Below are 57,671 nucleotides of genomic sequence, written 5' to 3' on the forward strand. Positions count from 1 at the left end.
AATAGTATACATCATCTAAATTTAAATTTCTATACTTTTTTTAATATATTTATATTATATTAAAATAAATGTTAATTAAATAGAAAGTATAAGCTAAATCCCCCACTATAAAATAATTGTTTCTTTATGAATTAATTATTTTTCTTTCTCCCAAGCAATCATAACAAACTCCTTACCAGTTTCTTCTTTAATCAATTCTTCTGCTCTCTTTACTGCATTATATTGTTTTTGATTTAAATCAGCTATTTTATAATCCATTAAATCCTCTCCTTATATTATTACTCAAAGTTATTTTTACTATTTTCAATATAATATATACAAAAAATAAGGAGCCACATTTAGTAGCTCCTTCTTAAACATCCATATTTTATAAAGATGTTTCCTTCTTTATTTCATTTATCATATCTTCTTCTGAAAAAGTTTTATCATCATATGTATTATATATTTCATTTAATGATACAGTATAATAAACATTTTTACTTCTCTTTTTCTTCTTTTCTTTTTCAGAATCATTTTCCTCTTTATTTTGCATGGTTTTTTTTACAAAAACCCCTGCTGCAACAGAGGCGGCAATCGCTGATAACGCTCCAAAAACTAATTTCTTACTATTTTTATTCACCATACTTTTCACCTCACTGTTATTAAAAATTATAAACATTAAAAAATAGTAAGTCAACTTACAAAATTATTACAAATGTGTAACATTATTATTCTTTATTATTTTCCATATCTGCTAATATAGTTTCAGGGATATTTTTATTCTTTTTACACACCATACGATCAATATCAATTAACATTGTATCGGAGCTAATAGCTTCTACAAAAGTATCTTCTTCTAATCCGTTTTTCATTTCTCCACTCCTTACTTATCTATAATACTGTTAATCTTCTGAATTAGAGCTTCTGTATCTTGATTTATTTCACAACCTTCATACCACTCTTTATTTTCTGTTACTTCATTATTTCCAAAACATTTCGCCTTTAATATTATTTCCGGTCTATATTCAAAGTGTAATATGTCAAAATGAGCCCATTTCCCTCCCCAAACAAAACCACATTCCTCAAAAGTCTTAACTATTTCCTCTGGATAAATAGAAATTCTATTTCCACCTTTTTCTCTATTACACCATTTCCAATAATCTGCTGGATCACTCTTTAAATCTATTGCAATAGCAAATGCATGAGGACTAAGCTGACCTGTATCTTTTATAACTCTATAATTAAAAGTTCCACTAGTGGGAGAAACAAAATTATATATCTTAGTATTTTGTTTAGCTAATTCACTTACTTTATTAAGAGCCTTTTCAAGATTATCTGCAGCTCCATTTATTTTATTAAACATCATCGTTCCATAATAAGTATTTTTATTAATTATATTTTTCTGTACAGCCTCTTTACTACCTCCATACACATTACTTAAGAAAGAATAAGACCTAATTCTTCCTGGATCTTTCCCTTCCTCCATTACATCAGTTATCATATCTAAAGGATATATTTGTTCTAATGTATCTTGGAGGTCAGAATTGTAAAATTTCTGTTCATGACTTTTTTCTTTTTTATCATCATAAAGAACCTTATTATTATTTTGCATTATTAGATAAATAAATCCCTCTTCATCTTTTTCAATGTCTTTAATACATTCAGGATATGTTAACATTAAAACTAATAAGTCTCTTTTAGTATTACATATATAATCATCTACATTTTCTTCATAAGCAAAGATACTACTTTCAATGCTTAATAGAAAAGACATAACTATAAATAAAACTTTAGCCAATCTCTTCATACTTTACCTCCACTATAAATATAACCTTGCTTCTAGTTTTCTATCATATTCTGTCCAACCACCATCTGGATATTTCTCTTTAATTTTTTCTATCTTATTCATCGTTGCATCTACATAATCGGCATAGTGAACAATATAAGATTCTTCCATATTCATATCTTTTGGTGATCCAAACTCCGGCTTTCCATGATGCTGAACAACACACCCTTTTATTCTAGCTTTAAAATCTTCTGAGTAAAGATTAGGTTCTGATTCAAAAGCTTTATTTAGCATTTGGATTCCTATAACTATATGCCCTTCCATTTCTCCTTTAAGAGTGTATTTAAAAGGTCCATCATAACTCATTTCATAAATTTTTCCTATATCATGAAGTTTTGCTGCTAATATTGCAATCTCTCTATTCTTACAATTATATCTTTCTGAAAAAACTGTACTTAAATACATAACTCCTAATGTATGTTCTGCAAGTCCACCTATATAATTATGATGCATTGATACGCCACCAATTGCTTTCTTGAATTTTTGTAAAAACTCTTCATTCTTAAAGAAATAATCATTTAAAGCTTTTCCTTCTCTCGAAATTATATATTCATCAGTGTATAATTCTAATTCTTCCACAATATCCTCTATTGGTCTCTTTACAGTTGGAAGATAGTCTTCAATTTCATATTCATCAATAAACTCATATTTCCTTACATCAAAATTCCCGTCCTTTTTACCTTCTACTAATATAACTCTCCCTTCAGTTACATCTCCTTTTTTACAAGGTATAGTTGCCTTTATATCTCCACTTTTGTCTGCCAATATAGCAACTACTTTTGTAGTATCTCTAAACATTACTCTCATAACCATCAAAGAAATTTTTGTGTTTTCACCACTTTTTACATCATTTAAAAATATGTCTTTATTACTCATATGTCCGCCTCCACTTTTCTCACTCTATAAAATAGTATGCGCAATGAATAATAAATTATTGAACTATCTCTTATTTTATAATTTTATACTTATTAATAAATTACAAATAAAAAAGCCAAGAATAAAAATTACTCTTAGCTAATTTATATCAAAAAATTTTTAAAGACTTCGATTCAAATATATCTACATTAAAATTTATTTCATTCCTAATAATACATCCATAAATTTAATTCTTCTGCAAATCTCATAAGCTATAAATGTTAATCCAAATGATAAAGTAATTATTAGAACTATTGAAATCCATGCAGGTAAAGTTAATGGTAATATATAAAATGCTAAAACTAACAATATAGTTTGATGCAAAATATATACTGGAAAAGATGCTTTATTTAAATAATCTAATACTTTATTCTTCTTATTTAAATACCTAATTCCATAAGAAACTATAGTTATTCCCATAATTAACGATATGGTGCTCTTTAATATTCCATCTAAAGTATATACAACAACTCCATTTTGAGTACCTCTTAACAAGAAAAGGTATACTGCTCCTACAAAAATTGTAGCCAGTGTTAATTTTAAAAATAGTCTTCTATTATTAGATAATCTTTCAATAACCTCAGTATCACTATAAGCCGCATAACCTAAAATAAATAATAATAAATTAGTTAATACTCCCTTTCCACCTATAGTTGGTATCATTTCTAAAATTATTAATGATGCTAATACCCATAATAAAGCTTGCTTTCCTAAAACTATCGGCTTAACTTTATTACTTATAGCTTTTCCTGGTCTTGTCTTCATCCATTTAATTATAAGAACACCTACGATAGATATTGTAAATAAAAATATTATGAACCAAAGATGCGCCGGACTAAAATTACCATCAAAGCCCATAAAGTCACTTACATTAGTAAAAAACATCTTTAAATGACTAAAATAATTTATATTTCTTTCACCTCTCCACAATCTAGCTAAGTATGTTTGAGGAGGCACAATAACAACAATTCCAAATATAAAAGGTATAAGTAATCTTTTTGCTCTTTCTTTTATATACTGTCCTCCGTTTCTCTTTTGAAGAGCAAAATAAGTTGATGCACCTGCTAAGAAAAATAAAAGTGGCATATACCAAGAAAATGTTAATAATATAAATATATTTGAAAATAAGTTGCTACGTTCAGCCTTAATATAAAAATCTCCAAAATCAGTGAATAACACTGCTGTATGATAGACAAACAACATTAATATACAAATATTTCTAATCCAATCGATTTCATTTCTTCTCATTAAACCCCTCCATCTCTGTTAACAATTTGTTTACAATAATTATTTTACCATAGCTAGTATAAAAATAATATAAAAAAAGATGCAAGATATAAAGTATTTATTTAACTCTATATCTTGCATAATCTATTTATTCTCCAAGTCCACTTTTTTTAAAGTTTTGAACAAATCCTTCTGATAACTTATTTATAGGTTTCTTTAATAATAAAGCAACTAATAACGATGCTACTATATAAATTAATGAAATAATAATATCTTTAGTTAACACTGACTGTACAACTCCTCCAATAGCTTCTCTTGCAAAAGATATTGAATATGTAAATGGTAAAAATGGATTAACCACTTGGAAGAATCTTGGGGTTAATTGAATTGGGAATGTTCCACCTGATCCAGCTACTTGTAAAACAAGTAGTATAATTCCTAATACCTTACCTACGTTACCAAACACAGAAACTAAAGAATATACTATAAATGTGAATGTTATAGCTGTAAAGACTATTCCAGCTACAAATAGCGATGGATTAACACAATAAATTTTTAGTATATATAAATCTCCTAAGGCTACTATTAACGCTTGTATTATAGCTATAGTTAAGAATAATAATAGCTTTCCAAAATAAACTTGTCTTGGAGTATAATCTCCTTCTTTCTCTGCAGAGATCATAGAACTTAGTAGCATTAATCCAACCCAAAGAGATAAAACTGTATAGAATGGAGTCATTGCTGTTCCATAATTCCCCATTGGGTATAATTTATTTTCAACTATATTCACAGGATTTGCTAAGAAGTCACTTCGTTTTGCCACATCGGCCTTTAATAAGTTTACAACCTCTTTTAATTCATCTTCATTACTAATGTTAGCCATTTTAGTAACTAAATCATTTATCATAGCCTCAGCTTCTGGTAAAGCCTCTTTAACAAATGCAATTCCTTCTTCACCCTTTTGAGCTCCTGAATAAGCTATGTTTAATATATCTTGTACTTGAGGTAATGCAGCTTCTGCTCCTTTAAGTATTTCTAACGCTCCACTTGCAGTATTGTAAGCCACATTTAAAGTATCATTTAATGCTGGTATTATTGTTGAGTCATAATTAGCATATATACCATCTGTAATACTAGCTACATCATTGGCAACACCAATTATATTGTCTAGCAAAGATAAATCTATTACAACTCCGCTATCAACCTTAGTCTTAATATCATTTAATGTTCCTAATGCTGCGCTTAAAGAATTACTAATATTAGTTAAACTATCTATAGCACCACTTAAAGACCCACCTGAAAACTTATTTAATGTATTTAATATATTAAGTACTGAGTCTGCTGTAGATTTTAACCCATTTACCTTAGTTATCAAATTATTCACCATTGCTGGTGCATTATCAGCTCCGGTATTTATAGCATCTTTAACTCCTTGAGTATATGTTGCTATATCTCTTGAAACTTCACTTACTATTTTTATATCTTGCTTAATAGTAGGTGATAATTTTTCAACTGCTCCTTGTGATGATGTTATAAAGTTTTGCACTTGGCTACTTAAATTTTGAGCATTTGTAATAGTATCTTGAATTTTTGGTATATCATTTTGTATATCTGCAATTAGAGTTTGAATTTTTTCAGCTCCATCTGCCGCTGTATCTACAGTATTATTTATATCTCCAAAGCTTCCTTGAATTTTAACTAATGAGTTATATATAGTTGTTATCTTTGGTATTTGTTCCTCTAATTTTATTCCTAATTCATTAGCTACTCCGAAAATCGCATTACTTACAGTTTCAACTATAGATTTACTTACCTGTTCTTGAAGTGCTGTAGCTCCTTTATCTGTAAGCTTTGGTGCAATAGCATTTATTTTTTCATTAACTGTATATATAATTTCTCCCTTTTTAATATCTTCACTTATAACAGAAGTTAAATCTACTGAGAAATTTTCTGGAATTGTTATCGTTGCATAAATCTTTCCCTCTTCAACACTTTTTTCAGCCTCTTCTGCTGATAGAAATTGCCATCCAAGATCTTTATTATCCTTAAGATTTGCTACAACTTCATCCCCAATATTAATTTCTTTACCATTAACATTAACGCCCTTATCTTTATTAACTACCCCTATACTTATACCACTTGTAGCTTCTTGTGAATAGGGATCCCATGATGCCTTTATATTAAACCAGGCATATAATGATGGTATTATACATAAAGCAATAACAACTATAAGTGCCGCATAATTTTTAAATATACTACTTATATCCTTCTTATAAATTTCAAATATCTTCTTCATCTTTTGTATCTCCTTACTACTTATCCCTTCATATTTCATTTACTATTATTTGTATTTCCTATAATAAATATGACACTCTAAGATTGTACTATTTTCTTTTTCTCATATATAAACTCAATCTTAATATTTATCCCTCACAACCATAAACTGTACAACTTTTCCCTCCTTTAGCCGCATAATTTACCTAGAATTATATTACTCCCTGAAAATTAAAAGTCAAATTTAAAAAATATTATTTTCCTTCAAATTAGTTATGATTTCATAATCAATTTACTATTATCTATTTTTTTCTCTTTTTTTCAATATCCCCATAAAAATAAAAAGAGCTGCTAAAAAGCAACTCTTTTTATAATTATTTACATCTAACTAAAATGGTTTATAAACACTACTATCTAAATATACTTCTGATATACATTCACCAGCTGAATTATATCCATATAAATAAGTATCTGCAGATAGAGCTCCTGTTTGATAAGCTTTTGGTTCATATGTTACCCCACCAGTAGCTTGGCTATTAGACCAAAATTCAGCAGTTATTGAACCACCACTAGCATATACATTAACTACTACAGGATAATCATAAGGATTAGTAAAGACTAAATCTGGCCATTCATCTCCTATAGTTGCATCTAAACCTTGTGGAACATATCCAACAGTCATTTCATGATATGTCCTAAAGTCTGGAATTATACCTGCTCTAAGCTCTGCATTATATATTGTGCTAGAAATTTGGCATACACCTCCACCATATCCAGGAACTACCTTACCATTAAGGTAAGTATTAGCAGAAACAAATCCATACTCTGGAGTAGTAGGCCCTATAGCCTCTACTGTTGAAAAAGAATCTCCAGGCATAAGTAATACATTACCTATCATTCCTGCTCCTATTTGAATATTTGTCCCACTTGGTCCTGGTTGGAAATAAGTTGTGTATGAAGATATTTTTGTATCTACTGTTTTTAATGCTTCAGCTGTTATTTCAGGATCTACCTCTTTAAGATTTCCTTCAATTGAAACTAACTCATCTCCATGTATATCTTGTAAAGCTGTTTTTATGTTATTAAATAATTCATCTTTATTTAACTCATATCCGATTTGTCCTTCTGTTACACTTACAGAATCCCAGCTTACACTTATACTTGCATTTATTGGCTCTATCTTAACTTGTTCAGCTATTGTATCTATAAACTCTGAAATCTTAGCCTCACTATAAACTACTTCATAACCATAACTTCTACTTTCTGGCTCCTTTATCAAGGCAAGTTTTTCTTTGAAATTTTTATCTTTTCCAAAGCTTAAAACTTCATTTTCAAAAGTATCATAATCAATAGTTGTCTCAAGATTTAAATAACTCTTTTCAAATTTAGAATCACCAATAGTCACATTAATTTTTCTTGATGAAATCTCATTAACCTTTTCTTCCAAAACAGTATGCAATTCACTTTTAGTAAAGCCTGAAACATCTGTGTCAAACACAAAAGTTCCTGGGTATACCTTATCTTCATAACTATTAACAAGTTTCTTATTTTCAGAATTAACATAAGCTGCAGTAGATGCAACTAATATAATTACTGCTAATACAGAAAAAAATAAGATTTTCTTTAGTTTGCTGGTAGGCTTTGTTACTACCTCATTAGTTTGTGGTGCAATATTATTATCCATACCCTTCTCCCCTATAATATAAAAGTATTATTCCATTTAATAATCCAGTAGTTATATTATATAACTTTTTGTATTTTTTTACAATTAATATTCCTTTATCTTTTTCCGATAAAGTTAGCTATAAGTCTACATAAAATTTTATTTTATTGTATACTAATATAGATAATACTAAACTTAAGGAGAAAAAAATGAATAAAACATTTAGTGAACTTGACGTAAATTTAAATATAATAAAAGGTCTTGAAAAGCAAAATATAACAGAACCCACTCTAATTCAATACCTAAGCATACCAAAAGCATTAGAAAATAAAGATATTATAGGTGAAGCTCATACAGGAAGCGGTAAAACTTTAGCTTATCTTATTCCTTTATTCCACAAAATAGATACAGAAAAAAGAGAAATGCAAGCTATAGTACTTGCTCCTACTCATGAGCTTGTTATGCAAATAGAATCTCAAATAAAGTTACTTAACACAAATTCTGAAACTAAAGTAACTTCATTAACTATTATGGGTGAATCAAATATAGAAAAACAAATAAAAAAATTAAAAGAAATTAAACCACATATAATAGTTGGTTCTCCTGGTAGAATTTTAGATCTTATCAGAAAGAAAAAAATAACAGCTCACACTATAAAAACTATAGTTATAGATGAAGCCGATTCTTTACTTCGTAACAATAGAACTAGTGTTATAAAGGATATAATAAAAACAACTATGAGAGATAGACAGCTTATGTTCTTCTCAGCTAGTATCAGCCCTGAAGCTTTGAAAGAAGCAAAGTCATTAGTTAAAGAAGATGTAGAAATAATTAAAACAGAAGCAAAAACTTCTTTAAATCCAAATATAGAGCATATATGTATACTTGGTGATAATAGAGATAGATTTGAAAATTTAAGAAAACTTCTAGTAGCAGAAAAACCAAAAAGAGCTATTGTCTTTGTTAATAACAATACTGAAATGGATGTACTTACAAACAAGCTAATGCACCATAAAGTTAATGCTATATACATAAGTGGTAAATCATCTAAAGAAGATAGAAAAAGAGCTATAGATAGCTTTAAAAATGGAAAATGTCCTGTTTTAGTTTCTTCTGATTTATCTGCCAGAGGTCTTGATATACCTGATGTAACGCACATAATAAACTTAGACTTCCCTGGTAGTTCAAATGAATATCTACATAGAGCAGGAAGAACCGCCCGTGGATTAGGTTCAGGAAAAGCAATTTCTTTAATAACTGTAAAAGAAATAAAATGGGTTAACTCTTACGAGAAAGAATTTAAAATTAAATTTATTCCCGCAAGACTATATATGGGAAAATTAGAAAGACTTGATTAGCGCCTAAAGAAATAGAAACTTTTGCTAACGCTAATAGAAATATGCCTACGTCAGTTTATCTATGCCGTAGGCGTATATTTATCTGTTCTGAAAGAACATATTTCTATTTGCAAAGGCAAATATTTCTCTAGCCGAAGGCTATATTTATCTTGCATAGCACTCAATAATTTCCCCATAATAAATATAGTGATAATCATCTTTAGGATAACTTATCTTTGACTACTCTGTAAAACTATCTGTATGAATTCTATCCACATAAGTAATCCTACCCTCATAATAAATATTGCTATTATCTACTACTGGAGTTTCTGTAATCTTTGCTGGTATAAATCTTATATTAGCTTCTTTTTTGTTATCTATATCTCTCCCTGATTTTCTTCCTCAAAGAGTAAGAACTTTTTTCATAAAACCTCATCTCAACATTTCCTATTATGCTGTATAAGTAACTATACAAATTTATTTATCTAATATTATTCTTAACTAATTATTTATGTTATTAAATATGTAAATAAAGCTCGAAATTCATCATATAGTTTTGAAAACTATCTCTTGCATAGTTAATGTCGATATGATATTATTTTCTCAAGAAAATATTTAGCAAATCAAATTATTTCAAAGTAAAAAGGAGGATCTTATAAGCAAAATCGCGTTGATCACAGATAGTACCTGTGGATTACCCAAAGAATATGTTGATAAATATAACGTACACATTGTAAATTTAAAAATAATATATAAATCTGGTGAATATATAGATGGAGTTAATATCACAGCTGATGAAGTTTACTCTAAAATAGAGGAAGAATTGCCAACTACATCAATGCCTTCAGTTCAAGACGCTTGTGATTTATATGATAAACTTATTTCTGAAGGATACACACATGCTATTGTTCTTCCAATCTCTTCTGGATTATCTGGAACAATAAATAGCTTTAGATTAGCTAGTGAACAATATGATGATAAAATAACTTCTTTTATATTTGATACAAAAATTCTTTCAATGGCTGTTGGCTTAATAGTAATTGAAGTTGGTAAAATGATTAATAACGGGGAAAACTTTGATGTAATATGTAAAGCTATACCTACTCTTAGAGAGAGAGTTAATATGTACTTTACTGTTGATACCTTAGAATATTTAATTAAAGGCGGAAGAATAGGAAAGGTAACTGGTGGTATTGGAGAGCTACTTAATTTAAAACCTATAATAACTATGGCTGATGATGGTAGCTATACTAACTTTGCAAAGGTTCGTGGTTCAAAACAAGCATTTAATAAGCTAGTAAAGCTTGCTACAGAAATATTAGATCGTGGCAGAGGAAAAGTTATAATTATGACAGGTACTATGAAGGAAGAAGCAGAAGCTTTAAAATCAATATTAGAGAAGCATCAAAACACTATATTTATGCACTGTGGAACAATAACTCCAGCTGTAGGAATACACTCTGGTCCTAGACTGCTAGCAGTTGCTGTTATGGAAGAGTAAAATAAATTGCGAAGCAATTTAATTAAAAATTATAAATGCTAAATGATAAATTAAGAAAAAAAAGAAACTGCCTAAGCAGTTTCTTCCTTAATTTATAATTGAAATTTTATAATTCTAAATTAAATAAATTACTCCCATTCATTCCATACTTCTGGCTTATATCCTACAGTAGCTTGTTTTCCATTTCTAACTATAGGCGTTACATATACTGAAGGATTTTTAAATAAAATCTCTTCTCGCATATCTGCACTTCTTATTTTATCTAAGTTTAATTTTTTATAATCCTTTGATGATTTATTTATTAAGTTTTCTAATCCTACTGAATTTTTAACACTAGATAACTCACCTTTACTTAATGATTTTTCTTTTAAATCTATAAACTGAAATTTAATTCGTCTTTCCTTAAAATATCTTTCTGCCTTTTTAGTATCAAAGCATTTTTTAGTTCCAAAGATTTGTATATTCATTTTTCCACCTACCTATTTATAATAAAACTCACTACTCATATATATTCGTAGGAGTATAGCTTATGTAAATTCAAGTTACCAAATTACCTATACCCCATGGGTAAAATTTAAACTTTCAGTTATGTAAATTCTCTATTCCAGCATAAATAAAGATTTAAAACTTCACTTATAGTATATATTAAAAATAATTTCTCTCCAATTATTTTTATTAATAATATTATTTATTATGGAAAACATATATTATATATTCAAATGATAGGTTGTGATAATTATGAAGATATTAAAATTTATGTTAATTTTTATACCAATTAGCATAGTTGGTAAGTTTATGAACTTCTCTCCATCAGTTATGTTTATCTTAGCGGCATTATCAATAATACCTTTAGCAGGTCTCATGGGTGAAGGAACTGAAGAAATTTCATTTTACTCTGGCCCTAAAATTGGTGGCTTTTTAAATGCTACTTTTGGTAATGCAACAGAACTTATAATATCATTTTTTGCCCTTAAAGAAGGCTTATTTGAAGTAGTTAAATCATCAATAGCTGGAGCTATTATTGGAAATATTCTTCTCGTTCTTGGTGCTAGCATGTTTGCAGGCGGATTAAAGCACAAGGTACAAAAATTCAATATAAATGTTGTAGATACTACTTCTAGTATGTTACTTTTCGCTGTAATAGGTTTATGTATACCAGCTGTATTTACTCATACCTTAGACCCATCATTATTAAATACTCGATATGAAGGTCTAACTTTAATAGTTGCAGTAGTTATGTTTATATTGTACCTATGTAGTTTATTCTTCTCATTTTTTACTCATAAGGACTTATATTCTGTTACATATGAAGAAGAGGGAAAAGCTAAATGGTCATTAAAAAAAGCCATTACTGTATTAGTAGTAGCTACTGTATTAATTGCTATTGAAAGCGAATTCCTAGTTGGTGGTGTTGAAGATATTACATCAAAATTGGGTTTAAGTGAATTTTTTGTTGGTATAATATTAATTCCTATTATAGGAAATGCAGCTGAACATAGTACAGCTATAACAATGGCTCTTAAAAATAAAATGGATGTAGCTCTTGAAATAGCTTTAGGATCTAGCTTGCAAGTAATATTATTCGTTGCACCTATACTTATATTTTTAAGCCTTTTGTTTACACCAATGAGTATAATCTTTAATCAATTTGAACTTATTGCTTTAATAGTATCAGTTCTAATAGCTAATAAAGTTGCAGGAGATGGTGGCTCAAATTGGCTTGAAGGAGCTCAATTAATGGCTGTGTATTTCATAATAGCAGCAGGATTTTTCATTTTATAAGTTAAAATAAAAAGTGCATGTTAAATAAGTCTTAAAACTCATTTAACATGCACTAATTTTCTAATAATTATTTTTTTCTTCTGAATTGAACACTTTAGATAATTCTATACCTAATTCTCTGCAAGCTTCCTCTAGGCTACAACCCATTTCATCTACGTATTTAGCTACATAAGAATTCAAATCAATTTGTGCATATGTGCATTCCATTCCTACTCCTCCTAATCTTTATTTTATTATTATTTATATAAAACTATTCTTAAACTATTTTATGTATTTTTTACAAGTTTTTTACACATTTTTAATTGTCTTATTATTATATATTATTTTTTTATAAAATTCTATATTTTTTAATTTTTCTGTCAATTTATTTATATAAAAAAACAAGAAGCTAAAAATTAGCTTCTTGTCTTGTACTATGAAAATTTTACTCTAGAGCTTGTTTCTCTAGCTGCGATGCCAACTAATATTCCTGTTGGAATAGCAGTTATAAGTAATATTGGTAATATTGCAGCAAGTGCAACATTATTATATAAGAATGTAATAACTATTATTTGTCCTATATTATGGAATACAGCACTTACAATAGATATTCCTATCATCGATTGCTTTGTGAATTTCTTCATAAATATAATCGCTAAACTACTTAATAGCACTCCACCTGTAGATATCCAAAAGGTACTTGTTAAAAATGTTCCCCTTAATAAAGAACCTAACAATACTCTCATTGAATTAACTAAAATAAGCTCTTTTACATCAAAGAGTTCCATAGTTACTAAAGCAATAATATTGGCAAGTCCTAGCTTTGCCCCATATGGCAACGGTATTGCTATCATACTTTCAAATACCTGTAAGGCTATAGCCATAGATGTAAGCAATGCTAAGTAAATAAGTCTCTTAGTCTTACTCATCAAACTGGCCTTCCATTCCAACCATCACTTCATTAGGCAAGCATAATATAGGTAAGTATCCATCACTTTCTACCCAACCCATTGCTGAACAAACATGGTTTGGACACTCCTCATCGGTAATTCTAAACTTACCATCTTTAACCTCTACTACAAGCTCTCCATAACTACCTTGAATAGTATATCTTCCGTCTACTTTAGGGTCAAGTCTTTCAACAACTGTATTCCCATGTATAACTTCTATAGAAGGGCCTTTTGGTCTCATAACTGTATATCCTATCCAAATTACAAGACTTATCCCTATGATTATTGCAATTAACTTGATGTCTTTTTTACTTAGCATAAACTCACCCTTTGTATTTTATTATACTATTTAGATTCTAAAGCAGATTTTACAGCATCAATAATTGCAGTTGATGTTACTGTAGCTCCTGAAACAACTTCAACATCAGCTGAATTAGCTTCTACTATTTTACCTGGAAGCTCTTCTATAGCCTTAGATCCGATTCCATCAGTTTCGCTATCTCCTTTTGCAGTAACAGCTGTGATTTTATCTCCATCAACTGTAACTTCTACAGTAACTTCTCCACCGAAGCCTTCAGCTTTTCCTGTTAATTTTTCTCCTGATGCTTTACTTCCGCATCCTACTAATAATGTTGCTGCTAATAATGTAGCTGCTATAACTCTTAATTTCATAATTGAGTCCATCCCTTCCACTTATATTTACCTTATTATTATTAATGTAAAGTTAATTTATTGTCAATGTTTTTTTAATTAAAGAAATTTATGAATTTATTTTCTAATAAAATTCACAATTAATTCAAACAAGCTATAGCCTTATTTCACTGTAAATCTCTATAAATAATCTAACTATTTCTTACAATTGTAGAATTAAATTAATAAATTCTGCAAAAATCTCCAATCAAATCGACAATTTACAATAAATTTTTTACACATAATACTTTAACATATTTCATTTCAACTTTCAAATATGTGTATAATTTGTTAATATTATTTTAAATTTAAAAAGAGCTAACGTTTTCGTTAGCTCTTTCTTATTAAATTAACTCTTTTCTTATAAAACTATTTCTCTCTAAAGCAAAAGGTACTTTAACCTTGCATATCATACCAGGATGTGGACATCCCTCTATTAATTCACCATCTTCTCTATATAATTCATCAACAGTAAAAGGCTCCCCGGTAATTTCTGGTGATAATATTTCTACAATATCACCTTTCACAAATTTATTTCTTTGTCTACAAGTAGCTAAGCCTGTTTCTTTATCATAGTCTAATACAAGAGCAACTACATCATATTCTCTGACGTGATTATTTGTATCATATATTAAACCTTCTTCCATAGGCTCATTAAAGAAGAATCCTGTATGATATCTTCTGTGTGCAACTTTATACATTTCATCTAATAAATACTTAGGTAGCTTATAATTTTCTGGATCTGCATAATATAAATCGATAGCTTTTCTATAAGCATTTACAACTATTGCTACATAATATTCACTTTTATTTCTTCCTTCAATTTTTAATGAAGATATTCCTGCTTGCATAAGTTCTGGAATATGCTCTATCATACATAAATCCTTTGAATTCATTATATATGTACCATATTGGTCCTCTTCAATTGGAAAATATTCATTTGGTCTTTTTTCCTCAACTAAAGAGTATTTCCATCTACAACTTTGTGCACATGCTCCTCTATTAGAATCTCTTCCAGCCATATAACTTGAAAGCAAGCATCTTCCTGAGTATGATATACACATTGCGCCGTGAACAAATACTTCTAGCTCTAAGTCTTCTGGAATATTTTCACGTACTTCAATTATATCTTTTAATGAGCATTCTCTCCCTAATACCACTCTTTCCGCACCCATTTTGTGCCACATGTTACATGCTTCATAATTCACAGTATTAGCTTGTGTACTTATATGTATAGGTAATTTAGTATATTTTTGAACTAAAGAAAATACTCCAAGGTCAGATACTAAAACTGCATCTATTCCTACTTCTTCTAATTTCTTTAAATGTTCAGCAAGCTTTTCTAGATCTGAGTTTCTTGGCATTATATTTACTGTACAGTACATTTTCTTCCCATACTCTTTTGCTATCTTAACACCTTCTGCCATCTCTTCATAAGAGAAGTTTTGAGCTGCAGCTCTTAATGAAAATGATTGTCCTCCAAAATAAACTGCATCAGCACCATATTGAAATGCTATTTTTAATTTTTCTAAACTCCCAGCAGGAGCTAATAATTCAGGTTTCTTATACTTAGTCATCTTCTATCTTCCTCTGTTTTTAATATTTATGAATTTATTATTACTCATTTATTAATATTAAACAATAGTTTTTTAAGCCTAAGTAAATTCTTTTCACCTTTACGAAGAAAACTTTTCATTTTAACTCAGTGACTTTTCCCTATTCACATAGTGAATATTTATCCCTAACCGTAGGTTACTTTTCACCCTAGCTTCAGCTAACTATTAACAATCTCTCCTCCATTTACATGAATAGTTTGCCCTGTAATATATGATGCATTATCAGAAGCTAAAAACACATAAGCTCCTGCACATTCTACTGGCTGACCTGCTCTTCCCATGGCAACATTTTGACCAAAGCTAGCTACTTCAGTCTTAGTAAACGATGCTGGTATAAGTGGTGTCCATATAGGCCCTGGAGCAACTTCATTTACTCTTATATTCTTCTTTGCTTTTGCTAATTCTGTTGAAAGTGACCTTGTAAGAGCTGTAATAGCTCCTTTTGTCATTGAATAGTCAACAAGCTTTTCATTTCCTTTAAAAGCTACTACTGAAGCTGTATTTATTATACATGCTCCTGAAGTCATATGTTTTAATACTTCCCTTGTCATATAAAAAGTTCCATATATATTAGTTTTCATAGTTTTATCAAACTGCTCATCTGTTATATCTTTAAAGTCTTTATCTTCATATTGAACTGCTGCATTATTTACTAATATATCGATTTTTCCATATTCCTTAATTGTTACATCTACAACATTTTTACAAAATGCTACATTACCTATATCTCCAGCGATTATTGTACACCTTCTACCATTCTCCTCAACTAATCTCTTAGTTTCTTCTGCATCTCTATGTTCATTAAAATATACAATAACTATATCTGCACCTTGTTTTGAATAAGCTATTGATACTGCCTTTCCTATTCCACTATCTCCACCTGTAATTATTGCTACTTTACCACTTAAAGTATCACCTTTTTTATTATATTTGGGATCATCGAAAATAGGTCTTGGATTCATCTCACACTCAAAGCCTGGTTGGTGATTTTGTTCCTGCATAGGAAAAGATTTTGGGAATTCCATATTTATACCTCCTTAACTTCTTAATAGTCATAAATAGTATTTCCCAAAATCCTTTATTTAAATTTTTTATATTCTATATCTATATATAATCTTTATGATGATGAAGCAGCAGATGATGCTGCAGCCGCTGCAGCTGCTGATGAAACTAAAACTGCTGTTTGCATAGCTATAGCTACAGTTAATGCAATATTATTAGTATTACTTATTATATTATCTTTCAACTCATTATCTATAGTTTCTAAGTAATCTAAAGAAACTAATGTCGCAGAAATCATATTTCTAAAATTACTTCCCAAAGCAAAGTTACCGAATCCTTTTTCCTTCTTTAAAGCCATACTTACATCTGCAATATTCGTAGCAAAAGCTTCTTTGTTATCAGCTAAAAAAGTTATTATTCCAAGCATTGGTATAAAGTAATCTTTTAAATGAACCTTCCTCTCTTTCATAATTGAGTTCATTGTTAATACTTCATCACACTTTTGTATTGAAGGTAAATTAATTAAAGATAAAATATGTGATAAAGATTGAATATTATTACTATAAGCAATTCTATTGTCCTTTAAATACTGATAGCTTTCTTCTATCTCGTTAAATGTTTCTTCTAAATCATTTGAAGTTGTAGCTATTATTGCTGCATTTGCAATATCTTCTTGACCTGTTAAAAATCTATGATGCTTTTTCATATAGTCATATGCAACTCTAGTATTTCTTACTGCATCATCAACATTAACTCTATACCTTGCATTAAATATCACCTGTGCTGCCATTACTAGATATTCACTGCTAAAAAAGTTATCATTTAATTTATTATAAATAGATATAATCTCATTCAAGCTCTCTTCCATATTATCTTCAAAAGAAATCGTAATAGCTGTCGTTAACTTATTAATCCCTCTAAAATTTGAAAACATAGAAGTGTTTTTCTTAATTATATCTAATGCTAAATTAATCCTATCTGTATGTACTATTTGGTTTTTCATTGTACAAGTTAATGCACTGCTCTTTATTTGAAATCCATACATCCCCCATGAACCTTTAACATCCTCTAAAGCTCTATTATTCTCTAAAAACAAATTAATTTTCTCATTCATATTTTCCACCCCTTAAATTTCCTTACCGTTATTATAAGTTAATCTGTACCATATTTCAATATATCTTTTACCACTTATCTAATTATTTTAATTTCTCTACTCTGAATTACTTTAGTCTATAAAAGCCACTAAATTAAATTTTTCTTTTTTAGTTTTTGTTTACTGGATAGATAACTTATCTATATTCAGAAAACTTTTAATATATTTGGTTTTATTCGAAAGTTTTGTATTGAAATAGTCAAGGTTAAATTTTTAACCTTGACTACTGATTTGTACTGATGCTTTTTAAATCCAACCTTATCTCTTTTCTAATTTGCATTTATAATACAGATTATTAATATTAATTGCTATCTCTTCATTTTGATTCATATCTTTTACTTCATGAATCCATCCAAAAGTTAATTTGTATTTAGCTTCTTTTTTCTTACTTCCACCCACATCTACTTTCAGCAATTCATCTTTTGAAAGTTCAACTTTATTTTCATCAATGGTGCAACTATAATTCACTTTACCTATAGGTTCACCAATTGAATCAATATCTACCTCTTCACCTATAATTAAATATCTATCATTACCATAAGATATATTATCATATTTTTCTGTATCTAAATTATATTGTGGTAATTTACTTTCTATAGCTATATTTTCTATAGCAGTATCTTTCATTTGCTTAAACTTACTACATCCACTTAAAGTTCCTAGAATCACAATTCCAATCAGTAATAAAGTAATTTTTTTATTATAACTCATTTTTATAAACCTCTTACAATCTAATTATTAATAAAAACATTTTACTACCTTTCTTTAATTATCTTCTTCGCACCATTATAGGTTGCTATAAAATATCCACCATATATTAATATAACAGCTATCATAGTATATAAAATGTATTTAAGCATATTGGCATTTCCAAATATAGAAACTATATCACCTGATATTTTTAATCCAACTATAGCGTGTACTATTGCAAGTGATAGAGGTACCATAAAGTAAATTCCTATTTGATAAAATAATGATCTTTTTATCATTTCATCATCTACCCCTATTTTCTTCAATAATTCATACCTATAATTATTATCCGCTGATTCACATAATTGCTGCAACGCAAGAACTGCTGCTGATGTAATTAAGAATACTATTCCTATATAAATAGCTAAATATGATATCATTGCTCCTAAACCGATAGAGTTGTCTCTTAGCTCATTTTTAGTCATTCCATAAACAGGGATTTTCCCCTCTCTATCAACTGATCTTAGATTATTATTTATAAAGTTTTCTGCCTCATCTTCACTGCAATTAAATTTAATATTTAAATTTGTCATTGAAACTTCTAATCCATTAACTAAGCTATCATTTACTACAAATGTACATAAATTATTTTTCATTGTTGAATTATACGTAGTTACTTCCATAACTTCATAGTTAGCAGGCTTTAATTCATTTCCATTTACAATTACATTTGTTTCTCTATCCATAGCTTCTTGAATATACTTTATTAAATCTGGTATATCTCCAAAAGCATAATATTCATTTTCTTCTAAAGCTATCTCTTCTTTACCTAACATTCCCATAACTGAATTAAAATCACTTAACTTTATTGCTTTGATTTTATCATCTACAAAAATAGGATAATTATTTTTATTTTTTTCCATAGCTTCTTGAGAAATAAACTTACTATAATTAGCTTCTGTATTATAGTTTGTATATTGAGACTTTTCCTCTATTATAGGGTCAAGACCACCATATTGTTCATTTATAACTCCTATTATATCATCTGTATCATAACTCCAAAAACTAGCATCAAACTGAGTTAAATCGTCTAAATCTATATTCATTGCTTTAGTAATTCCAAGCCCTCCTGAAAATGTACATATAGCCACAAATAGCATTAAACATATAAAACTCATAGAAATAAAAGTTGTATTAATCTTGCTGTTTATTTGTCTTAAAACAAACATATTTAAATCCTTTAAATAATGCTTTTTGTTTGCTTGTAAAATTTTCAGTAAAAATCCTGATAATGAAAAGAAAAATAAAAATGTCCCTACAAATCCAAGTATTATTGGAACTATATTAAATACTACAGCCACCCCAGCTTTTAATACCATATAATAAGCAATTCCTATCATAGTGATACTAATTAAAAATACTACTACTGATATCCATATATTCTTTACTTTTAAATTTTCATTTTTTCTTGCTCCATTTAACAAATCTATTAATTGTACTTTTCTAACAGCATATGAGTTAAATATAAGTACAACTAAGTAAATAAGTCCAAAACATATAATAGTTCTAATAAATGCATCCTTTGAAAATATAAAAGTAAACTTTGTAATATCTGTTTTAAATAACTTCGCTGTAAAAACCGATATACCTTGTGATAATAAAACTCCACATACCAAGCCTATACCTAAAGATATTACCCCTATTAACATAGTCTCAACAAATATTATTCTTGAAAGACTTTTATTTTCCATACCTAAAGTCATATATATTCCAAATTCTTTTTTTCTTCTTTTTATCAAATAATTATTTGCATAAACTATTAAAAAACCAAGAATAAAAGAGATAAATACTGATGCTATACCTATTACAGAATTGGTAAGTTCAAAAGCATTAGCTTGTAGTTCACTTAACTCCATCATTACACCTTGTGATTTAATAGAATTAAATGTATAAAATACACAAACACCAAATACTAATGTTAGAAAATATATTGTATAATCCTTTAAGCTCTTTTTTATATTTTTAGCTGCCAATTTAAAATACATCTCTTTGGTCACCTCCAAGAAGAGTTACAACTTCAATTATCTTATTGAAAAACTCCTTCCTTGAATCATTTCCACGAATTAGCTCATTGAATATTTTTCCATCTTTTATAAATAGAATTCTACTAGCATAGCTAGCTGTAAAGGCATCATGAGTTACCATCATAATAGTTGCCCCTAGTTCTTTATTTAAATGTTCTAGACTTTCAAGCAACATCTTTGCTGACTTAGAATCTAAAGCTCCTGTTGGTTCATCAGCAAGTACTATCTCAGGTTTTGTTATTATAGCTCTAGCTGATGCTACCCTTTGCTTTTGCCCACCTGATATTTCATAAGGATATTTATTTAATACGTCTGAAATATTAAGTTTATCTGCAACTTCTTTAACTCTCTTGTCTATTTCTTTATGATTTAACCTTTGAATAGTTAACGCTAATGCTATATTTTCATAAGAAGTTAATGTATCTAAAAGATTAAAGTCTTGAAATATAAATCCTAACTTCTCTCTTCTAAACTTAGCAATATTTTTAGAATCTAACTGTGTAATATCTTTATCAGCTATCTTTATATGACCACTAGTTACTCTATCTATAGTAGATATACAATTTAAAAGCGTTGTCTTACCACTTCCTGAAGGTCCCATTACACCAATAAATTCTCCATTTTCAACTGTAAAACTTATATTATCAATTGCTTTAGTTATATTACCTCTTTTTCCATAATATTTTTCTATATTTTCTACCTTTAAAACTTCTCTGTTCATCTTTACCTCCAATATATGATTTAGTCCATATATAAATCATACATTCCTAAAAAGTTTCTAACCATAGAACAATATAACACTAACCTTACATTTTTGTTATATTCAAATTATAATAAATAAGATATTTCAAATTTAATGAATTACACTAAAAAATAAAGATGTTATATATGGTTTTATTATAAGGCCATATATAACATCTTTTACTTTAATATTTCTTTGAAAGATTCATATAAATTAAAAATCTTATCCCTTCCTTTACAAAATGAAATATCATAAGCCCAATACCTAATTCATCAAACCCAGTAAATAACAATATTAAACTTACCGGAACTTCAATAATATTAAAAATATTATATACTTTTGAGTTTGTTTTATCTTTTAAATAAATATTTCTTTCATCCGTATCATATATTTCAAATGCTTCTTTAGATTTTGGATTATACTTAATTTCTCTGTACTTTAGATAAGATATTAAAACAACAAATATAAACCCTGCACCAAGTACTATTGATATAGGCATTATAGCTTTAGTAACACCTTCTGATATATTAGGAAATAAACCTTGTTTATATAGTATCAATGCTACAGCACATACGCCAAAAAATATAATGCTTTCAAATATGGTATTCTTTAAAGATTTCATACGTTCTCTCCTCTAATATTGTCTATATCTCAAAAATAAAAACATCTTCAATAATATAATTAAATATTTTTTTAATTTTACTTGTTTCTTAATTGTTCTGTTCTAAGCTATGAAGCACATTTCTGCACAATCCAATAATCACTAATGATATAAACACATTCCACACTAATGTAATTAAAAGTGCATATATATCCCATCCAAAAGCAAATCCCATAACAACTGCTCCTATTATTCCGGGAAGGGCAACTAAGATTATTACAATTAAATTTAGAAACATAAGTATTCCCTTACTTGCAACTTTTCCAATAACTCTTTCAGCTAATACATCTGCTGCAATAAATACTAATCCAAATCCAACTCTCGCAGCTATGCAAATCATAATATCTATTGGACTTGCTTTTGCTATTATTCCTACTATAACAAAAATTATAATTCCATCTGTAAAAGATTTTAATATTCCCTCACTTGTAGAGGCTATAAGCTTTTTAAATGGACTTTGTGGAAACATATAAATATAATGCATAGTCAATTCTCTTGTCCATCTTCCAGCTAGACTCATAAATAACTGCATATAAGTGGATATTGCAAAGGCTACAATAATACCCCCACTCCCCTTAACCAATAAAGTAAATATACCTACCATAATTAATTGAATAAATATACTATTATCGAAGATAAGTTTACCCGCTCTTCTATTTTCAAGCATATGCTTAAAGAAAAATACCCAAGCACCTTTTCCATGATTTATTCCAGTTTCCTTAAGTTTTATTTTTTTATTATATGAAACCTCCGCCATTTTTCCATTTTTCACATCTTCAATTCTACTATATATAGTTTCAGTAACGCCTAAAACATCTTCATAATAATTATTATCACTTTGTATCATAACTGTAACTATTAGAATACTTCCAATAACCGTCATAATAAAATAGGTAAACAATCCATCCATATTGCCAATAACTGCACCAAAGGTTAAAGCTTTAATCCACCCTACAAAAGGAATCCACTGATTAAACTTACCATTTAATCCGTCTACAACGCCCTGAATTATACCTTTACCATTACTAATATTAGATAAAACTGTCAGGATTACTGGTAGTATACAAAGGTATACTACTAACCTTGCGAGCTTCTTTTTCTTTTCATCTCCACTAGTTACAGCATATACAGCCATTGCTATAACACTTCCAATAAACGTCATCATAAAATATCCAAGAAAAATTATTAATACTCCTTTTAATCCAACACCATAAAAACTCTTTAGCGTTCCTGCCTGAAATAATATTAAAAATGAAAACAAAAGTGACATTCCCATCTGACGAACTAATCCATAAGCTAGAATTTTCTTAGGTGATGTAGGCGATACAAATAGTAAATTTACATCAGACATTTTAAATAAAGTTGTACCTGCTGATATTCCTTGAAAAATCTGATTTACAAAGAAAAACATGAATATGGCAAATATTATAGCTCCTAACTCATCTATAGGTCTTACAGAACTAGCAATCTCATTTGATCCTTGCATTACAGATGATACCATTACCATAACCATTAATCCAATAAACACTAAATAAGATATAAGCCTTCCTGGATGTCTCTTTAAATCCTTAATTTGATTTTTGAATGTTGTTATCCAAAGATATAATATTCCATTCACAATTACTCACCCTTTCCTTCTGTTATACTAAAGAACAGTTCTTCAAGGCTTTTATTTGAGTTCTCACTTTCCTCTTTATATTTTGTAGCTACAATTTTCCCTTTCATCATTATATGTGCTACATCCCAATAATCCTCTACGCTATCTATCATATGAGTACTTATTACCATAGATACTCCTTGAGATTTTAGCTCCATTATTGTCTCCCTTAAACTTTTTATAGCATGAGGATCTAAGCCAACTAAAGGTTCATCAAAAATTATTACCTTCGGTTTTGGAAGCAATGCACAACAAATACTTACCTTCTGCTGCATCCCTTTTGATAGCTCTTTTCCAAATTTAGTTCTCTTATCATCAAGTTCAAATCTCTTTAATAGCTCTTCTCCATATTCCTTCCAATCATTTAGATTATATCCTCTAGCAATAAACTCAAGATGCTCTTCTACTGTAAGCATATCATAAAGCACTGGCATTTCTGGAACATATCCAATCTTTGCCTTAGCCTTCAATTCTCTATTTTGAATTCCATCTATAGATATTTTACCTTCAAATCTCAAAAGCCCACAAATACACTTTATTATAGTAGATTTACCGGCTCCATTTGGCCCTAAAAGCACTGTTATTTCTCCATCATTAACCTGAAAGTTTATATCACTATTAGCCACAACTTTACCATATTTTTTACTTACATTACTTACCTCTAACATAATTTCACCATTCCTTTTACAAAAGTAATTCATTTTTCATTTCTATTCTCTAAACAACTAATCATGATATTTTGTTATAATAATATGAGTATATTATTGTTAGTATAAATTTAATAATAATTATAATTGATATAAGAAATAGCGCTGTCATATTCTTCATGGCTAATCCAGTAACAAATAATAAAATCACAAATATCCAATTCATAATCTTCGAAACAGAGCAAGCAACTTTTTCATTAATTTGTATAAATCTTTCATCTTGCATAAAGATCTTTTGTTCTTTTAATGATTTAGATAATAAACTATCACCTTTGACATTTTTCATAATAATTCAACCTTTCATTTAATACTTCTTTCCGTTAATTGTTCCAACTATCATCCATGTAACCATTTTTGCAAGTAATAAAAATGATAAAACTAATGTAATTGCTCTATATCCTAAAAAACTTGTAATTATAACTAATGCACATTCAATCCAAATAAAAATTGAATATACCATACTATTATTTTTCTCTCTAAGAAATACTGTTCTTTCTTCATTCTTTATAATTTCAATTTCTTTACACTTTTCAGGTTTTTTCATTAATGATATACATTGAATTGTATTAATTAAGCCCGCTGCTCCTGCTCCACATCCAAGGCCAAAGAATATTGGATTAGCACTTTGCCCTCTTCCCTCAATAACAAATCCAGTTATAAGTAAAGCAACACCTATTACTAACATAATCACACTAAACACTAAATTTTTCTTAATATAATTCATAATTACTCCTCCTCAAATATAAATACTTTTTCAATTGTGCTATCAAATATAACTGCTATTTTATGTGCTAAATATATCGATGGATTATATTTACCATTCTCTAATGAAATAATTGTCTGTCTACTAACTCCACAAGAAGTAGCAAGTTCTTCTTGTGTCATATTATTTTGCTTTCGTAAATCTTTAATAATGTTATTCATACTCGTTCCTCCAAAGTATAGTTTACTTTACATTTTAAATTATAGAATTTCCATCTCTCTTTTATTACTTTACTAATGTAAAATACACTTTACATCTAAAAGTATAGTTAGCTTTACATTCAGAGTCAATACTTTCCATAAATAAAGTTAAACTAACTTTACATTTTCATCTGTAATTTATAAAATTTTAAAAATAAAAAGCCATCCATAATTACTTATGTACGGCTTTTCATTTTTTTATTGTAGTATATTATTTCTATTTTGTACAAGCCAATCTACTCATTAACTTCTGTCATAATTTCATTTAACAAATCTGGATAATCTGTAAATAAGCCATCTACACCTGCATTTATAAGAATTCTCATATGAATAGGACTATTAACAGTATAAATGTTTACTTTTATATCCTTTTCTTTAGCTTCTTTAATCAATTCTTCTGATACTAATCTAATATCTGGATGAATAGCTGTTGCTCCAAAAGCTTTAGCATAATTAACTACATCTTCTATTTCTTTTTCATATAGTAACCCTGTTTCAAAAGTATTATCAATTTCTATAACTTTTCTTATTGATTCATGATTAAAGCTAGATAATATTACCTGCTCCTTTAATCCATATTTATTTACTAAATCTATAACATCTTTTTCTATGTTATCATATTGAATTATATCTGTTTTTAGCTCTATATTTAACTTTACATTTGGATCTTTTATAATATCTAAAATCTCTTCTAAAGTAGGAATTTTACACTCTAAATTATCATGAAAAACTGTGTTTCTTGGTTTAAATTCTTTTAATTGCCTTAAGGTATAATCTTTCACTAAACCTTTCCCTTTAAACGTACGCTCAATATCTTCATCATGAATAACAACTAGTTTATTATCTTTAGTCTTATGAACATCTAATTCTACACCTGATGCCCCTGCCTTAATTCCTTCTTTTATTGATAATATAGTATTTTCCGGATAATACTTACTTGCACCTCTATGAGCAAAATTAATCATACTAATTCTCCTTTTTTAAAATTTCATTAAATTATTTATAGGGAAAATAATTGAAACCTTAGTTCCAATACCTTCTTTAGATCCTAATTTAATTCCTAATCCAAGCTTGCCACAAAGCTTTTTACATAAATATAATCCTATTCCTGTAGACTTTCCAAATATTCTTCCATTTTGTCCTGTATATCCTTTATCAAAAGCCTTAACTATATCCTTTTCATCCATGCCAATCCCATTATCACATATATTTAAAATTACATCTTCATTAACTTTATCGCAATAAATCTTAAGCTCACTATTTTTTTTATTCATGTATTTAATAGAATTACTAATTATCTGATTTAATATAAACTCCATCCATTTACTATCACAATAAACTTTTTTATCTACATCATAAATATTTATTTTTATTTGTTTAGCAATCAAAGTATTAGCATTTTTTCTTATAATATTATTTATAGAATCACTTAAATTAATCTCTTTAATAATATAATCTTTTTCTAAAGTATTGCTCCTTGTATAATAAAGCGACTGTTCTATATAATCCTGAACTCTTTCTAACTCTTCCCCAATACTTCTAGTAACCTCTGAATTATTATTTTCAATAAGCAACTTACAAGTTGCTATTGGTGTTTTTATCTCATGAACCCACATTTCTATGTACTCTCTATACTCATCAATATTAAGCTTATATTTAGCTATTTCATCATTCATTGATTTATTAGCTTCACTTATAATATTATGAATAATCTTACCCTCAATAAAATCACTTTCAGCCACTATTTCAGAAACTAAATACTTCTTATCTAATGAGTATAAATCTTTTTCTATCTCACCATAGTATTTCTTTTTCTTAAAAAATTCATAAAAGTGAAAGATTAATATACCAACTAAGTTAATTATAAAAATAAATACTATAGCATAACTGTCTACTTTTAAAGCTACTAAAAGTACTGATGTAAAAATAAGTATTACTATATTTATGACTATAAAGGCAATTCTCTCTTTAAAAAAATCTATTATATTCATAGCAATATATATCCTTGACCTCTCTTAGTTTGTAAATATCCTTCAGCTCCTATTTCTTCTAACTTCTTTCTTAATCTATTTATATTTACAGTAAGAGTATTATCATCTACAAACTCATTCGACTGCCAAAGGCTTTTCATTATATCATCTCTTGAAACTATTTTTTCTTTATTTTTAATAAGAGTATACAATATCTTACTTTCGTTTTTAGTTAACTCAATTGTACTTCCTTCATATTCAGCTTCACTTGTGGATAAGTTATATTTTAAACTTTTAAACTGATAAACTTCACTTTCGCTTTTACTATAACTACGTCTTAAAAGTGATGATATCCTTGCTAAAAGTATTTGAGTATTATAAGGTTTTGTGACAAAATCATCTGCCCCTAAGTTCATACTCATAAGCTCATCTATCTCACTATCCCTACTTGTCACAACCATAATAGGAATATTAGATTGTTTTCTTATTTCTCTACAAATATAATATCCATCATAATAAGGAAGATTTATGTCTAAAAGCACTAAACTAGGATCAGCTTTTAAAATATCTTCAACAATATTTTTAAAATCCTTAGAAAACTCCGTTTCATATCCATATCTATTTAACAGAGTAATCAATTCTTCTCTTATTTTATCTTCGTCCTCTACTATAAAAACTTTATTCATCTATTCCTCCAGAAAACTATTTATTATTAATTATTCTTTCAAATCTATCTACATAAGTTTGAGCTAAATTACAATCCTCAATATTATCTAATGATGATTCCTTATTATCTTCATAATTATCCATCCGCACCCTCTATCCATTACCATATTATTACACAATGTTACGTTTGTCCATAACTCTACTGTTCCCTTCTTTGTCTTTGATATATAATAATTTATATAATTAATTGGGAGGTATAACTATGAACTTTAAAAATAAAGTATGTGTAATAACTGGCGGCGCTAATGGAATAGGTAGATGTATCGTTGAAGAATTCATAAAGGTTGGAGCAAAAGTTGCTGTTATTGATACCGATAAAAATTCTGGAGATAAGCTTATAAAAAAATTTGGTGACGAAAATCTCTTCTTCTATTATGGAGATATAACAGAAGAAGCTATTCTTAATGATTTTGCTAAGAAAACTATAGAAAAATTTAACAATATAGATTACTTAATAAATAATGCTTGTATAAGTAGAAAAGGTATTTTATCCGATTGTTCCTTTGATGATTTTAACTATGTTTTAAAATTAGGAGTAACTGCACCTTACATGCTAAGTAAATTATTTTTAAATTACTTTAATCCTAAAGCTTCTATAATTAATATTTCTTCTACAAGAGCTTATATGTCTCAAGCCGATACTGAAAGCTATACTGCTGCAAAAGGTGGTATAAGTGCATTAACTCATGGGCTTAGTATAAGTTTAGCTGGAAAAGTTAGAGTAAATTCTATAAGTCCTGGTTGGATTGATACAGGCGCATACCAACACTCTGAAAACTACGAACCTCAATACTCTCTTGGTGATACTTCGCAACATCCTGCAGGACGTATTGGTAATCCTCTTGATATTGCTAGTATGGTTTTATTTTTATGTAGTGATCAAGCTGGATTTATTACTGGAGAAAATATAACTATAGACGGTGGCATGACAAAACAAATGATATATCATGATGATTTCGGATGGAAATATAAATAGCAAAAGTAAATTATATATCTTTTTAGATTACTTACAAAGATATATTTTCTGGCTAGGATTAACTGTATTTGCACATCTTTTAAATAACAAATTGGGAATAAATAATACTCTTAGCATATCTCTAAGCCAATTACTATTAAGTAATATAATCGCTATTAATTTAACCTTTATTTCTAAACTAATTACTAGAGAATCAGTTCTTGTACCTATTTCAGGAAAAAGTAAATTAAGTAGCAAATTTAAATATAATATAAATCAAAGCGTTGGTTTAAATTTATTATGTGGAGTATTTTTAGTAACCCTTATATCTCAACTTATATTAGATAAAGTATTTAATATTGATCCTTATATGTATTTTATTAATCTAAATGATGTTATACTTATAATTATTCCAATTATAATATTAGTTTTATTAGGAATAGCAGTTTATAAAAAGAATTATAATCTAAAATATTGATAGTTTTTGCGGAGGACAAAATATGAAATTAATGGACAAATTATTAGGCTTATACGATTGTATGAAAGTAGATTTTGGTGAAGAAAGAAAGAAAAAGAGATATATTAACAAGATTAGAACTCTATTTGATATATATGAAGAAGATGATTATACAATAGACGATCAAACTTGGGATGATTTCAACATGGATGAAATTTTCATAAAACTAGATAGAACTTATAGTAGTGTTGGGGAAGCTGCATTATATAAAATGCTTAGAAATCCTCTTCACGACAAAAATGAGCTTAATAAAAGATATGAATTTACTGAAACTTTAAGAACTAACACTGATTTAAGAACTAAATTGCAAATGGTTTATTACAACCTTGGGTATGATAAAAAAAATGCTTTATTAGAAATGTTAACTGAGGAATTAGTAGAAAATAAGAGTAAATATTATATCTATACATTCTTAGGTAAATTTTTAACTATATCTAGTGCATTATTAGCTATAATATTCCAAAACCCATATATGCTTTTAGTTACAGCATTCACAATATTTATCAATATGTTTATAAATGATAAAGAAAGAAAGAATGTAAAATCTCAAGGGTTACTTTACTTAAGAAACATAATTATTGCAGCCAAAGAAATAAGAAAAATAGATTACCCTGAAATTAAAGAATATACTGATAAAATAAGTGAACTTCTTAAAGATATGAAAGCTATAGATAATGCAACTAAATCTATTCAATTTGCAAATGCTGGTGGTGGTGCTTTCGAAATCTTAGCTATGCCATTCTTATTAGAAGAAAGTGCATACTATAAAATTGCATCTATACTAAAGGATAAAGAAGATTACATTTTAGATTTATATGAATTATTAGGTGAGCTTGAAAGCTATATTGCAGTAGCATCATATAAAGAAGAAATGAATGGTAAATATACAAAACCTAAATTTACTGATGAAATAAACATAAACATTGTAGATGGTGTACATCCACTTATTAAAGATGCAGTGCCTAACTCTATTACTTTCACTAAAAAAGGTATAGTTCTTACAGGTACTAATATGTCTGGTAAATCAACATTCTTAAGGATGATTGGTCTTAATATGATACTAGCTCAAACATTCAATATTACGTTAACTAAAAAATATGAAGCTTGTTTCTTTAACATAGTTTCTTCTATAAGTCCAAGCGATGATGTTACTTTAGGTAAAAGTTATTATATGGCTGAAGCAGAAGCCCTTCTTAGAATTATAAAAGCATTACATAAAGAATTACCTGTATTCTGTCCTATAGATGAAATATTTAGAGGAACTAACCCTATTGAAAGAATATCTTCTTCTGCTGAAATATTAACTTATATTAATAAAAAGAAGAGTATCTCAATAGTAGCTACTCACGACAGAGAATTAACAGATATACTTAAAGATAATTATGAATTCTTCTACTTTAGCGAAAGAGTTAATAAAGAAGGGTTAAGCTTTGACTATAAACTAAAGAAAGGTGTTTCTAAGACACGTAATGCAATTAAATTATTAGACCATATAGGATATCCTAAGGAAATAATTAAGAAATCTTATGAAAGAGCTGAAACTTTAGAGAAATATATGTAATAAGTTGAATAAAAGTGCGTACTAAGTACGCAAGTGAAAAGGGGTGTTGAGAATATGAAATTAGTAATAATATTTGGTCCTCAAGCAGTAGGTAAAATGACTGTTGGAGAAGAATTATCAGAACAGACTGGATTAAAACTTTTTCACAATCATATGACTATTGATTTAGTTTCAAACTTCTTTGGATATGGTTCTGAATCTGGCCAAAGATTAGTTAAACTTTTTAGGAAAGAAATATTTGAGGAAGTAGCTAAAAGCGATTTGCCAGGTTTAATATTTACTTTTGTCTGGGCCTTTAATGAACAAAGTGATTGGGATTATATTTCTAATGTATGCGATATTTTTAAAAAGCATAATAGTGAAATTTACTTTGTAGAATTAGAAGCAGAGTTTTCTGAAAGATTAGATCGTAACAAAAGTCCTCATCGTCTAGAATGTAAGCCTACTAAGAGGAACTTAGAATGGTCTGAAAAAGAATTAATATCTTCTGCTAAAAAGTATAGACTTAATTCTCTTCCTGGCGAAATAAAAGAAGCTAATTATTTAAGAATTGATAATACATCTTTATCACCTGAAGAAGTAGCAAAAATTATAAATAGCAAATTCAACTTATAAAATTAAAATAAAGAAGAGTACATATTACATATGTACTCTTCTTTATTTTAAATCTAATCTAAGTCTTTACCATTAGAGGCAATAACTTTTTTATACCAATAGAAAGAATCTTTTCTGTAACGATTATAAGTTCCATTACCTTCATCATCTAAATCAACATATATAAATCCATAACGCTTACGCATCTCACCAGTTGATGCACTAATTAAATCAATGCATCCCCAAGCTGTATATGCCCTTAAATCAACTCCATCATCAATAGCTTCTTCCATAGCTTTAATATGTTGTCTTAAATATTCAATACGATATTGGTCATGAATTGAACCGTCTTCTTCTACATGATCGATAGCTCCTAATCCATTTTCTACAATCATTAATGGTAATTGATAACGATCATTTAAAACATTTAGTATATATCTTAAGCCGTCTGGATCTAAAGACCAACCCCAGTCACTATATGTTAAATATTGATTTTTAGCTCCTAGTACTAAGTTACCAGCGCCATCCATCTCTACATTCTTATGTGTAGTTACGCAACTTGATGAATAATATGAAAAACTAATAAAGTCTACAATACCTTCTTTTAATTCTTCTAAATCTTTTTCATTAAATTCTAATTCAACCCCACTACGCTTTCTTGCGCTTACTGCGTAAGATGGATAAGATCCACGTACCATCACATCTCCACTATAGAAGAAAGTATCTTGTAATTTCTTCTGACAAGCCAAAATATCTTTTGGATCGCAAGTTAATGGATAATTACAAGGACATGCTAGCATACATCCTACTTCATACTCTGAATTAATGCTATGAGCTATTTTTACCGCCCTTGCACTTGCTACCATTTGATGATGTAATTTTAAGTAAATATTTCTCTTATCTTCCTCTGTCATTCCTTTAAAGAAATCAAAATGCATAAGTAGACTATTAATCTCATTAAATGTTAACCAGTATTTAACTAAACCATTATAACGCTTAAATACAGTTTCTACATAACGTTGGAAATAATCAATTAAATCATGATTAGTCCATCCTCCACACTCTTCTTCTAAATAAAGAGGCGTATCATAATGACATAACGTTACTAAAGGTTCAATATTATATTTTCTACATTCTTTAAAAACATCTTCATAAAATTGTAATCCCTTTTCATTCGGTTCTTCTTCTATACCTTTTGGAAATATTCTACTCCAAGATATAGACATACGATACATCTTAAATCCCATTTCAGCAAATAACGCAATATCTTCCTTATATCTATGATAGAAATCAATTGCCTTTTGATTTGGATAATAATGATCTTCTAATACTGTACGCTTAGCATCTTTAGGAAATGGTGCAAATCCTGAAACCTTTCCTACATTGCCATCTTTATCAATATATGTTATATAACGAGGTGACTTAGCACTTCCAGCTAAAGTGAAATCAGATGATATAGCTCCTTTCCCATCTAATCCAAATCCACCTTCACATTGATTAGCCGCAGTTGCTCCACCCCAATAAAAATTCTTTGGAAAACTCATTTTTTTACCTCCTCTTATCTAACAACCTTCAGCATCTTATCTCCATGATTGTGCTGACCATGATCTAATTCAACAACATCTAAATAATCAGTTGTATTTGTAATAATTACTGGTATTTCACAGCTATAACCTTCAGCTTCAATTTTTTCTTTATCAAACTCTACTAATAATTGTCCTGCTTCTACTTTGTCACCTTGAGCAATATGTGTTTCAAAATATTTACCTTCTAAAGCTACAGTGTTAACACCAATATGAATTAATATTTCACATCCATTATCAGTAACAATTCCGATTGCATGTTTTGTAGGGAATAATGTTCTTACAACCCCATCACAAGGTGAATACACTTTTCCATTAGCAGGAATTAGTAAACACCCCTTTCCTAACGCTTCACTTGCAAAAGCATCATCACGTGAAGATGTTAAAGATTGAATTATACCATCAACAGGCATTAAAATAGTTTCTTGATTTAATTGACCTGTAACTTCTCTTTTCTCTACCTTTTTCTCATCTTTTTTCTCATCTTCATTTAGATATTCATAATCTGAATCTTTATAAATTACTAATCCTAATGATAAAGAAACAACAAATGGAACAATCGCCATTAGAATAATTGCTATTATATTAGGCTTTACAGGATCTATAAATCCTAATAATCCAATAACACCCATACCTGCATATGTATGCATTAATAGCCCACTTAAAGCAACTACAATACCAGAAGTAACTCCACCTATACAACAAACAGCAAATATCTTTTTACGAGGTAAAGTTACACCATATGTTGCCGGCTCTGTGACTCCAAATATAGAAGATATAAACGCTGGTAAAGCTATTGATTTTAATTTTTGATCTTTTGTTTTTATTAAAACTGCTAATACAGCACCACAAGTTGCAAATGAAGCACCATATGAGAACGCTAAAACCTGGCTAGGATTTCCAGCTACTAAATCCATAAATGCAATTACTGTTAGTACACCATGAATTCCAAATAGTACAAAGACTTGCCATAAACCACCTAAAATAATGCCTGCAAGCAATGGTGAGAAACTACAAACTGCTGTAAGTACAGTATTTAATCCGGTACCTATTAAATTTGCTAATGGCCCAATAAGTATAAATGTAATTGGGAATATAATGACTAAAGTTAATAATGGTGTCATGAATCCTTTAACTACACTAGGTAACACTTTATTAAACCACTTATATATAGGAGCTGCTAATATCAATCCAAATAAAATTGGTAAAAATGTTGATACATATGATGTATTAGTTACATATCCCATAATATTAATATCAGTGTTTTGTATTGTTGGATAACACATAGCTCCTGCTAAAATTGTTCCAAAGAAAGGATCAATTCCAAACTTCTTCGCTAAGTTAAATCCTAATATTAACGGTAAAAAATAGAAGAAACAATCTCCTGCTGCATTAAGCAACATATAAATACCTGAGCTTGGATCCAATCCCATAAATGTTAATAACACTAATAAACCTTTTATAATCCCACAAGCACACAGTAAATGGAGTGTAGGTCCCATTCCCCCCATAATAACACCTAATGCTCTATCAATAGGACTTTTTTTCTTCTCTGGCTTTTTATTTTCAGCTCCTAGAGATTCTAGACCTAATTGTTTACAAACTTCATCGTAAACCTCTCCAACGTGTTCTCCAATAACAACCATATATTCTCCAAGGCTTTTTACTACTGTAACAACACCTTCCATATTCTTTAACACATCATCATTTGCAATTGACTCATCTACCAATCTGAATCTTAAACGCGTAACACAGTGTCTTAAGCTAACTACATTTTCTTTTCCGCCAACATTTTTAATAATGTCAGAAGATAGTTGTGTATATTTTCCCATTTTTTCTTCCTCCATTTTTAACAAGTTTGTCCATAGGTTTAGCCAACTTAATGTTACCATCCTGATTCATATTTAATATATTGATACTTTTTAGCATACTCCCCCCTCAAATAATTAATTTTAGTGCACATCTGAATTATTATTTTTATTTTTATATATAATGCGTTCAACATGAATTGTTAAATATAACTTTTCTTCATTAGAAAGTTGATATTCATATTTTCGCAATATAAACTCAGCTATTTTTTCTACACATTTATAGGATGTTTGATATTTCAATTTTACTACATCCAAAAGGTCATCATCCGGTGTATCATGATAAGTATTTTGCATAATCAATCTCTGTGCAAAGAATTTTAAATGTGTAATAAAACGATAATAATATACAGAATCGGTATCAAACTCTATAGAGAAATAATATTTAACTATGTTAGATATCTCTTGCATAATCTTTGTTATCTCCAAAACCTGTTTTATATTACTTTCATCCATCTCTGCATTTACTATATGTAAAGCAATAAATGCTGCTTCATCTTCTGGTAATTCTACCTTAAAACGTTTATTTATAATTTCTAAAGCTTTAAAACCTAAGCTATATTCTACTTCATAGAATCGCTTAATATCCCAAAGCATTGAACTTTTTACCATAATCCCATCTAAAAATCTTTGAATAGAAGTATAAATATGATCACTTAAAGAAATATAAATTGTATCATTTAGTTTTTTACCTAGCTCAACTTTAATCATGTTAATGATTTCATCAGCCACCTGTAAATGTTCTAAAGGTATCTTAGATACCAGTTCTTGGAAACGTTTGCTTTGAACTTGATCTTGAAGTACGAAAACCTTATTAATCGCATTTTCATCAATTTCATCACCATTTTTTTTCTTAAAAGCAATTCCTTTTCCACAAACAACAACCTCTTTACCATTATTATCCTTAATAATAACAACATTATTGTTTAAAATACGATCAATAACCATCCCTCTTATTCTCCTTTCTCCAAATAAAAAGACCTATTTGCAACTATAAAAAGATATAATAATACCTTTTAATACTTGCAAATAGGTCTAGCTTGAATTAACAATTACCATCCTGTTTTCATCTTTATTATAGCATTTAGCATTTATTTGTCAACATCTATTTAATTTATCTATTTATATACTCTTCTATTATATTTTTCACCTTAGGAACAGGTATCTGACTGCCACCTCTCCCTTTAACATCTTCAATAATCATAGCCACTGATATTTTTGATGTAGTAGTATCCACTCCAATAAACCATCCATTTTCTGTACCTTCAGTGTCATCTTGTGAAGATTTTATTTCTGCAGTACCAGTTTTCCCTGCAATATTCACTCCTGGTATTCTAGATCCAATTGCAGTTCCATCTTCATCATTTATAAGAGCTGAAAAATCATCTACTAAAATTGAAACATTTTCTTTTTTTATAGCATTTTCTTTCCATATAGTAGCTTCTGTCCCATCATCTATTACTAATCTAGGCTCCATTATATTACCTTCATTAGCTAAAGCGCTATATACTAATGCCATATTCAAAGGTGTAACCATTAATTCACCTTGTCCATATCCAGTATCAGCTAATAGTATATCATTATCGATATCTCCGCTATTGCTTATGCTTGACTCAGCTAACGGATAATCAAATTTCATCTCTTCCCCAATACCAAAACCTTTTATTCCTTCTATTAACTTTTCTTTACCTAACTTTAAAGCAACTTGTGCAAAATAAATATTATCAGAGAATTTTGCAGCTTCCCTAAGAGTTACGCTTTCATTGTACGGTGGTACTCTAGTAACCTTATAACTTCCCCAGCTTTCATCATTTTGCCAAGCTTCACCATTTATATTAAACACTTCATCAGCATTTAATTCTCCATTATTTAATCCTATTGCTGCTGTTATAAGCTTCATAGTAGATCCTGGAGAATACACATTGCTAAATCTGTTTATCTGATCTGCATTATTAGTATTTTTCCACTCTTGAGTTTGAGATTTAGTTATATATGTTACAAATGTATTGGAATCATAAGAAGGTGCACTTACTAATGCAAGAACTTCTCCTGTCTTCGGGTCAACAGCTGTAACAGCTCCTTTTTCTCCATTTAACTCATCATAAGCTTTATTTTGTAGACCTAAATCTATAGATAGTTTAATATCACTTCCATTAATAGGCTCCTTTTTAGCAATAGTTATATACTCACCATTTCTATCTATATAAATTTCACTTCCATCATATCCTCTTAATTTATCTTCATATACTTGTTCTATCCCTGCTTTTCCTATTAAGCTTAATTCGTTGTAACCTTTATCAGCATTAGCAGTTAACTCTTCTGATGTGATATTTCCAATATATCCGATTAATCTACCTGTAGCCTTTCCACCATGGTATACTCTTGATTCTTTAGTATTAATAACTATTCCTTCGCTTTCTCTATTAGAAAGTGAAGCTAATTTTTCATCATTTGAAAGTATATCTACTATTGGAACAAAATGCTCTGGATTAGTATTTCTACTTAATTTCTCGATTATAGTATCTAAATTTATATCTAAAACAGTTGCAATTTCTTTTATTTTTTCATCTCTATTTTCTAAATCAAATATAGATGGATGTATTCCTACTACACTAATAGTTCCATTTTCAGCTAATACAACGCCATTCCTATCTAGTATACTTCCTCTTTTAGAAGGATAGTTTTCTACCATTAGCTTATCTCCAGAAATCATTTTAGGAAATATTAATGATTCGTCCCATTTGATTTTGTATTCCTTGTCCTCTTTATATACATCTACTTTATAATTATCTAAAGCTATATCTCCAGCAACAGTTGTTGATTTTAAAGTGAATGGAATAGTTGTATATTCATCATTTTCTATTAATTCACCATTAATTTCTATTTGTATATTAGTCATCTCAATTGCTGAATATATATTAGTATATCTATCTACAAATGTAGCTTCATCAATATAGCTTTTAGAATCTGTAGTTAACAGCTGATACATCTCTGTAAAATTTCCTTGTATCCATTTATCCTTATATACTTCAAAGACTTCTAAATACTTATTTGTTTTTGAGCAACCAAATAATGATACAACCATTATAAACATCAAAATAATAACTTTCTTATGTACTTTTCTCATAAAAACCCCCATATACGTCACTTTATCACAATATTATACCATAATTACTAATTTCCACCAACTATACTTGTTTATATATTTTTTATAACCTTAATTCTATTGTAATAAATTCCTAATATAGAAATACACTTTCCTTGATACCATCTTATAGCCTTTACTACATCTTCAGTTATTTCTTCCCCTGGTAAAACTAACGGAATTCCTGGCGGATATGGAACTATAAAATCTTTTGATATCCTTCCAGCAGCATGATTTATTTCAACTTCTTCAAATCTAGCATTATGTACTTCAAAAGGCTCTAACCTTTTAATCTTCTCTAAATTAACATATCCTATATTTTTTTCTTCATCTTTAAGTGTTTCTATATCTAAAAACATTATAGCTTGATATATCTTTTCAAAGTCTTCTCTCGTGTTAAATGGCGATAAAATTAACACTACTCCTCTTGAGAAGCTCATTTCACTCTGAATCTTATTTTCTAATAAATACTCTAAAAGCTTATTTCCACTATATCCTACTGGTAATGTCATTATGTATCTACTCTTATCTAATTTATAATTTCCTTCAATATCATCTTGGCTTAAAATTATAACTTTATCTAAAGAGTTAATTTGATTTTTATATACCTCAGCTAAATCTATTAATGAATCATAATCTGAATCACCGTAATTTTCTAAATAATATCGCGCATAATCTAAAGATGACATAATTAAGTATGATGGGGATGTGGTATTAAATGCACTTATAAAAAATTCTACGTTACTATAAATATCATTTACAAGCAAATACGCTCCTTGTGTAAGAGCTGGTAGAGTTTTATGAGCACTTAAAACAACATAATGAGCTAATCTTACCATACTTTCTGGCAACTTTTTATTTATTCCATAATGAGCTCCATGAGCTGCATCTATCAATATCTTTACTCCATTAGCTTTTAACTTTCTTAATATTTTTTCTAAATCACATGATATACCGTAATAATTAGGTGAAGTTAAGATAATCCCCCTAGGATCTTTAGCTTTTATTAATGCATCTTCAATATTTTTTTCGCTACAAGGTAAAAGAATCCCGTTATCTAAATCAATATTAGCCTCTATATAGACAGGCTTTAACTTTCTTAAAATAAGACCATTATATATAGACTTATGACAATTCCTCTCTACAAGAACCTCATCACCTTCATTGAAAGCCGAGAATATACTTGCCATATTTCCCGAACTACTTCCGTTAACTAAGAAATAAGCTTTATCAGCTTTATATAAATTAGCTAAAAGTTCTTGTGCTTCTTTAATAACTCCTTCAGGATGATGAAAATTATCTAAATTCCCTACTTCTGTTATATCTAAGTATCCCATAGTACTTACAAACTCTTTTCCTATATCGTCTTTTAAAAATCCTATTCCACTTTTATTCCCTGGCATTGATAAAATCAAATTCTTTTCTTTATGGTATTTTAACACCTCTTCTAACAATGGTAATCTATTATTCATATCAACCTCGCAAATCATCTTTTTTTAATAATTTGTAATTAAACAAAAAATTATAGTCATAGGATAAAACTCCTATGACTATCTTATTATATTACATATCTTTATACTATTTAACCTAATTAGTATAACTTTTTAACATATTAATTTCTAACAACTTGGATACTCTTATTTTTTAATACCTTAGCAGCTGTATTTATAATATATTCCGGTGTAAGTTTTTCTAAATCCCTGCTTTCATCTACATATATATTATAATCACCAAACATAGTATCATAGGTAGCTAGTTCCTTTGCAAGGCGTACACTCTGCTCCTCACCAAATAATCTCTTCAGCTTAAAACCTTTTATCATCTTAGATATTTTTTTAGTATCTAAATCTTTTTTGAAATTATCCACATCTGAAATTAAATTTTCAACTATTTGAATTGACTTTTCAACATTTTCCACTGATGTAGCATATGTAATTTTATAAACCTTTATATATTCTTCATTTGCAACTCTTGTTAATACATCATATACTAATCCATTATTTGTTCTTAAATTATCAAAAAGTACAGAGTTCACTCCTTCTCCAAAATACTGATTAAATACTTTTAATGCTTTTATTTCCCATTGATTCAATTCATTAATAGGGAATATAATTTGAACCCTAGCACTATTTATATCAGGTTTTTTGTCTATAAAGAGCCCTTTATTTGGTATACTATATATTATCTCATCTTCTGGTAAGTTTTCACTTCTCCAGTCTATAAAGTATTCCTCAACCTTCTCTATTACTTCATCAAATTCAAGACTTGATATTACTGTAATAGTAGCATTATTAGCACAATAATAATCATTAAAGAAATCTATTGCATCATCAATAGTTAATTTTTCTAACGATTCTTCTGTTCCTATGATTGGATACTGAATCCTTCTGCCATCCATACAATTTAAATAAAGTTTATCTTCAGTATATTGCTCTAACTCTTCATCCCATTCTTTAAGTTCCTGCTTTATTACTTCCATTTCTTCTTTGAATCCCTCTTCAGTAAATACAGGATTTAATAAAATATCCGAAAAAATCTCCAATCCTTTACTTAGATCCTCATTTAACAAAGTTCCATAAAAAACTACATAGGGATAATTAGTCATTGCATTTTGAAATCCAAAAGTATCACTTAACACTTTATTGATTTCTTTTTCACTCCTTGTTTCAGTCTGCTTATACACCATATGCTCAGTGATATGTGCAACCCCTAAATTTCCTCCATCACGGGCTGCCCCTGCATCTAATGAAATAGCAATAGAACTTAATTCACTATTACTTTTTTTATATATTAATTTCAATCCATTCTCTAAAATATAATCATTCATTTTTATCCCTCCATTATAAATTAATTATCTTTTTGAGTATCTACAAATTACAATCCCATTATCAACGACATATTCATCTAACTTCAAGTCAATCTTAGGATTATTTCCTAAAAATAATGGTCTTCCTTTCCCTAATATCGTTGGTATTATACCAATAATATATTCATCTATAATATCAGCTTTAATGAAGCTATCTACAAGCTTACCACCACCAAATAGAAATATATCCTTTCCTTCTCTCTTCTTCTCTTTTAATATTACCTTGACTATATCCTTATTAACAAAGCGTACATTGTCATAATCATCTAATAATTCTGATGTTGCAACATATACAGTTTTTTCTTTATAATCTAAGTGAAAGTTTTGATTATAACAATTCTTTCCCATTACTACTATATCTATGCCCTCTAAAAATTTGCTAAAATCATATTTATTTTTTGTATCTAATTTATCACTCCCATCACCGACTATCCACTCAAAGCTACCATCCTCTGATGCTATATAGCCATCTAAACTAATTGCTAAATTTAATACTATTTTTCTACTCATATATTCCTCCATATAACAATTTTAAGCCTTATAACTATACGTATTTCCATTTTGAAATTATTTATTACTACCAACTTCTTAAGTTATCATATATATTCAAACACAAAAGGACAAGCATTACTACTTGTCCTTAAATATAATTTATTCAGCCTTAAGTGCTATTGCACACTCAATTCTCTTCTTTTGCATCTTACATCCGATTTCATAAGGAATATTCATATCTCCATTAAATGCAAAGTTGTTTGACTGACATCCACCTGAACAGTAGAATCTAGCCCAACAGTTCTTACATTTTGGTTTATTATAGATATGAGCCTTTTTAAACGTCTTACCTAATTCAGCATCATAACTATCATCATAAATACTTCCTAACTTAAATTCTTCTTTTCCAACGAATTGGTGACATGGGTAAACTTCACCTTGTGGAGTTATTGCAACATATTCAAATCCTGCACCACAACCTGAAATTCTCTTATAAACACATGGTCCACCATTTAAATCTATATTGAAATGATAGAAGTTGAACTCATCTCCTTCTTTCTTTCTTCTTGCCATTTCTTCGTATAACTTATCGTAGTTTTCAAAGATTTCTGGTAAGTGTTCTTCCTTAAGCTCTAACATATGACCTGCTTCTAAAACAACAGGCTCTATTGATATCTCTCTAAATCCTTCATTTACCATAGCTTTAACATCTTCAAAGAAATCTGTGTTAGCTCCTGTAAATGTTCCTCTTACATAGTAATGCTTAGACTTGTCTCTTTTTTCTATCATCTTCTTTATGTTTGGAAGTATATCATCATAAGAACCTGAACCGTCAACTTTAATTCTTACATTATCATTTACTTCTTTTCTACCGTCTAATGAAAGGATTATATTACCCATTTCTTTATCCATGAAGTCCATCATTTCATCAGTTAAAAGAGTAGCATTAGTAGTCATAGTAAATCTAATGTTCTTTTTCCAAGCCTTTTCATTTTCTCTAGCATAGGCTATTATTTCTTTAACCTTGTCCATGATCATTGTTGGCTCTCCACCAAATAAATCAATTTCAATATTTTTTCTTGGACCACTTCTCTTAACAACATAATCTATAGCCTTCTTAGCTGTTTCAACAGACATTACACCTTTATGTCCATTATACTCACCTTCATCAGCAAAACAATATTTACATCTTAAATTACATCCATGTATTATATTTAAACATACAGCCTTTATATAGTCTCTATCATCCATTGAAGAATGAGCTATTTCTTCATATTGATCTTTTGAGTATAGTATTTCTTCATCTACTAACTCCTTTATTTCATCATATGCTTCTGATACAACATCAGCACCGTACTTATCTCCAAATTCGGCAATAAGCTCTTCCTTTGATCTTAAACTATTATCATCTACTAAGTCATATACTAGCTCGTCTACTATATGAACTGCTCCTGTGTTAACATCTAAAACAAAATAATTTTCACCTTGTTTAAACTTGTGAATTAAACTCACGTCAATCTCCTCCTACGCATATATATTTCCAATCTATATCAAAACACTTATATTAATAATTGCCTAAGTGCTATAACTTTCATCAATGATATAGTAAGAGCTGTTGAATATTGTCAACAGCTCTCATTCATTAGTTTTCACATTCTAAGTTAGCTACTGTACAAGATGTTTTACAAGCAGATTGGCAAGAGTTTGCACATTCCTTACATCCTGGTTTGCATAAGCTGTTCTTGATGTTTGTTTTGTTAATAGTCTTAATATGTTTCATACTAAATCCCCTCCAGTAAATGAATACTTTGGTATTTTATCATATATAACCTAGTAAATAAAGATATATTTTCCTCACATATTTGTTTTTCTCAAATAATTATTATGGATTATTTGAGAAACATTCATTTTATAATAATATATTTACATTTAAATTAAAAAATACCATCTTTTTTTTGTTAAATCACTACTTTCAATACTCTATTAAAATAGATATTTCTCTTTTAATTTATTTAATTCATTTCTTGTAACGCCTAATTCATTAATAATGTACTCTTCATATGAACTATATTTTTTCTTTATTTCATTTAAAGTAACCATTATGTAGTCTTCTTTAACCTCAAACATCCACTTTATTGCTTCTAATACATTTTCATCTTTTATAAAACTTCTTATTTTCGCAAATTGTAGTTCATTAGATTCTTTTCTATAAACATTTGATAATGTATAATCCTCTACAACTTTTTTTCACTTACTCCTAACGCTAACAGTAGTAATGCCCCTGCAACTCCAGTCCTATCCTTTCCAGCAGTACAATGGAAAACTAAAGGCAATCTTTCTTCTTGCTTAATATTATCAAAAAAAATTTTAAAAGCTTCATTCTTCTCTACCATTGTTCTATAGCCACTAACTAAAAATGATTCTATATCATTCATTTTTTCTATATTTCTTAACATTTCTTTAAGCACAGATAGCATATCAAAATTATCTTTACTACCAATAGAATTCTCCATATCTTTAATACCAGATTCATTTATATACTTGCAATTTTTTAATTCAACATCTGCCTCTGTTGCAACTTCCATCTCAGATCTTAAGTCAGATATCGTAGCTAGACCCATATTCTCCAAATAATTTTTATCCCTCTCGTTTACTTTCCCCATATTAGCACACCTATAGAAACAACCCCATCTAACCCTTCTACCATCTTCTGTTACGTATCCACCTAAATCTCTAAAATTTTCTATGCTAGATACATCTACTAGCCTAGTTGAAAAAGCTCCTGTACTCCTACCAGCATTAATTACTTCAAAAAACACTCTTGTATTATCCGTTGGAGATTTCACCTTTATTTCTTCATCATAACCTTTAACTAGTAAACTCTTTCCTTCCATATTATTATTAATGCTATAATAGATTTCATATTCATCATTAAAATTACTTATTTTAAATACATATTCATCATTAACTTTATTCACTATAGCTTTTAAAATATTCATACCTATACCTCTCTTACTATTTACTTTCACTTAATATTAATATGTCGTTTTTTAATAAATTACTAAAAACTTTAATATAAATATTGTACACTACTTATATTAAAATTTGACATAAAGCATATACTTATAAATAAAAGACCTTGCAAAACCTTCAATTTATATGTGTTAATTCTTAAAATCACACATAAAAGTCATAGTTTCACAAAGTCTAATTTTATATCAAAGGACTTTTCTTAATTCTTATACATTTTAAAATACTCTATATTATACATAAAAAATGATAATGCCATGAAAAATGCTGAAATAATCATCAATATATTTTCTACCATACTATTTAACATCGGAAATAAAATCATTATAAATGTTGAAAAATAAAATACTGCTGTAGATACTTTTCCGAACCACATTGCACCATCTAATTTTTTCCCTTTCCTCAATAAAATAATTCCATTAATTAACATAGACAATTCTTTTATAACAAATAAAACAACTAAAAAGAACATCCATTTAATTTTAAACATTAATGCAATTATAATTGCTGCTTGCGTTAGCTTATCAGCAACAGGATCTATTAGTTTTCCTAATTCAGTTACTTGATTAAACTTTCTTGCTATAAATCCATCACAAAAGTCAGTAAGTCCAGATAAAAATATAATAGCAGCTGCCATATAATAATCTACAGCATCTTTTGCATTAACATAAACATAAATAAAAACTGGTATTAATAATATTCTTATGTAACATAATATATTGGGTATCGAGTATACTTCTTTAAAAGTAATTTTTTTGTATTCAGTCTTATTATTCATTTATTCCCCTCCCCCATAATTTTATAAATCCATTTAAATAAGCCTATTAAAGCTATAATGTTGCTTGTTTTTAAAATGTATTATAGCATAAATTAAAGTCTATTTTTATTTTATAAATATAATTCATAGATATTTAATAGTTAAATTCTAAATCTAGGTATTCCTTAAAGTCTATTAAATTTTTGAAAACTTTATGCGAAAATCTCTCTAGTTCATCATCATAATCTTTTAAATCTGGAATATTTACCACTATCATGCCTGCATTATGGCCAGCTTTAACTCCAGCTAAGGAATCTTCAACTACTATACACCTTTCTCTATCGACCTCTAGCTTATTTGCTGCTTTTAAAAATATATCTGGATTAGGTTTGGCTTTTTCTACCTCATCTCCACATACTGTTACATCAAAAACACCTTCAAGGTTTGCATCTTTTAAATGTTTGTCCACTCTTTGTCTTTTTGCAGATGTTGCCAAGGCTACCTTATAATCATTTTCTCTTAAAAAACTTAAAATCTCATGTACTCCTTCTTTTGTAGGAACTGTTCCCTCTTCTATTCTATTAAAAAGAATTTGATCTTTCTCTTTATACATTTTATCTATAGGTAAATCATTACCATAAATATGTTTAAATGTTTTTATAACATTTTTACGTCCTACTCCCATAACTGAAGTATAAACTTCCTTAGTCATCTTATATCCATACTTGTCAAAAACATCTGTCCAAGCTTCTAAGTAAATTCTTTCAGTATCAAAAATCACTCCATCCATATCAAATATAACTGTATTTACTTTATCCATAGTTTGCCTCCAAACTCTTATCTTACGTTAATTTATAATCCTAGCATATTATAAATTAAATTTTAAATTATGGCTAACTACATTTTATTCCACAAAAAAAGATTAAGCGATAGCATAAATTTTTATATCACTTAATCTTTTATAGCTTTATTTATATTCTGGTAACCATTCTTTGTGAGCCTCTAACATCTCATCGACTAAAGCTTTAATTTCATCAATAGTTAATTCAGATGATGTATGTGGATCTAATAACGCAGCATAGTAAATATATTCTTTTTTCTTAGTTAATGCTGCTTGTACTGTAAGTTTTTGAACATTTACATTGGTTTGATTTAATGCTGCTAATTGCATTGGTAATTCACCTACATAAGTAGGAGTTATTCCTGATCTATCTGCTACACATGGAACTTCAACGCAACAATCATTAGGTAAGTTTGTGATATGTCCTCTATTTAGTACATTTCCCCCAAATACATAAGGCTTTCCTGTAGCAATTGCCTCAATTATATATGATGCATACTCATGCGTTCTAGTATGAGTTAAATCATCATTTTCAACTAACTTCTTACCTATCATTTTCCAAGCATTTATTTGTGTTTCACATCTCTTTAAATATTCATCTAAAGGAATATTAAACTTTTCTATAAGTTCTGGATGTGAATTCTTTATAAAGTATGGTAAGTATTCAGCATTATGTTCACTTGATTCTGTAACATAGTATCCAAATTGTTTCATTATTTCAAATCTTACTAAATCATCGTGATCATCAACTGTAAACTCTTTATCATCTCCTACTAATTGAGGATACATTTTTTTAACTTCTTCACTATATTCCCTCTTACATATTGGGCCTTCTACTGCTCTTCTCTTTATTTCTGGATATAAATCTTCACCATTTCTTGTCACTTCTAATAACCAAGCCATATGATTTATTCCAGCTATCTTATATTGAACATTATCTGTATCCATTCCAAGTTTTCTTAATAATTCTGGAGCACATACTTGTACACTATGACATAAACCTATAGTTTTTATTTTAGTTCCAAGTTCCATTGCCAATGTTAACATTCCCATTGGATTAGTATAATTTAAAAACCATGCATCAGGACAAACCTCTTCCATATCCTTTGCAAAATCTAACATTACAGGTATAGTTCTTAATGCTCTAAATATACCAGCTACCCCTAAAGTATCTCCTATTGTTTGTTTAAGTCCATACTTTCTTGGAATCTCAAAATCTGTTACTGTACAAGGTTTATATCCACCTACCTGTATTGCATTAACAACAAAGTTTGCATTCCTTAATGCTTCTTTCCTATCAAGAAAGCTTTCAATCTTTGCTCTACCTTCATTACAATTTCTATTTATCGCTCTTAACATAGTTTCAGATTCTTTTAATCTTTCTTCATCAATATCGTATAATGCTATTTCTACCTCATGTAATGAATCAGCAAGCATGATATCTCCAAGTACATTTTTTGCAAAAACTGTGCTACCTGCACCTAAAAATGTTATTTTCATAAATATCCCTCCATTTCATTCTCTACAATAATCATTTTATCATCCTAAAATAATACTATCAGTACTCTGTAGATGTTAATATCTTATTATCAGTATCTTATTGCTACCTACTTAAAACCAATATTTTTTCACTTCAAAATTTATATATAGTAAAAGCTGGCTCATCGGCCAGCTTTTATTATATGATTATTTTTTATAAGTTATTTCTAAACATTACTCTAAACTCTTGTGGGGTCATACTATATTTATTAGTAAACACTTTATAGAAATAACTTTTATTAATATAACCTACTTCTTTTATTATATTATTTATACTTAAATTGCTATTCTTTAATAAATTAATTGCAAGCTTAAGTTTTTTATTTAAGATATATTCACTATATGTTAGTCCTGTGTTTTTTCTTATAATCTTATTTATATAATTAGGATTATAATGAAGCTCATTTGCTATCTTTTCTCTAGATATATCAGAAATGTTTTTCTCAATAAAGCTATCAATATCTATAAAAGCTGTCCTAGTGCTTGAATAATTGAATCTTACTAAATCTAAGCTTTCGTATTCATTAGATAGTATATCTAAAAACCTAATTATTTTTCCTGATAATATTAACTTTGTTCCTATATGAGGAGTAAAGTATTCCTTTACTATATCTTCAACAATTTCATTACATTCAAGACAATTATTCTTTTTAAATATAATATACTGCTCTACTGCATTTTGGTCTTTCAAATCATTTTTTATAAACTCATCTAACTTATAATGAATTGTAGTATATTTACTTACTATTTCATAGAAAAACTTATTTGAGAAACAGAAAAATAATACTGTATTCCCACTTTCAATTGGAATATCATTATGATTTATATTTGGATTTAAAATACATGCTTCCCCTTGATTTAGAGTTATTATCTCTCCATTAATCTCTTGAGAATACTTCCCTTTATATACATATATTAATTCATAATAATTATGCTTATGATAATTTCCTATAAGAATGTCTTCTATTCTTGAGTTTTTTATACCTAAGTTAATTCTAAAATTAACATTCAAGTCATAAATACATAACTTTTCATTTTCTTCGTGAATGTTAGTATTCTTATTAAAAACTTCCATTTCACCTTTTATATTTTTATAATACTCAGATAAATAATATGATTTAAATAACTCTTTTTTATCTTTACACCTAGATAATAGCTCTTCTAACTCAACAGCTTCTTTAAAGTAATCTCTTAAATTAAAACCTTTATTAATGTTATCCATTCTTATCTCCATAGACTTTTATAAGCACTTACAATTAATAATATTAATTACAATTAAATTATATCAATCTTAGCTTCTGATTCAAAATACATCCCTTTAACCTTTATCTTAACTTCTCCAGCTTCTCCAATTGTTCTTATCCAAAATGCTGATGTTCCTGCAACTAATCCAAATTTTGAAGGTCCCATAACCTTAGCTGGTCCATCTATTTCAACTTCAACAAACTCATTGTTAAACTTAAGTGGATTTCCTAAAGAGTCTACTATTTTCACAACAACTCTTGTAGCGTCATAACTTGTCTTGTCAATAGAAAGAACTGTATCATCTGGAATAACTTCTATACCTGATCTCCATCTTAATTCACCAATTGTTTTAGAAATTACTGCCTCACCATTAATATATCCTTCAATAGTCAGCATATTTTCTTTTTCTCCCCAACCACCTGCAAGTTTATAAACAACTCCTAAAATCATCGGAACAGTTATATTGGCTCTAGCAGCAATTTGTCCAAAGAAATTATAATCTTCTGGAGTTAAATCAACTAAGTTTCCTGTTTTAACTTTATTTATTACAAAGTTTCTTATGGCATTTTTATCTTCATCCGAAACCGGTAAGTTTAAATCTGATGATAAAATATGATATACGTTTATCGGTGGATGCTCTAAATTTTTATAAGTATTTCTATCTGGATGATATTCATTAATATATTCTCCATCCTTATAAATCTTTACATAATCACAGTTAGTTAAAATAGAGAATGGTATTATTCCCCCTCCATCTCTTTCTCCTCTGCAAGCTTCAGTTATAGCTTCTAAAACAATACCATCTTTACAATCTTTTTGTGATGCATATGAATAAGCTGCATACTTCTTATTTCTAAACATATCCATTACACCATGGTAACATATCTTATCTCCTGATCCAAAACAACTATGAGTGTTATAGTCAAATGCACACCAGCTTATTGTTCCACTTATCTCTTCTGAACCTAATACTTCATTTATAACTCTTAAATGTCTATGTGCATGTTCAACAGCCTTAGCTTCATGATCAAAGCTCTTAGTAGGATACATATGTCCATTACTTTCTGTAACCAAATAAGGTACTTTATAATCTAAGCCTGTAGCTTCCTTTTGAGTTATAAATACTCTTTCTCCTCCATTATGAGCAAAATCATTTAATGTAAATACATCCTCTAAGAACTCACTCTTATGAATGTATCTAACTCCGCCTGTTTGTCTTACTGGATCTAATTCACGAGCTAACTTATTTGTTCTTGTGTAAAAGTCATGATTATCTTGAGATTCATTTATTCTAACTCCCCATAAAATTACAGATGGTCTATTATAATCTCTCTTTATCATATCTTCAACATCTTTAATAGCTAACGCTTGCCAATCTAAATCACCTATATGTTGCCATCCTGGTATTTCTTCAAATACTAAAATACCAACTTCATCACATCTATCTAAGAAGTGTCTTGATTGTGGGTAGTGTGAAGTTCTTACTAAATTTAATCCTAAATCATACTTTAAAATTTCTACGTCTTTCTTTTGAACTCTTTCAGGCATTGCATATCCTACATATGGATAAGATTGATGTCTATTAAGTCCTACAATCTTTGTAAGCTTTCCATTTAGATAGAATCCTTCAGTAGTAAACTTAGCATCTCTAAAACCTATTCTATCACTGTAACTATCAATAACTTCATTATCTTTTCTTAATTCAACTTTTACTGAATAAAGCTTTGGATTATCTAAATCCCAAAGTTCTAAGCCTTTTATATCATCAATTTGTAATGTATTTATACTCATATCTTTATTTATTTCTAATTCCTTTTCTACTGAGTACAATACATTTTCATTATCTAACAACTGTACTGAAACATTAAATTTATCATCATTACCACAATTATTAATTTCTACATCTACTTCTAATTTTTTAGATTCTTCTAAGCAATTATAGGTTCTCGTATATATATTATTTATATGAGTTTGGTCTACTATTCTTAAAGAAACTTCTCTATAAATTCCTCCATAAGTTAAATAATCAACAACATTTCCATAAGGTGGTATATCTTTTCTTTCTGTAGAGTCAACCTTAACTACTAATATATTTTCTTCATCGTATTTTATAAAATCAGTTATATCCGCTGAAAATGGAGTGTATCCACCTTTATGACTAGTTATATGATTTCCGTTTAAATAAACATCACAAGCTAGCATTACACCTTCAAAATCTACATATATCTTTTTACCTTTATTATTTGAATCTAAATTTAACCTCTTTGCATAACAAGAGATAAATTGATACTCTCTTTCGTCAAAATAGTTATATGGTAATTCTATATTTGTATGTGGTATATCTACCTTTGTAAAATCATTTTCATTAATATTCCCATTAATATATTCTTCTTTAAATTCAGCTCTATATAACCAATTGCTATTTATAAATTTAATCTGTCTCATTACTACACCTCTTACATATCTCTACTTAATTTTAATAAATGGTATAGGCTCTTACCCCTATACCATTTAATTAATACTATTAATTATTATTTATTTGCTTTTCTTTCAGCAATTTCTTTCATTATTTGTGCATGTCTTTCCTCAGTTAAGTCATACCACTTCATTGGTATACAAGCAACTAATGCTATTACCCCTGGTACTATTGATGAAACTAAATGGAATACTGTTAAAGTCATTTGTGATTGTTCTACATTTGGAACATATCCTGCAAAAGTTAATATTCCACCAGCTATTAATCCTGAGAATGCCATTGCAAGCTTAGTTGTGAAAGTTCTAGTTGAACTTATTACTCCTTCATTTCTTTGCCCTGTTTTCCATTCAGCATATTCTATTGTATCTGCAATCATTGAAGATACTATAACCATAGATAAAGTTATAAGTGTAACTTGTGCTGCAGATAATATCATTATTAACCATACTTGACTATATGGAGTAATCATAAATATAACCCCAACTACTAAAAGAGTTATACTAGCTCCTATTAGTGCTCTCTTCTTACCAAATTTAGATGCAATCTTTGGTGCAAATAAAGAACCTAATATTGTTCCTGGTAAAGCTAACATAGAGAATATAGGAACTAAATTTAATGTACCTAAGTTATATTGAACATAGAATAATTGTAAACTCATCTTTATAATCATACCTAAATTTAAAGCAACAGATGCTATTAGTACTATTAATAATGGTTTATTTGTTCCTAAAGCTTTGGCAGCTTTTTTATAATTAAACTTTTCTGTACTTGCCTCTACATGTTCTCTTGTTAATTTAAATCCTGTAAGGTATAAAGTTATACCAATTACAGCCATAACTATTGCAGTTCCAAAGAAACCTGATTTTGTATTTGCTCCACCAAATGCATTAAGTAATGGCACTATTAACATTCCAGCTACAGTTGATGCAATACTTGTTCCTAAATTAGAGTATGAGAATATTTTAGTTCTTTTAACTGGATCTGTAGTCATTGCAGATGGCATACTCCAATATGGAATATCTATTGCAGTAAATGCCATACTCATTAATATATAAGTTACAGCTGCATATATCATAGCTGCTGTTCCTGTAACATTTGGAACTGTAAAGTTCAATACTAAACAAATTCCTACTGGTATAGGCATAATTAATAACCAAGGTCTAAATCTTCCCCATTTAGTTCTAGTTTTATCTGCTATTACTCCCATCATAGGGTCATTTATAGCATCCCATGCTCTTGCTCCAAAGAATAACATACCAACAAATGCAGCAGATAATCCAAAAACATCAGTATAGAACATCATCATATAACTGCTCCAGAAAGCAAATATAAAGTTTTGTCCGACACCTGCTATAGCATGTCCAAACATTTCTTTTCCTGTTACCTCTCCAGCACTAACTTCAGAAGTCGTTTTTACATTTTTAGTTACAACTTGATCCATATTTATCTCCCCTTTGTACCATTTTAAGTTATCTATAAGTTTTAAATTTATCCCCTAAAAACTTATTTGAAATACTAATTAAATTAAATTAAATATTAGTTCTAGTAATCATTTACATCCTCTCAAAAACTTAGATAACCTTTACATTTTTAAGTTTAGCACCTATTATCTCTTATATCAGTACTCTATCAGGAGGTTTTTTTATAAAATAGTATCCTATTGATAAATATTAGGTTAATTTTTATTAATCATTACAAAACCTAACTTAATTTTAGTATCCTGTTAACTTTTTGTTAACAGTTAACTCTCTTCACAAAAGCTATTCCTTAACATCATTCTAAACTCTTTAGGTGTAACTCCAAACTTAGCTAAGAACAATTTATAAAAATAACTTTTATTTATATATCCAACTTCTCTTATTATATTGTTTATGCTTATATTACTATCCTTTAAAAGTTCAATTGAAGCTTCTAATCTCTTATTTGCTATATATTCACTATATGTAATTCCTCTATTAATTTTTATAATCGTATTTATGTAATTTGCGTTATAATGTAAATTCTCAGCTATTTTTTCTCTAGAAACCTCGCTTATATTTTCATCAACATATTTTTCAATCTGCTCAAATATTATATTTTCTTTTTTTGCATTATCTTTAATTACTACATGTTCATTATAGTCAGTAGATAATAAATTAAATAATCTTGCAATATACCCCATAATTATATAATTTGTACCTATATCTTTATTAAAATATTCATAAACAATATGTCTTAATATCTTATTAAACGCCTCATTATTACCATCTTTAAATAAGATATACTGATTTACTAATCGTTCATCTTCATTTTTTTCGTTTATAAATTCATATATAATCTTATTTTCATTTATATATTCTTTTAAATACTTATTAAAGATCTTATTTGAAAAACTAAGAAATAAAACTGTATCTCCACTATATATAGGTTCGTCCCTATGCTTTATATTCTGATTTAACATACAGCATTCCCCTTGTTTTAAACTAACCTTCTCTCCATTGATATTTTGAGAATAAGCGCCTTCATATACATAAATCATTTCAACATAATTATGGCTATGTGAATGCTTAAATGGAATTTCCTTATCAGGCTCACCTCTTAAGCATAAATCAACCTTGAAGTTTACATTTAATTCATAAGACTTATCTCCATTTGATAAATTATTTTCATTAAGCATTAATATATCTCTATTGAGATTTTTAAAATAATTAGATGTAATTATTGCTTTTACAACATCTCCTGTATTGTCACATTTTTTAATGCTATTCTCTAAATCTATATGATCTTTAAAATAATTTCTTATATCACATTTTTTTAGTTCCATATAACTCCCCCTCTCCTGTATGTTAGTTTTTATATTTAGTATTATAAGTTAATTGGGGATAAAAATAAATAAAAGGAGCCAGTGCCTAGCTCCTAACTTTAATTATTCAATTATCCATTGCCATGTTTCTTCATTAAATTTTGCATTATAATAAGCCGCTATAGAATCTCTTAGAAATACTGACGCACCTTCTCCTGCTGCATTATCATAGTAAGCAGTAAATCTTTCATCATCTACATACATTTGTCCTAGCCCTAAATGTGCTTGAACTTGATAATCACCAAAGAAAGATAACCATCTCTTATGCAGTTCTACTACTTCTTTTGCCTTTTCCCCTTTAGGATTACCATCTTTAACAGCTTCCTTTAGACTTTCATTTATTTGAACTCCTAAGCCTTGAACTTCATCCCATTGTTCCTTTGTAAGGTTCCCAAGCTTCTTATAACTTTCCTCTACTTTAGAGTCTCCATACTTTTCTCTTATTTCACTGCCGTGCTTCTTTTCATTTTCTTCTATTACACTTTTCTTAAATCCTTCAAATTTTTCTTCTGCTGACATTGTAATTCCTCCTTCTAAAGAACAAATAGTCTTTTCTACATTGATTAATAATTTTCTTAATTCTTCTTGTTTTTTCAAGATATTTTCTTTATGCATATATAAAGCCTTTTTAGTATCAAAATCTTCACTAGCTATTATTTCTTTTATCTTTTCTAGAGGTAATTCCAATGCTTTGTAAAATAATATCTGTTGAAGCATATCTACTTCTTTATCTCCATATATCCTATAACCTGATGAATTTATTCTAAGAGGCTTTAAAAGATTAATTTCATCATAATATCTTAAAGTTCTAGTACTAATACCGGCAAGTTTAGCTAAACTTTTAATGGAATATTCCAAGAAAATCACCTCCTAATATCAATATAGACTTTTACGCAACGTCAATGTCAACACTATTTATAAATCTTTTTTATATTACTTATTTAGTATTCGTAAGTAACAATATGCTCTATTCCATCTTTTATATTTTTTAATTTATCTTCGAAGAATGTGGGATATGCTCTATACTCATTTAATTTATCAATAGGTATCCAGTACATATTTTCCTTAATACCTTGAACGTAACTGTTACTATTTAATTCAAAAGTTCCTCTTGGCTTCATTAAATAATAACATGCTATTTCGTGACACTCTTTCCCAGATAAACTTCCATCTCCCATAAAAAAATTCTCATGTATAAATACTAGTCTATCGACTTCATATTCTATTCCTGTTTCCTCAAAAACTTCACGTTTTACAGCCTCTTCTGATGATTCACCTATATGAACACCGCCACCTATAGAATAATAATAGCTTTCTCTCTCATTCCCTGCAAAAAGTACATGTCCATTTTCAATAATGATTGCTGCTGCACGATATCGGAACCATTTATTCTCTCTTGTAAATCCACAATCATATTCCATTTCTCCCACCTCCATAGCCATATTTTATTTATATTTTTAAATTATAATTTTAAATCTTACTTAAAATTATACTGTTGTATAATGAATCCACTTCCCTTTCCAAACACGTGGTATAGTAATAATTGCCTTAACACATTCATCGCTAGATAAAATTAAGTATACTAAAACCGGGTGTAGTTTTAAAACAAAGGCACATAATAATCCTAAACCTATCTTGCATATCCATAACGTTCCTATATCTATTGCAGCACAGAATGCTGTATCTCCTCCTGCTCTTAATATTCCTACAAAGATAGTTATAGTTATAGCTTGGAAGAATAATAAAAATGCTGATACATATAACATGCTCTTGATTAATTCTGCTGTTTGTTCTGATGAATTTATAAATGATGGTGCTATAGGTCTAATAGCTAATACCATAATCACTACTACTATTCCTAAAACCACACTTATTTTTACTAAAAACTTAGAAAAGCTTATTACTTCCTCTTCATGCTTTTTACCTTTACCTATAAGATTCCCTAACACTACTCCAGCAGCTCCCCCAAGTCCCATCATTGCAACACCTGAAAGCTGTTGAAATACATTTATAAAACTATTTGCTGCAATTACATTAGCCCCTAATCTTCCAATAATAGCAGCTTGCATAGAAATACCTAATCCCCAATTTATTTCGCTTAATAATACTGGCAAGCTATAGGTAGCAATACTCTTCCAATACTTAGATGTTTTTCTGAATATATCTTTAACTCTAAACTTAACCTTATCTTCAATCTTATACATATAAATTAAAACTAATATGCTTTCAAAAATTCTACTTATTAATGTTGCTATTGCTGCACCTCTACATTCTAATCTTGGCATACCAAACCTACCAAATATTAAAGTATAATTTAAAAATACATTTAGTATAAATGATAATCCATATATATACATAGATATTTTTACATTCTGTATACTTCTAAGCCCCATTAAATAAATTCCAGTGAAAGCTGAAAATACATATGAGAGTGCTACTATGCTTAAATATTGGGCTCCATAATTAATTACTTCAGCCTCGTTAGTAAATATGGCTACAGCCTGCTCTGGGAATATGAGAACAACTACCGAAGCTAGCAGCCCACCTATTATTCCTATTCTCATCATCAATCCCATAATAGTCTTTATAGCTCCTGTATCCCTTTGTCCCCAATACTGAGCATTTAAAACCATTGAACCAGATGCTAGTCCAAATATTAAAGTTGTAAAAATAAAATATGGTTGATTCGCTTGTGATATACCTGCTAGTTGTATTTCACTAATATTTCCTATCATCAGCGTATCTGTAACACTTACTCCAACATTAATTAGATTTTGTATTGCTATTGGAATCGCAATAATAATTATTTTCTTTAGTAGCTCTCTCTGTCTTTCTGTCATTATCTTTCCTCCCATAATTCCCTTTGTGTTATTATTTATTTTAGTAAACTTTAAGGAGGTGCTTACTACTTTCATCACCTCCTTACTTTTATGTATAAGCTATAATCTTACCAATATCTCTTAGGTCATATCCACTTAACCCGTCAATTTCTTCTTTAAATTCTTTAGACTCAATTATATCAACAATTGTTTTATAAACATCTAAATTTAAATCTTCTTTTTTTATTACTAAGTCATAACGTTCTTCTTGTATAGGAATAAAATCTATCCCTTTAACTTGAAGAGCTATTTTTTCTATTCCCATTCCTACATCCCCTTCTCCTCTTGCAATACTACTAGCAACAGAAAGATGAGAATTTCTTTCTATATCATATCCTTTAATATTACTTGAACTTATATTATTAGC

General features: G+C 28.6%; 56 protein-coding genes and 1 pseudogene (1 of these 57 running past the window's edge). 7 read left to right on the forward strand and 50 right to left on the reverse strand.

What is annotated here, in order from left to right; all coding sequences use genetic code 11:
- Positions 1 to 135: 135 nt before the first annotated feature.
- The 8 genes from H8S20_RS20615 to H8S20_RS01880 form a co-directional block, all read right to left on the reverse strand.
- Positions 136 to 258 carry a hypothetical protein gene (locus tag H8S20_RS20615; RefSeq protein WP_279288157.1) on the reverse strand — a complete coding sequence of 41 codons (123 nt, stop codon included), beginning with the start codon at positions 256 to 258 and terminating at the stop codon, positions 136 to 138.
- Positions 259 to 367: 109 nt separating this feature from the next.
- On the reverse strand, positions 368 to 622 hold the full coding sequence (locus H8S20_RS01850) for a hypothetical protein (RefSeq protein WP_186859174.1): 255 nt from the start codon (positions 620 to 622) through the stop codon (positions 368 to 370).
- Positions 623 to 707: 85 nt separating this feature from the next.
- Positions 708 to 851: a hypothetical protein gene (locus H8S20_RS01855; RefSeq protein ID WP_186859175.1), complete on the reverse strand. Its 144-nt coding sequence runs from the start codon at positions 849 to 851 to the stop codon at positions 708 to 710.
- A gap of 11 nt (positions 852 to 862) precedes the next feature.
- Entirely contained in the window at positions 863 to 1,786 is a 924-nt protein-coding gene (locus H8S20_RS01860; protein WP_186859176.1) for a M15 family metallopeptidase, read from the reverse strand.
- A 12-nt stretch (positions 1,787 to 1,798) separates the two neighbouring features.
- Positions 1,799 to 2,701, reverse strand: coding sequence for a 3'-5' exoribonuclease YhaM family protein (locus H8S20_RS01865; protein WP_186859177.1), 903 nt, complete (start codon positions 2,699 to 2,701; stop codon positions 1,799 to 1,801).
- A gap of 195 nt (positions 2,702 to 2,896) precedes the next feature.
- Complete coding sequence (locus H8S20_RS01870) at positions 2,897 to 3,988, reverse strand: acyltransferase family protein (protein WP_032119628.1); 1,092 nt, start codon at positions 3,986 to 3,988, stop codon at positions 2,897 to 2,899.
- 127 nt (positions 3,989 to 4,115) lie between these two features.
- Positions 4,116 to 6,263, reverse strand: coding sequence for a YhgE/Pip domain-containing protein (locus tag H8S20_RS01875; protein WP_032119629.1), 2,148 nt, complete (start codon positions 6,261 to 6,263; stop codon positions 4,116 to 4,118).
- 366 nt (positions 6,264 to 6,629) lie between these two features.
- Positions 6,630 to 7,925, reverse strand: a complete 1,296-nt coding sequence (locus H8S20_RS01880; protein ID WP_032119630.1) for a VanW family protein — start codon at positions 7,923 to 7,925, stop codon at positions 6,630 to 6,632.
- Between the two features lie 188 nt (positions 7,926 to 8,113).
- Here H8S20_RS01880 and H8S20_RS01885 point away from each other — a divergent pair, with 188 nt between their 5' ends.
- Both H8S20_RS01885 and H8S20_RS01890 read left to right on the forward strand, forming a co-directional pair.
- Positions 8,114 to 9,262: a DEAD/DEAH box helicase gene (locus H8S20_RS01885; RefSeq protein ID WP_032119631.1), complete on the forward strand. Its 1,149-nt coding sequence runs from the start codon at positions 8,114 to 8,116 to the stop codon at positions 9,260 to 9,262.
- A 649-nt stretch (positions 9,263 to 9,911) separates the two neighbouring features.
- On the forward strand, positions 9,912 to 10,742 hold the full coding sequence (locus H8S20_RS01890; protein ID WP_207725231.1) for a DegV family protein: 831 nt from the start codon (positions 9,912 to 9,914) through the stop codon (positions 10,740 to 10,742).
- Between the two features lie 128 nt (positions 10,743 to 10,870).
- Here the strand turns inward: H8S20_RS01890 and H8S20_RS01895 are convergent, their stop codons facing one another.
- A complete protein-coding gene (locus tag H8S20_RS01895) occupies positions 10,871 to 11,209 on the reverse strand; it encodes an arsenate reductase family protein (protein WP_032119633.1) in 339 nt (112 codons plus the stop codon).
- 271 nt (positions 11,210 to 11,480) lie between these two features.
- Between H8S20_RS01895 and cax the strand changes: the two genes are divergently transcribed.
- Positions 11,481 to 12,524 (forward strand): calcium/proton exchanger, encoded by a 1,044-nt coding sequence (gene cax, locus H8S20_RS01900; protein ID WP_032119634.1) that lies wholly within the window; start codon positions 11,481 to 11,483, stop codon positions 12,522 to 12,524.
- 60 nt (positions 12,525 to 12,584) lie between these two features.
- Here the strand turns inward: cax and H8S20_RS01905 are convergent, their stop codons facing one another.
- From H8S20_RS01905 to H8S20_RS01995, 19 genes are all read right to left on the reverse strand, one after another.
- Positions 12,585 to 12,731 carry a hypothetical protein gene (locus H8S20_RS01905; protein ID WP_186859178.1) on the reverse strand — a complete coding sequence of 49 codons (147 nt, stop codon included), beginning with the start codon at positions 12,729 to 12,731 and terminating at the stop codon, positions 12,585 to 12,587.
- Between the two features lie 206 nt (positions 12,732 to 12,937).
- Positions 12,938 to 13,432 carry a Gx transporter family protein gene (locus tag H8S20_RS01910; RefSeq protein ID WP_032119635.1) on the reverse strand — a complete coding sequence of 165 codons (495 nt, stop codon included), beginning with the start codon at positions 13,430 to 13,432 and terminating at the stop codon, positions 12,938 to 12,940.
- The gene (locus tag H8S20_RS01915) at positions 13,425 to 13,772 is read right to left on the reverse strand and encodes a NusG domain II-containing protein (protein WP_032119636.1); all 348 of its coding nucleotides are present in this window, start codon (positions 13,770 to 13,772) and stop codon (positions 13,425 to 13,427) included. Before H8S20_RS01915 ends, H8S20_RS01910 begins: the two co-directional genes overlap by 8 nt.
- 26 nt (positions 13,773 to 13,798) lie before the next feature.
- A complete protein-coding gene (locus tag H8S20_RS01920; RefSeq protein WP_081921813.1) occupies positions 13,799 to 14,125 on the reverse strand; it encodes an FMN-binding protein in 327 nt (108 codons plus the stop codon).
- 362 nt (positions 14,126 to 14,487) lie between these two features.
- Entirely contained in the window at positions 14,488 to 15,720 is a 1,233-nt protein-coding gene (locus H8S20_RS01925; RefSeq protein WP_186859179.1) for a peptidase U32 family protein, read from the reverse strand.
- A gap of 197 nt (positions 15,721 to 15,917) precedes the next feature.
- Entirely contained in the window at positions 15,918 to 16,784 is an 867-nt protein-coding gene (locus H8S20_RS01930) for an SDR family oxidoreductase (protein WP_186859180.1), read from the reverse strand.
- 92 nt (positions 16,785 to 16,876) lie between these two features.
- On the reverse strand, positions 16,877 to 17,875 hold the full coding sequence (locus H8S20_RS01935; RefSeq protein WP_186859181.1) for a DUF4003 family protein: 999 nt from the start codon (positions 17,873 to 17,875) through the stop codon (positions 16,877 to 16,879).
- Between the two features lie 297 nt (positions 17,876 to 18,172).
- Positions 18,173 to 18,625, reverse strand: a complete 453-nt coding sequence (locus H8S20_RS01940; RefSeq protein WP_186859182.1) for a NisI/SpaI family lantibiotic immunity lipoprotein — start codon at positions 18,623 to 18,625, stop codon at positions 18,173 to 18,175.
- A gap of 44 nt (positions 18,626 to 18,669) precedes the next feature.
- A complete protein-coding gene (locus H8S20_RS01945; RefSeq protein ID WP_186859183.1) occupies positions 18,670 to 20,649 on the reverse strand; it encodes an ABC transporter permease in 1,980 nt (659 codons plus the stop codon).
- Positions 20,639 to 21,409 carry an ABC transporter ATP-binding protein gene (locus tag H8S20_RS01950; protein WP_186859184.1) on the reverse strand — a complete coding sequence of 257 codons (771 nt, stop codon included), beginning with the start codon at positions 21,407 to 21,409 and terminating at the stop codon, positions 20,639 to 20,641. The genes H8S20_RS01945 and H8S20_RS01950 overlap by 11 nt, the downstream gene beginning before the upstream one ends.
- Positions 21,410 to 21,614: 205 nt before the next feature.
- Positions 21,615 to 22,052, reverse strand: a complete 438-nt coding sequence (locus H8S20_RS01955; protein ID WP_186859185.1) for a hypothetical protein — start codon at positions 22,050 to 22,052, stop codon at positions 21,615 to 21,617.
- Between the two features lie 88 nt (positions 22,053 to 22,140).
- Positions 22,141 to 23,709: a putative ABC exporter domain-containing protein gene (locus tag H8S20_RS01960; RefSeq protein ID WP_186859186.1), complete on the reverse strand. Its 1,569-nt coding sequence runs from the start codon at positions 23,707 to 23,709 to the stop codon at positions 22,141 to 22,143.
- 2 nt (positions 23,710 to 23,711) lie between these two features.
- Complete coding sequence (locus tag H8S20_RS01965; protein ID WP_032119646.1) at positions 23,712 to 24,416, reverse strand: ABC transporter ATP-binding protein; 705 nt, start codon at positions 24,414 to 24,416, stop codon at positions 23,712 to 23,714.
- Positions 24,417 to 24,477: 61 nt separating this feature from the next.
- The gene (locus H8S20_RS01970) at positions 24,478 to 24,741 is read right to left on the reverse strand and encodes a hypothetical protein (protein WP_032119647.1); all 264 of its coding nucleotides are present in this window, start codon (positions 24,739 to 24,741) and stop codon (positions 24,478 to 24,480) included.
- Between the two features lie 18 nt (positions 24,742 to 24,759).
- Entirely contained in the window at positions 24,760 to 25,179 is a 420-nt protein-coding gene (locus H8S20_RS01975; protein ID WP_032119648.1) for a hypothetical protein, read from the reverse strand.
- A 2-nt stretch (positions 25,180 to 25,181) separates the two neighbouring features.
- Positions 25,182 to 25,379: a helix-turn-helix transcriptional regulator gene (locus tag H8S20_RS01980; RefSeq protein WP_032119649.1), complete on the reverse strand. Its 198-nt coding sequence runs from the start codon at positions 25,377 to 25,379 to the stop codon at positions 25,182 to 25,184.
- A 275-nt stretch (positions 25,380 to 25,654) separates the two neighbouring features.
- A complete protein-coding gene (locus tag H8S20_RS01985; protein WP_186859187.1) occupies positions 25,655 to 26,383 on the reverse strand; it encodes a glycerophosphodiester phosphodiesterase in 729 nt (242 codons plus the stop codon).
- 15 nt (positions 26,384 to 26,398) lie between these two features.
- Positions 26,399 to 27,409 carry a sensor histidine kinase gene (locus tag H8S20_RS01990; protein WP_032119651.1) on the reverse strand — a complete coding sequence of 337 codons (1,011 nt, stop codon included), beginning with the start codon at positions 27,407 to 27,409 and terminating at the stop codon, positions 26,399 to 26,401.
- A complete protein-coding gene (locus tag H8S20_RS01995; RefSeq protein ID WP_032119652.1) occupies positions 27,406 to 28,074 on the reverse strand; it encodes a response regulator transcription factor in 669 nt (222 codons plus the stop codon). Before H8S20_RS01995 ends, H8S20_RS01990 begins: the two co-directional genes overlap by 4 nt.
- 242 nt (positions 28,075 to 28,316) lie before the next feature.
- Here H8S20_RS01995 and H8S20_RS02000 point away from each other — a divergent pair, with 242 nt between their 5' ends.
- From H8S20_RS02000 to H8S20_RS02015, 4 genes are read left to right on the forward strand one after another with little or no spacing between them, the layout of a single operon-like run.
- Entirely contained in the window at positions 28,317 to 29,090 is a 774-nt protein-coding gene (locus tag H8S20_RS02000) for an SDR family oxidoreductase (protein ID WP_186859188.1), read from the forward strand.
- Positions 29,062 to 29,547: a hypothetical protein gene (locus tag H8S20_RS02005; RefSeq protein ID WP_186859189.1), complete on the forward strand. Its 486-nt coding sequence runs from the start codon at positions 29,062 to 29,064 to the stop codon at positions 29,545 to 29,547. The genes H8S20_RS02000 and H8S20_RS02005 overlap by 29 nt, the downstream gene beginning before the upstream one ends.
- 31 nt (positions 29,548 to 29,578) lie before the next feature.
- Positions 29,579 to 31,147, forward strand: a complete 1,569-nt coding sequence (locus H8S20_RS02010) for a MutS-related protein (protein WP_032119950.1) — start codon at positions 29,579 to 29,581, stop codon at positions 31,145 to 31,147.
- Positions 31,148 to 31,201: 54 nt separating this feature from the next.
- Positions 31,202 to 31,762, forward strand: a complete 561-nt coding sequence (locus tag H8S20_RS02015) for an AAA family ATPase (RefSeq protein ID WP_032119657.1) — start codon at positions 31,202 to 31,204, stop codon at positions 31,760 to 31,762.
- Positions 31,763 to 31,815: 53 nt separating this feature from the next.
- On the opposite strand, the gene H8S20_RS02020 is transcribed toward H8S20_RS02015, so the two are convergent.
- The 22 genes and pseudogenes from H8S20_RS02020 to H8S20_RS02125 form a co-directional block, all read right to left on the reverse strand.
- On the reverse strand, positions 31,816 to 33,285 hold the full coding sequence (locus tag H8S20_RS02020) for a family 1 glycosylhydrolase (protein WP_032119658.1): 1,470 nt from the start codon (positions 33,283 to 33,285) through the stop codon (positions 31,816 to 31,818).
- A gap of 14 nt (positions 33,286 to 33,299) precedes the next feature.
- A complete protein-coding gene (locus H8S20_RS02025) occupies positions 33,300 to 35,156 on the reverse strand; it encodes a glucose PTS transporter subunit IIA (RefSeq protein ID WP_032119659.1) in 1,857 nt (618 codons plus the stop codon).
- Positions 35,128 to 35,253 carry a hypothetical protein gene (locus tag H8S20_RS20620; RefSeq protein WP_279287152.1) on the reverse strand — a complete coding sequence of 42 codons (126 nt, stop codon included), beginning with the start codon at positions 35,251 to 35,253 and terminating at the stop codon, positions 35,128 to 35,130. Before H8S20_RS20620 ends, H8S20_RS02025 begins: the two co-directional genes overlap by 29 nt.
- A 23-nt stretch (positions 35,254 to 35,276) precedes the next feature.
- Entirely contained in the window at positions 35,277 to 36,140 is an 864-nt protein-coding gene (licT, locus tag H8S20_RS02030) for a BglG family transcription antiterminator LicT (RefSeq protein ID WP_186859190.1), read from the reverse strand.
- Positions 36,141 to 36,306: 166 nt separating this feature from the next.
- Entirely contained in the window at positions 36,307 to 38,319 is a 2,013-nt protein-coding gene (locus H8S20_RS02035; protein ID WP_243177476.1) for a penicillin-binding transpeptidase domain-containing protein, read from the reverse strand.
- Between the two features lie 71 nt (positions 38,320 to 38,390).
- Entirely contained in the window at positions 38,391 to 39,809 is a 1,419-nt protein-coding gene (locus tag H8S20_RS02040) for an aminotransferase class I/II-fold pyridoxal phosphate-dependent enzyme (RefSeq protein ID WP_186859192.1), read from the reverse strand.
- Between the two features lie 140 nt (positions 39,810 to 39,949).
- Positions 39,950 to 41,164: a M16 family metallopeptidase gene (locus tag H8S20_RS02045; protein ID WP_186859193.1), complete on the reverse strand. Its 1,215-nt coding sequence runs from the start codon at positions 41,162 to 41,164 to the stop codon at positions 39,950 to 39,952.
- Positions 41,165 to 41,188: 24 nt separating this feature from the next.
- A complete protein-coding gene (locus H8S20_RS02050) occupies positions 41,189 to 41,713 on the reverse strand; it encodes a dihydrofolate reductase family protein (protein WP_186859194.1) in 525 nt (174 codons plus the stop codon).
- A gap of 141 nt (positions 41,714 to 41,854) precedes the next feature.
- On the reverse strand, positions 41,855 to 43,207 hold the full coding sequence (gene scfB / locus H8S20_RS02055; RefSeq protein ID WP_186859195.1) for a thioether cross-link-forming SCIFF peptide maturase: 1,353 nt from the start codon (positions 43,205 to 43,207) through the stop codon (positions 41,855 to 41,857).
- A 130-nt stretch (positions 43,208 to 43,337) separates the two neighbouring features.
- Positions 43,338 to 43,475, reverse strand: coding sequence for a six-cysteine ranthipeptide SCIFF (gene scfA / locus H8S20_RS02060; protein ID WP_003371542.1), 138 nt, complete (start codon positions 43,473 to 43,475; stop codon positions 43,338 to 43,340).
- 203 nt (positions 43,476 to 43,678) lie between these two features.
- A pseudogene (locus H8S20_RS02070) lies at positions 43,679 to 44,694 on the reverse strand (tyrosine-protein phosphatase).
- Positions 44,695 to 44,927: 233 nt separating this feature from the next.
- Positions 44,928 to 45,503 carry a CDP-alcohol phosphatidyltransferase family protein gene (locus tag H8S20_RS02075; RefSeq protein ID WP_032119667.1) on the reverse strand — a complete coding sequence of 192 codons (576 nt, stop codon included), beginning with the start codon at positions 45,501 to 45,503 and terminating at the stop codon, positions 44,928 to 44,930.
- Positions 45,504 to 45,636: 133 nt separating this feature from the next.
- Positions 45,637 to 46,302: an HAD family hydrolase gene (locus H8S20_RS02080; RefSeq protein ID WP_186859197.1), complete on the reverse strand. Its 666-nt coding sequence runs from the start codon at positions 46,300 to 46,302 to the stop codon at positions 45,637 to 45,639.
- Positions 46,303 to 46,449: 147 nt separating this feature from the next.
- Positions 46,450 to 47,823 carry an alpha-glucosidase/alpha-galactosidase gene (locus tag H8S20_RS02085; RefSeq protein ID WP_186859198.1) on the reverse strand — a complete coding sequence of 458 codons (1,374 nt, stop codon included), beginning with the start codon at positions 47,821 to 47,823 and terminating at the stop codon, positions 46,450 to 46,452.
- A 193-nt stretch (positions 47,824 to 48,016) separates the two neighbouring features.
- On the reverse strand, positions 48,017 to 49,084 hold the full coding sequence (locus H8S20_RS02090; RefSeq protein ID WP_186859199.1) for an AraC family transcriptional regulator: 1,068 nt from the start codon (positions 49,082 to 49,084) through the stop codon (positions 48,017 to 48,019).
- A 53-nt stretch (positions 49,085 to 49,137) separates the two neighbouring features.
- Positions 49,138 to 51,552 (reverse strand): glycoside hydrolase family 2 protein, encoded by a 2,415-nt coding sequence (locus H8S20_RS02095; RefSeq protein ID WP_186859200.1) that lies wholly within the window; start codon positions 51,550 to 51,552, stop codon positions 49,138 to 49,140.
- 86 nt (positions 51,553 to 51,638) lie between these two features.
- Positions 51,639 to 53,024 (reverse strand): glycoside-pentoside-hexuronide (GPH):cation symporter, encoded by a 1,386-nt coding sequence (locus H8S20_RS02100; protein ID WP_186859201.1) that lies wholly within the window; start codon positions 53,022 to 53,024, stop codon positions 51,639 to 51,641.
- Positions 53,025 to 53,324: 300 nt separating this feature from the next.
- The gene (locus H8S20_RS02105; protein WP_032119673.1) at positions 53,325 to 54,386 is read right to left on the reverse strand and encodes an AraC family transcriptional regulator; all 1,062 of its coding nucleotides are present in this window, start codon (positions 54,384 to 54,386) and stop codon (positions 53,325 to 53,327) included.
- Between the two features lie 102 nt (positions 54,387 to 54,488).
- The gene (locus H8S20_RS02110) at positions 54,489 to 55,283 is read right to left on the reverse strand and encodes a MerR family transcriptional regulator (protein ID WP_186859202.1); all 795 of its coding nucleotides are present in this window, start codon (positions 55,281 to 55,283) and stop codon (positions 54,489 to 54,491) included.
- An 83-nt stretch (positions 55,284 to 55,366) separates the two neighbouring features.
- Positions 55,367 to 55,846, reverse strand: a complete 480-nt coding sequence (locus H8S20_RS02115) for an NUDIX hydrolase (RefSeq protein WP_186859203.1) — start codon at positions 55,844 to 55,846, stop codon at positions 55,367 to 55,369.
- Between the two features lie 66 nt (positions 55,847 to 55,912).
- Entirely contained in the window at positions 55,913 to 57,265 is a 1,353-nt protein-coding gene (locus tag H8S20_RS02120; protein ID WP_186859204.1) for an MATE family efflux transporter, read from the reverse strand.
- 88 nt (positions 57,266 to 57,353) lie between these two features.
- On the reverse strand, positions 57,354 to 57,671 hold the 3' portion of the coding sequence (locus tag H8S20_RS02125; protein WP_186859205.1) for a helix-turn-helix transcriptional regulator. It continues 633 nt past the right edge of the window; the window shows 318 of its 951 coding nt (coding positions 634–951); its start codon lies off the right edge, out of view; it ends in the stop codon at positions 57,354 to 57,356.

Origin of the sequence: Clostridium hominis (assembly GCF_014287825.1) — a bacterium.
Lineage (GTDB): Bacteria > Bacillota > Clostridia > Clostridiales > Clostridiaceae > Clostridium > Clostridium hominis.

Bases quoted from the DNA above. Each gene is read 5' to 3' on its own strand.
- H8S20_RS01855 (WP_186859175.1), bottom strand. From the start codon at position 851: ATGAAAAACGGATTAGAAGAAGATACTTTTGTAGAAGCTATTAGCTCC.
- H8S20_RS02025 (WP_032119659.1), bottom strand. From the start codon at position 35,156: ATGGGAAAATATACACAACTATCTTCTGACATTATTAAAAATGTTGGC.
- H8S20_RS01925 (WP_186859179.1), bottom strand. From the start codon at position 15,720: ATGACTAAGTATAAGAAACCTGAATTATTAGCTCCTGCTGGGAGTTTA.
- H8S20_RS02005 (WP_186859189.1), top strand. From the start codon at position 29,062: ATGATGATTTCGGATGGAAATATAAATAGCAAAAGTAAATTATATATC.
- H8S20_RS01880 (WP_032119630.1), bottom strand. From the start codon at position 7,925: ATGGATAATAATATTGCACCACAAACTAATGAGGTAGTAACAAAGCCT.
- H8S20_RS01965 (WP_032119646.1), bottom strand. From the start codon at position 24,416: ATGTTAGAGGTAAGTAATGTAAGTAAAAAATATGGTAAAGTTGTGGCT.
- H8S20_RS01915 (WP_032119636.1), bottom strand. From the start codon at position 13,772: ATGCTAAGTAAAAAAGACATCAAGTTAATTGCAATAATCATAGGGATA.
- H8S20_RS02000 (WP_186859188.1), top strand. From the start codon at position 28,317: ATGAACTTTAAAAATAAAGTATGTGTAATAACTGGCGGCGCTAATGGA.
- H8S20_RS01910 (WP_032119635.1), bottom strand. From the start codon at position 13,432: ATGAGTAAGACTAAGAGACTTATTTACTTAGCATTGCTTACATCTATG.
- H8S20_RS01895 (WP_032119633.1), bottom strand. From the start codon at position 11,209: ATGAATATACAAATCTTTGGAACTAAAAAATGCTTTGATACTAAAAAG.
- H8S20_RS01865 (WP_186859177.1), bottom strand. From the start codon at position 2,701: ATGAGTAATAAAGACATATTTTTAAATGATGTAAAAAGTGGTGAAAAC.
- H8S20_RS02085 (WP_186859198.1), bottom strand. From the start codon at position 47,823: ATGAAAATAACATTTTTAGGTGCAGGTAGCACAGTTTTTGCAAAAAAT.
- H8S20_RS01940 (WP_186859182.1), bottom strand. From the start codon at position 18,625: ATGAGTTATAATAAAAAAATTACTTTATTACTGATTGGAATTGTGATT.
- H8S20_RS01975 (WP_032119648.1), bottom strand. From the start codon at position 25,179: ATGAATTATATTAAGAAAAATTTAGTGTTTAGTGTGATTATGTTAGTA.
- H8S20_RS02020 (WP_032119658.1), bottom strand. From the start codon at position 33,285: ATGAGTTTTCCAAAGAATTTTTATTGGGGTGGAGCAACTGCGGCTAAT.
- H8S20_RS01935 (WP_186859181.1), bottom strand. From the start codon at position 17,875: ATGAATGAGAAAATTAATTTGTTTTTAGAGAATAATAGAGCTTTAGAG.
- H8S20_RS01970 (WP_032119647.1), bottom strand. From the start codon at position 24,741: ATGAAAAATGTCAAAGGTGATAGTTTATTATCTAAATCATTAAAAGAA.
- H8S20_RS01920 (WP_081921813.1), bottom strand. From the start codon at position 14,125: ATGAAATTAAGAGTTATAGCAGCTACATTATTAGCAGCAACATTATTA.
- H8S20_RS01885 (WP_032119631.1), top strand. From the start codon at position 8,114: ATGAATAAAACATTTAGTGAACTTGACGTAAATTTAAATATAATAAAA.
- H8S20_RS01950 (WP_186859184.1), bottom strand. From the start codon at position 21,409: ATGAACAGAGAAGTTTTAAAGGTAGAAAATATAGAAAAATATTATGGA.
- H8S20_RS02015 (WP_032119657.1), top strand. From the start codon at position 31,202: ATGAAATTAGTAATAATATTTGGTCCTCAAGCAGTAGGTAAAATGACT.
- H8S20_RS01955 (WP_186859185.1), bottom strand. From the start codon at position 22,052: ATGAAATCTTTAAAGAATACCATATTTGAAAGCATTATATTTTTTGGC.
- licT (WP_186859190.1), bottom strand. From the start codon at position 36,140: ATGGTTATTGATCGTATTTTAAACAATAATGTTGTTATTATTAAGGAT.
- H8S20_RS01990 (WP_032119651.1), bottom strand. From the start codon at position 27,409: ATGAATATAATAGATTTTTTTAAAGAGAGAATTGCCTTTATAGTCATA.
- H8S20_RS01945 (WP_186859183.1), bottom strand. From the start codon at position 20,649: ATGTATTTTAAATTGGCAGCTAAAAATATAAAAAAGAGCTTAAAGGAT.
- H8S20_RS02050 (WP_186859194.1), bottom strand. From the start codon at position 41,713: ATGAGTAGAAAAATAGTATTAAATTTAGCAATTAGTTTAGATGGCTAT.
- H8S20_RS02095 (WP_186859200.1), bottom strand. From the start codon at position 51,552: ATGAGACAGATTAAATTTATAAATAGCAATTGGTTATATAGAGCTGAA.
- H8S20_RS02120 (WP_186859204.1), bottom strand. From the start codon at position 57,265: ATGACAGAAAGACAGAGAGAGCTACTAAAGAAAATAATTATTATTGCG.
- H8S20_RS01905 (WP_186859178.1), bottom strand. From the start codon at position 12,731: ATGGAATGCACATATGCACAAATTGATTTGAATTCTTATGTAGCTAAA.
- H8S20_RS02035 (WP_243177476.1), bottom strand. From the start codon at position 38,319: ATGAGAAAAGTACATAAGAAAGTTATTATTTTGATGTTTATAATGGTT.
- H8S20_RS02075 (WP_032119667.1), bottom strand. From the start codon at position 45,503: ATGAATAATAAGACTGAATACAAAAAAATTACTTTTAAAGAAGTATAC.
- H8S20_RS01850 (WP_186859174.1), bottom strand. From the start codon at position 622: ATGGTGAATAAAAATAGTAAGAAATTAGTTTTTGGAGCGTTATCAGCG.
- H8S20_RS20620 (WP_279287152.1), bottom strand. From the start codon at position 35,253: ATGCTAAAAAGTATCAATATATTAAATATGAATCAGGATGGTAACATT.
- H8S20_RS20615 (WP_279288157.1), bottom strand. From the start codon at position 258: ATGGATTATAAAATAGCTGATTTAAATCAAAAACAATATAATGCAGTA.
- H8S20_RS01875 (WP_032119629.1), bottom strand. From the start codon at position 6,263: ATGAAGAAGATATTTGAAATTTATAAGAAGGATATAAGTAGTATATTT.
- H8S20_RS02105 (WP_032119673.1), bottom strand. From the start codon at position 54,386: ATGGAACTAAAAAAATGTGATATAAGAAATTATTTTAAAGATCATATA.
- H8S20_RS01860 (WP_186859176.1), bottom strand. From the start codon at position 1,786: ATGAAGAGATTGGCTAAAGTTTTATTTATAGTTATGTCTTTTCTATTA.
- H8S20_RS02010 (WP_032119950.1), top strand. From the start codon at position 29,579: ATGGACAAATTATTAGGCTTATACGATTGTATGAAAGTAGATTTTGGT.
- H8S20_RS01985 (WP_186859187.1), bottom strand. From the start codon at position 26,383: ATGATTAATTTTGCTCATAGAGGTGCAAGTAAGTATTATCCGGAAAAT.
- scfA (WP_003371542.1), bottom strand. From the start codon at position 43,475: ATGAAACATATTAAGACTATTAACAAAACAAACATCAAGAACAGCTTA.
- H8S20_RS01995 (WP_032119652.1), bottom strand. From the start codon at position 28,074: ATGAATAAAGTTTTTATAGTAGAGGACGAAGATAAAATAAGAGAAGAA.
- H8S20_RS01870 (WP_032119628.1), bottom strand. From the start codon at position 3,988: ATGAGAAGAAATGAAATCGATTGGATTAGAAATATTTGTATATTAATG.
- H8S20_RS01930 (WP_186859180.1), bottom strand. From the start codon at position 16,784: ATGGAATTCCCAAAATCTTTTCCTATGCAGGAACAAAATCACCAACCA.
- H8S20_RS02115 (WP_186859203.1), bottom strand. From the start codon at position 55,846: ATGGAATATGATTGTGGATTTACAAGAGAGAATAAATGGTTCCGATAT.
- cax (WP_032119634.1), top strand. From the start codon at position 11,481: ATGAAGATATTAAAATTTATGTTAATTTTTATACCAATTAGCATAGTT.
- H8S20_RS02040 (WP_186859192.1), bottom strand. From the start codon at position 39,809: ATGAATAATAGATTACCATTGTTAGAAGAGGTGTTAAAATACCATAAA.
- H8S20_RS02080 (WP_186859197.1), bottom strand. From the start codon at position 46,302: ATGGATAAAGTAAATACAGTTATATTTGATATGGATGGAGTGATTTTT.
- H8S20_RS02100 (WP_186859201.1), bottom strand. From the start codon at position 53,024: ATGGATCAAGTTGTAACTAAAAATGTAAAAACGACTTCTGAAGTTAGT.
- H8S20_RS02045 (WP_186859193.1), bottom strand. From the start codon at position 41,164: ATGAATGATTATATTTTAGAGAATGGATTGAAATTAATATATAAAAAA.
- H8S20_RS01980 (WP_032119649.1), bottom strand. From the start codon at position 25,379: ATGAATAACATTATTAAAGATTTACGAAAGCAAAATAATATGACACAA.
- H8S20_RS02090 (WP_186859199.1), bottom strand. From the start codon at position 49,084: ATGGATAACATTAATAAAGGTTTTAATTTAAGAGATTACTTTAAAGAA.